At 24.9% G+C, this 57,671-nt stretch carries 47 protein-coding genes and 1 other annotated feature (2 of these 48 only partly in view); of the genes, 6 read left to right on the top strand and 41 right to left on the bottom strand.

Going from position 1 to position 57,671, the window contains the following annotated elements; genetic code table 4:
• Positions 1-101, bottom strand: the 5' end (the start) of a protein-coding gene (gene holA / locus SHELI_RS02825) for a DNA polymerase III subunit delta (protein WP_069116496.1). It extends 856 nt beyond the left edge of the window; only the first 101 of its 957 coding nucleotides appear in the window; its start codon is at positions 99-101; the stop codon falls past the left edge of the window.
• Positions 102-225: 124 nt separating this feature from the next.
• On the opposite strand from holA, the gene rpsT reads away from it, so the two are divergent.
• Positions 226-468 (top strand): 30S ribosomal protein S20, encoded by a 243-nt coding sequence (gene rpsT / locus SHELI_RS02820; RefSeq protein ID WP_069116494.1) that lies wholly within the window; start codon positions 226-228, stop codon positions 466-468.
• An 18-nt stretch (positions 469-486) separates the two neighbouring features.
• On the opposite strand, the gene SHELI_RS02815 is transcribed toward rpsT, so the two are convergent.
• The 7 genes from SHELI_RS02815 to SHELI_RS02785 form a co-directional block, all read right to left on the bottom strand.
• Positions 487-2,571 (bottom strand): ComEC/Rec2 family competence protein, encoded by a 2,085-nt coding sequence (locus SHELI_RS02815; RefSeq protein ID WP_069116492.1) that lies wholly within the window; start codon positions 2,569-2,571, stop codon positions 487-489.
• Entirely contained in the window at positions 2,519-3,022 is a 504-nt protein-coding gene (locus SHELI_RS02810) for a hypothetical protein (protein WP_069116490.1), read from the bottom strand. The genes SHELI_RS02815 and SHELI_RS02810 overlap by 53 nt, the downstream gene beginning before the upstream one ends.
• 160 nt (positions 3,023-3,182) lie before the next feature.
• Positions 3,183-4,109 (bottom strand): hypothetical protein, encoded by a 927-nt coding sequence (locus tag SHELI_RS02805; protein ID WP_069116488.1) that lies wholly within the window; start codon positions 4,107-4,109, stop codon positions 3,183-3,185.
• Complete coding sequence (locus SHELI_RS02800) at positions 4,099-4,797, bottom strand: ABC transporter ATP-binding protein (RefSeq protein ID WP_069116486.1); 699 nt, start codon at positions 4,795-4,797, stop codon at positions 4,099-4,101. The genes SHELI_RS02805 and SHELI_RS02800 overlap by 11 nt, the downstream gene beginning before the upstream one ends.
• A gap of 15 nt (positions 4,798-4,812) precedes the next feature.
• Complete coding sequence (locus SHELI_RS02795) at positions 4,813-7,392, bottom strand: endo-beta-N-acetylglucosaminidase (RefSeq protein ID WP_069116484.1); 2,580 nt, start codon at positions 7,390-7,392, stop codon at positions 4,813-4,815.
• A gap of 87 nt (positions 7,393-7,479) precedes the next feature.
• Complete coding sequence (locus tag SHELI_RS02790) at positions 7,480-8,544, bottom strand: S66 family peptidase (RefSeq protein WP_069116482.1); 1,065 nt, start codon at positions 8,542-8,544, stop codon at positions 7,480-7,482.
• An 18-nt stretch (positions 8,545-8,562) separates the two neighbouring features.
• Positions 8,563-9,099, bottom strand: coding sequence for a hypothetical protein (locus SHELI_RS02785; RefSeq protein WP_069116480.1), 537 nt, complete (start codon positions 9,097-9,099; stop codon positions 8,563-8,565).
• A 193-nt stretch (positions 9,100-9,292) separates the two neighbouring features.
• Between SHELI_RS02785 and SHELI_RS02780 the strand changes: the two genes are divergently transcribed.
• The 3 genes from SHELI_RS02780 to SHELI_RS02770 are packed head-to-tail and all read left to right on the top strand — an operon-like array spanning position 9,293 to position 13,822.
• Positions 9,293-10,855 (top strand): PTS mannitol transporter subunit IICB, encoded by a 1,563-nt coding sequence (locus SHELI_RS02780; RefSeq protein ID WP_198146113.1) that lies wholly within the window; start codon positions 9,293-9,295, stop codon positions 10,853-10,855.
• Positions 10,833-12,698: a PTS sugar transporter subunit IIA gene (locus SHELI_RS05935; protein ID WP_198146112.1), complete on the top strand. Its 1,866-nt coding sequence runs from the start codon at positions 10,833-10,835 to the stop codon at positions 12,696-12,698. Before SHELI_RS02780 ends, SHELI_RS05935 begins: the two co-directional genes overlap by 23 nt.
• Complete coding sequence (locus SHELI_RS02770; protein WP_069116478.1) at positions 12,698-13,822, top strand: mannitol dehydrogenase family protein; 1,125 nt, start codon at positions 12,698-12,700, stop codon at positions 13,820-13,822. The genes SHELI_RS05935 and SHELI_RS02770 overlap by 1 nt, the downstream gene beginning before the upstream one ends.
• A 591-nt stretch (positions 13,823-14,413) precedes the next feature.
• On the opposite strand, the gene SHELI_RS02765 is transcribed toward SHELI_RS02770, so the two are convergent.
• From SHELI_RS02765 to SHELI_RS02715, 11 genes are all read right to left on the bottom strand, one after another.
• On the bottom strand, positions 14,414-17,053 hold the full coding sequence (locus SHELI_RS02765) for a valine--tRNA ligase (RefSeq protein WP_069116476.1): 2,640 nt from the start codon (positions 17,051-17,053) through the stop codon (positions 14,414-14,416).
• A gap of 42 nt (positions 17,054-17,095) precedes the next feature.
• Positions 17,096-17,270: a binding site (T-box leader), on the bottom strand.
• A gap of 54 nt (positions 17,271-17,324) precedes the next feature.
• Positions 17,325-17,726: a hypothetical protein gene (locus SHELI_RS02760; RefSeq protein ID WP_069116474.1), complete on the bottom strand. Its 402-nt coding sequence runs from the start codon at positions 17,724-17,726 to the stop codon at positions 17,325-17,327.
• A 227-nt stretch (positions 17,727-17,953) separates the two neighbouring features.
• Positions 17,954-18,793, bottom strand: coding sequence for a hypothetical protein (locus tag SHELI_RS02755; protein ID WP_069116472.1), 840 nt, complete (start codon positions 18,791-18,793; stop codon positions 17,954-17,956).
• 178 nt (positions 18,794-18,971) lie between these two features.
• Positions 18,972-19,829, bottom strand: coding sequence for a hypothetical protein (locus SHELI_RS02750; RefSeq protein ID WP_069116470.1), 858 nt, complete (start codon positions 19,827-19,829; stop codon positions 18,972-18,974).
• A gap of 96 nt (positions 19,830-19,925) precedes the next feature.
• Positions 19,926-20,279: a hypothetical protein gene (locus SHELI_RS02745; RefSeq protein ID WP_069116468.1), complete on the bottom strand. Its 354-nt coding sequence runs from the start codon at positions 20,277-20,279 to the stop codon at positions 19,926-19,928.
• Between the two features lie 160 nt (positions 20,280-20,439).
• Positions 20,440-23,394 carry a cation-translocating P-type ATPase gene (locus SHELI_RS02740; protein ID WP_069116466.1) on the bottom strand — a complete coding sequence of 985 codons (2,955 nt, stop codon included), beginning with the start codon at positions 23,392-23,394 and terminating at the stop codon, positions 20,440-20,442.
• A gap of 89 nt (positions 23,395-23,483) precedes the next feature.
• Positions 23,484-24,305, bottom strand: coding sequence for an aldo/keto reductase (locus SHELI_RS02735; RefSeq protein WP_069116464.1), 822 nt, complete (start codon positions 24,303-24,305; stop codon positions 23,484-23,486).
• 28 nt (positions 24,306-24,333) lie between these two features.
• Positions 24,334-25,155, bottom strand: a complete 822-nt coding sequence (locus SHELI_RS02730) for an aldo/keto reductase (protein ID WP_069116462.1) — start codon at positions 25,153-25,155, stop codon at positions 24,334-24,336.
• Positions 25,156-25,261: 106 nt separating this feature from the next.
• Entirely contained in the window at positions 25,262-26,083 is an 822-nt protein-coding gene (locus tag SHELI_RS02725) for an aldo/keto reductase (protein ID WP_069116460.1), read from the bottom strand.
• A gap of 93 nt (positions 26,084-26,176) precedes the next feature.
• Positions 26,177-27,031, bottom strand: a complete 855-nt coding sequence (locus SHELI_RS02720; RefSeq protein ID WP_069116458.1) for an HAD family hydrolase — start codon at positions 27,029-27,031, stop codon at positions 26,177-26,179.
• Positions 27,032-27,077: 46 nt separating this feature from the next.
• Positions 27,078-27,929 carry an HAD-IIB family hydrolase gene (locus tag SHELI_RS02715; RefSeq protein WP_069116456.1) on the bottom strand — a complete coding sequence of 284 codons (852 nt, stop codon included), beginning with the start codon at positions 27,927-27,929 and terminating at the stop codon, positions 27,078-27,080.
• A 125-nt stretch (positions 27,930-28,054) separates the two neighbouring features.
• Here SHELI_RS02715 and SHELI_RS02710 point away from each other — a divergent pair, with 125 nt between their 5' ends.
• Positions 28,055-29,227 (top strand): serine hydrolase domain-containing protein, encoded by a 1,173-nt coding sequence (locus SHELI_RS02710; protein ID WP_198146111.1) that lies wholly within the window; start codon positions 28,055-28,057, stop codon positions 29,225-29,227.
• On the opposite strand, the gene yihA is transcribed toward SHELI_RS02710, so the two are convergent.
• The 9 genes from yihA to SHELI_RS02665 form a co-directional block, all read right to left on the bottom strand.
• Entirely contained in the window at positions 29,217-29,816 is a 600-nt protein-coding gene (yihA, locus tag SHELI_RS02705) for a ribosome biogenesis GTP-binding protein YihA/YsxC (protein ID WP_069116454.1), read from the bottom strand. The genes SHELI_RS02710 and yihA overlap by 11 nt on opposite strands.
• Positions 29,817-30,140: a hypothetical protein gene (locus SHELI_RS02700; protein WP_069116452.1), complete on the bottom strand. Its 324-nt coding sequence runs from the start codon at positions 30,138-30,140 to the stop codon at positions 29,817-29,819.
• Between the two features lie 126 nt (positions 30,141-30,266).
• Positions 30,267-30,833, bottom strand: coding sequence for a hypothetical protein (locus SHELI_RS02695; protein WP_069116450.1), 567 nt, complete (start codon positions 30,831-30,833; stop codon positions 30,267-30,269).
• The gene (locus SHELI_RS02690; RefSeq protein ID WP_069116448.1) at positions 30,826-31,395 is read right to left on the bottom strand and encodes a hypothetical protein; all 570 of its coding nucleotides are present in this window, start codon (positions 31,393-31,395) and stop codon (positions 30,826-30,828) included. Before SHELI_RS02690 ends, SHELI_RS02695 begins: the two co-directional genes overlap by 8 nt.
• Before the next feature lie 48 nt (positions 31,396-31,443).
• Complete coding sequence (locus SHELI_RS02685) at positions 31,444-31,830, bottom strand: hypothetical protein (RefSeq protein ID WP_069116446.1); 387 nt, start codon at positions 31,828-31,830, stop codon at positions 31,444-31,446.
• A 118-nt stretch (positions 31,831-31,948) separates the two neighbouring features.
• Positions 31,949-32,938, bottom strand: coding sequence for an aldo/keto reductase (locus SHELI_RS02680; RefSeq protein WP_069116442.1), 990 nt, complete (start codon positions 32,936-32,938; stop codon positions 31,949-31,951).
• Positions 32,939-33,005: 67 nt separating this feature from the next.
• Positions 33,006-33,695, bottom strand: a complete 690-nt coding sequence (locus SHELI_RS02675; RefSeq protein ID WP_069116440.1) for a hypothetical protein — start codon at positions 33,693-33,695, stop codon at positions 33,006-33,008.
• 18 nt (positions 33,696-33,713) lie between these two features.
• Entirely contained in the window at positions 33,714-34,778 is a 1,065-nt protein-coding gene (locus tag SHELI_RS02670) for a hypothetical protein (protein WP_069116438.1), read from the bottom strand.
• Positions 34,779-35,043: 265 nt separating this feature from the next.
• Positions 35,044-35,769, bottom strand: a complete 726-nt coding sequence (locus SHELI_RS02665; RefSeq protein ID WP_069116436.1) for a hypothetical protein — start codon at positions 35,767-35,769, stop codon at positions 35,044-35,046.
• A 62-nt stretch (positions 35,770-35,831) separates the two neighbouring features.
• Here SHELI_RS02665 and SHELI_RS02660 point away from each other — a divergent pair, with 62 nt between their 5' ends.
• Positions 35,832-36,533, top strand: coding sequence for a hypothetical protein (locus SHELI_RS02660; RefSeq protein WP_069116434.1), 702 nt, complete (start codon positions 35,832-35,834; stop codon positions 36,531-36,533).
• A 64-nt stretch (positions 36,534-36,597) separates the two neighbouring features.
• On the opposite strand, the gene SHELI_RS02655 is transcribed toward SHELI_RS02660, so the two are convergent.
• The 13 genes from SHELI_RS02655 to SHELI_RS02600 form a co-directional block, all read right to left on the bottom strand.
• Positions 36,598-38,475 carry an ABC transporter permease gene (locus tag SHELI_RS02655; protein WP_069116432.1) on the bottom strand — a complete coding sequence of 626 codons (1,878 nt, stop codon included), beginning with the start codon at positions 38,473-38,475 and terminating at the stop codon, positions 36,598-36,600.
• A 120-nt stretch (positions 38,476-38,595) separates the two neighbouring features.
• Positions 38,596-38,757 (bottom strand): hypothetical protein, encoded by a 162-nt coding sequence (locus tag SHELI_RS06180; RefSeq protein ID WP_232306387.1) that lies wholly within the window; start codon positions 38,755-38,757, stop codon positions 38,596-38,598.
• Between the two features lie 1,281 nt (positions 38,758-40,038).
• Positions 40,039-42,177 (bottom strand): lipoprotein, encoded by a 2,139-nt coding sequence (locus SHELI_RS02650; RefSeq protein ID WP_069116430.1) that lies wholly within the window; start codon positions 42,175-42,177, stop codon positions 40,039-40,041.
• Positions 42,178-42,401: 224 nt separating this feature from the next.
• The gene (locus SHELI_RS02645; protein WP_069116428.1) at positions 42,402-44,198 is read right to left on the bottom strand and encodes a M3 family metallopeptidase; all 1,797 of its coding nucleotides are present in this window, start codon (positions 44,196-44,198) and stop codon (positions 42,402-42,404) included.
• A gap of 9 nt (positions 44,199-44,207) precedes the next feature.
• The gene (gene aspS / locus SHELI_RS02640; protein ID WP_069116426.1) at positions 44,208-45,935 is read right to left on the bottom strand and encodes an aspartate--tRNA ligase; all 1,728 of its coding nucleotides are present in this window, start codon (positions 45,933-45,935) and stop codon (positions 44,208-44,210) included.
• Positions 45,936-45,938: 3 nt separating this feature from the next.
• A complete protein-coding gene (gene hisS, locus SHELI_RS02635; protein ID WP_069116425.1) occupies positions 45,939-47,177 on the bottom strand; it encodes a histidine--tRNA ligase in 1,239 nt (412 codons plus the stop codon).
• A gap of 81 nt (positions 47,178-47,258) precedes the next feature.
• On the bottom strand, positions 47,259-47,894 hold the full coding sequence (locus SHELI_RS02630) for a hypothetical protein (RefSeq protein WP_069116423.1): 636 nt from the start codon (positions 47,892-47,894) through the stop codon (positions 47,259-47,261).
• Positions 47,895-48,111: 217 nt separating this feature from the next.
• A complete protein-coding gene (locus SHELI_RS02625; protein ID WP_069116422.1) occupies positions 48,112-48,441 on the bottom strand; it encodes a hypothetical protein in 330 nt (109 codons plus the stop codon).
• A gap of 73 nt (positions 48,442-48,514) precedes the next feature.
• The gene (locus SHELI_RS02620; RefSeq protein WP_069116420.1) at positions 48,515-50,248 is read right to left on the bottom strand and encodes a family 20 glycosylhydrolase; all 1,734 of its coding nucleotides are present in this window, start codon (positions 50,246-50,248) and stop codon (positions 48,515-48,517) included.
• A 127-nt stretch (positions 50,249-50,375) separates the two neighbouring features.
• Positions 50,376-52,571: an ABC transporter substrate-binding protein gene (locus tag SHELI_RS02615; protein WP_069116418.1), complete on the bottom strand. Its 2,196-nt coding sequence runs from the start codon at positions 52,569-52,571 to the stop codon at positions 50,376-50,378.
• 63 nt (positions 52,572-52,634) lie between these two features.
• The gene (locus tag SHELI_RS02610) at positions 52,635-54,866 is read right to left on the bottom strand and encodes an ABC transporter substrate-binding protein (protein WP_069116416.1); all 2,232 of its coding nucleotides are present in this window, start codon (positions 54,864-54,866) and stop codon (positions 52,635-52,637) included.
• A 37-nt stretch (positions 54,867-54,903) separates the two neighbouring features.
• Entirely contained in the window at positions 54,904-57,180 is a 2,277-nt protein-coding gene (locus SHELI_RS02605; RefSeq protein WP_069116414.1) for a periplasmic substrate-binding domain-containing protein, read from the bottom strand.
• Between the two features lie 164 nt (positions 57,181-57,344).
• Positions 57,345-57,671, bottom strand: the end of a protein-coding gene (locus SHELI_RS02600) for an ABC transporter substrate-binding protein (RefSeq protein WP_069116412.1). 1,857 nt of this gene lie beyond the right edge of the window; the window shows 327 of its 2,184 coding nt (coding positions 1,858-2,184); the start codon falls outside the window, past its right edge; it ends in the stop codon at positions 57,345-57,347.

The following is a 57,671-nucleotide window of genomic DNA, read 5'->3' as shown; positions in this document are numbered from 1 at the left end:
TAATGAAAAACTTCGTGATCATTATTAACGTTTATCTTGTCAATTAGCTTATCTAACTGTTTTTTTATTAAATAATTATCTAATGAATATATTAAAATCATCTTAACACCTTATTTATACTTTAACTCAAAAAAACGTTTTTTTTTAAAAAAACTTACATTTTTAATAGTTTTACTATATACTTTATATGTATATTCATTAATAAATTTATAGAGGAGTTTGAAAATGGCAAATATTAAATCACAAGAAAAGCGTATTTTAACTAACGAAAAGTCAAGATTAGCTAATAAATCTTTTAGAAGTAAAGTTAAAACTGCTATTAAAAAAGCAGCGCTAGCTAAAAGTGAAGGAACACCAGAAAAAGAACAATTAATCAATAGCGCAGTTAGCTTAATTGATAAATCTGTTACAAAAGGTGTTTGAAAACAAAACAAAGCAGCTAGAGAAAAATCAAGATTAATGAAATAATAATAGAACAAATGAGCTTTAAAAAAGCTCTTTTTTTATCACTTCAACTTCTTTAGAATTTATGTAATATTTGTAAGAGTTTAAACCACCAGTTGTATATATATTGCAATTATACTTTTCTAAAACCGATAAAGCTTCATGTGTTGGAAATTGTCTTCTTCCCCTTTTTTCACCTGAAATAAAACAATTTTTTGGCTTTATTGTTTTGATAAATTTATCACTTGTAGCAGTTTTACTTCCATGATGACCGACTTGATAATAATCGATACCTTTATCAATTAATTTTATAAATTTAGTTTCTTGTAACAAACGCTCTTCTCTTTTTTTAGAGCTATCACCCATAAATAAAAATGTTTGATCGTACATTTTTATTAAAATTACTTGAGAATTATCATTTTCGTCATCATTAAAATTTTCAGTAAATGCATATATAAAAATATCTTTAAAATTAATTTCTTTTATATTTGATTTATTATCAAAAACATGTTTCACATTATTTTCTTTAACTATTTGATCTACCATATTATAATGGTCTGTATGATAATGGCTTATAAAAATAGTGTTAATTTCATTTATGCCTCTATATTTTAAGTAATTTGGTGTAGTATTTTTGTTATTCATAGGTCCAACACCTGCATCTAGCAAAAAAATATTAGACTTATAGTTTAGAATAAATGAATTTCCATTACCAACATTTATCATCTCAATCGTACTAATAGAGTTTTTTATTGGATTTGTGATAAAAGATATTGTTATAGAAGTTGCTAAAAGAAAATAAATAAGTCTTTTTATTTTCTTGTTTAAAATAACAAACTTTGTTAATAAAAATAAACAAATAAAATATAAAATCAATCAAACTATGCTAACATTTCCTATTAAGGTTGTTACATTATATTTAACAAAAAAAGTAGATAATTTTTCTAAACTGTCATGAACAAAATTTGCTATTGGATTTAAAAAAGGAATATAGAAAAATGATACTAAAATAAAACCTATGAATAACAAAGGTAGTAAGATCAACTGTTGCAACTCAGTTATTCAATAAACCTTATAATTGAAGTATGCATCAATAGGTATAAAAATAGCATTTATCAAGATAATGTTTAGTATTATCATAGTAGACTTTTTTTTATCGTTATGATGCTTTATTAGCAGAATTGCTGCTGAAGTGTAAATAAAGCCCATATTAAAAATATACATAGGATTTCAAAAAAGAATTATCAATCATACTAATGATATTTTAGAAATTTTATTTATCTTAATTCTAAAATTTTGTTCTACTCAATTTATTACCATTAATAAAAAAACTTTAAATATAATTGGAGAAAAATTACACATATATAAGTACATAAATAAAAATATATATAGAATAAATTTTCATTTTTTGTATCAACTTTTATTTTTAAATATATATCTTTGACTAAAATAACCAATCGGTATTAAATATAGACCTGATATATTTAACATATATCCAATGCTTAACTGATTTAAATTATTATATAAGTTACTTTCTTGTTTATTATGAAAAATCATTATTAAAGCTAATCTATTAGAACTAGATTCTAAATTATAAAAATAAAATCGAATATCTTTAAACAAAACTTCTTTAATATCAAAATTTCTCAACTCATAAATTATATTTTTATCGATTAGTCATTTATTAAAATTAAAATCTCAAAAGTTACCATTATCATTGAGTTTTTCTAACTCCCCTATCGCTTTTACAAACTCCCCTACTCTAATTTTTTCAGGAATTTTTGTTAGTAAATACTGATTAAAGCCTCTTGTTAAAATAGCATAATTTTTTTTAAGTTCACTTACATAAAAAATATCACTCTCACTAAAAATATCTCAATTAAACTTGTAGAAAAGATAGAAGTAAATACAAAAACTTGCAAATACAACAAAATATTTGTAAACTTTTTTAATATAAAAACCATAAATTATAGTAATAAAAGCAAGTAAAAATATATCAGTTACAATACTTAAGCTCTTTTTAGTTAAAATAACCAAAATGATTGAAATAAGAGTGAATGCTAACCAATTTATTTTAATATATAAGTTTTGGTATAGCTTCTCTGTAGAAATCTTTATTAAATTCATTACCTATATATACCTTTTTAAGCTCTTTGTAGCATTCGTTAAAGGTTTTTTTGTGATTCTTAAATAGCTTAATACTTTTATTAGCATTATTTTCACTAATACCCCTTGTTAGAAAAAAAGGTTTATCCAAATCAAAACGTTTTGTTTTGATGGTTTTAATATGATCTAGAGGTAATAATCATATTGTTCTAGTTTTAGTAAAGTCTTTTTTAGGTTTTATAGTAAAAAAAGCTTTTAAAGAGCTTAATTTTTGTTCTTTTACAACATCAAGCTCGTTTTTTAAAGTTTTATTATACTCAAAATCTTTTGGGATATAGTAACTATGTTTTAATTTAATACCATAAAGTAGTTTGAATGTAACAGTATTATTAACTTTATTAATAATTTTTGCAGCATCTTTTTTTTGAAAAATAAAAAATAAACTTGCTAATAGTGTTATAACTAAAATCAATATCAATAAATACTTTTTTATGACACATCAACCTCCAAATAATTAAACGTAAAAGAATCATTATTTGTGACATTTTTTTACAAAAAAATCTTCAAATAAAATTTTGTATAATTTTATTTGAAGATTAAATTTTTATATAATCATTTATAAATATTTAAAGCTATTTTTTATTATTTCATCTAAAACTGAAGTATGATCCAACAATTAGTCCAGTAGAGCAAATAAACCCTGTTAATGAAGCAATTCACATTTTAAACCCAAAACTTGTATAAAACACAGGTCTTGCAGCATTTCAAAAGGCATTTTCTTTTCTTTCAAACGATGAAGAAATTATTCCTGTTCAAACACTATATTTATGAACAGCAAAATAACTTAATATATTTAATGGTTTACTTATAGCTAATAAATCTAAAGATAATAGACAATCAGAAAATACTATATTGAATAAAACAACTAAGATAGTAATAGATTGTGATAGTGCAATACTATTAATCAAACCACTTATTATTATTCCTAATGATATTGATATACATGTACTTAAACATAATGAGTAAATTATACCCATTCATTCTCTAAAACTTCAAAACCCTATTTTTTGAAAAAATGAATAGTTATCAGATTTTAAATAGGTATATGAAGCAATAATCAACACTACAAATCCAATCATTATTGAAAGAACACTTAATAAGAAGTTAAATACATAAAGTGATACAAAAAAATTCATTCTTGATACACCAGCACTATGAATTCTTTTTAAAAATACAGAGTTTTTCCATTCCGAAACAGTTGTATTAACTAAAAAAACTATTGCAAATGTTGGTCAGCACATGTATAAAAAAATATTTACATTATGTAGATCAGATGATTTTCCAGAATATCATAAGTAGATTAACATGAAAAATATTGGCATAAAAATAACATAAACATAAGTTCTAAAATTTTTCAAAACAGATAAAGATATAATTGCTAAGTTATTTCTAAAATTTTCCATCATTGATTTGTAATCAAAATTAGGTTTTTTGTTAACTTCCTTGTTTTGAATATCTAAATCACTTTTAAACTCATTATTTGATGTATTACTTTTCATATAAATCCCCTTCATAATATTTGATTAACAATTCTCTAACAGTTTTATACTTTTTAAGAACCTCATCTATTTTCATATCTAGAAATATTTTTCCATCATCAATTATGATAACACGATCACAAAGATGCTCAACTTCTTCTGGTATATGAGATATTACAATTAATGTCTTTTTTTCTTTTTTTAAGTCACTAAAAAAAGAGGCAAGTCTTAATTGCATTTTTAAATCTAATCCTGTGATCATTTCATCTAAAAAGATATAATTAGGATTATTTAAAATAGCTAACAAAGTATTTAATCTTTGTTTTTGACCACCACTTAATTCGTTTAAATCTTTATCTAAAATCGATTTGATTTCAAATATTTCAATTAACTCATTAGTTCTTTCGTCAAATTGCTTGCTTCATTTCTTTTTAAAATACTTAATTAATAATCTTGATGTCATTCCCTTGGGTCAAAAACCTTCTTGAAATTGAATACCAAACTTCTTATAAGCGTCTTCTTGTCCATTTAATAAAACTTTACCAGAACTTGCTTTAATTTGACCAACGATTATTTCCATAAGTGTAGTTTTTCCTGCACCATTTGATCCAAGTATTCCTACAGCCTCACCGTCTTGAACAGTAAAATTTATATTATCTAATATAACTTTTTTACCATACCTTTTACTTACATTTATAATTTCAATCAAAATAATTACTTCCTTCTATAAACTTAAATTCATTCATTTAACTGTTTGTGTAGAGTTATTTACAAGTTTGATGTATAAGTTTTTACAATCTCAATTTAAATTTTTGATGTAATGATCTTTTTTGTTACTTTCAGAAATTCTTACCATTTTACCATCATAATCAGCATAAATTTCATAATATGAATATAAATCATCTTCTTTTAAGAAATCACTAAAGTTCAAACGGTAATTATTAACTCCGCTTTGTCTTTTGATTTGTAATTCAGATTCTACACTTGTTGGTAAATCTGAATTTACTAAACCACTTTGACCACTATTTGTAACTTTCATTTGTCCAATTTTAACACTACCTTTTCCACCATTAAATCTTAATCCAATTTTTGAAATAGTGTCACTTGAATCAATTGTCGCTTTAACTTTATATCAACCATTTTGATCTTCTGCTTTTGAATTAACTTTATCAACTGTAGCAAGATTTGCCGAAGCAACTTTTGTATCTTCAGATTTATCTGTATCATAAACAACTTTTAAGTCACTAGTTTTAACATCACCTGATGTTTTCACCATAAATTCAACATCTTTTTTCTTGTTTTTTGAGTAATTTGCTCCCATAATTCATCAATCATATGAATCACTTGTTGAACCTAAATTAAAGTCTTGCACTTTTCCATTAGTTTTATCAAAATCACTACCTAAGCTAATTGAGTTACCTTTTAAGTATGGATTATAATAATCATAAAATCCTCCAACTTTTTGTCAATCAACTTGTTTTCCGTCTTTATCAGTTATTAATCATTTATAAGTTGGTAAAGCATCAGCGATATTGTAGTTTGATCATGTGTAATCATCTAAAGAAGTAATTGATCCATCTTTATTTAAAGAAGCAAATTGTCTTCCATTTCCTGTTGAGAAGTTTGTAAAGAAACTTTCATTCTCATCATTTAAAACTGTATTTTCTTGAACAATGTTTCCCATTCCATAACTCACTTTATTATCTGAGTTAAATGTATTAAGTGCTCCACCTCTTGTTACAACTCCAAAATCATCTTCTGAAATTGATCTGTGTCTTCCAGTATAAAGCATATCTTCATAGTAATTTGTGTACATTAGTTTTAATACTTGTTTATCAATTCCAGAAACTTTTGAATCTGTTATTTTATTTACTAATTTAGCTGCAATATCATTTGGTGTTGCTGAAGCGAACATTGAAACAGAACTTGCTATAGGTGCACTTTCTCCAACATCTTCTTTAGCATAATCATATGTATAAACTTGATCGTGATTATTATAATTGTTATTCTCTTTACTGTATTTGTAAGCAAGATTTTTTACATCATATGTACCAATAACATTTTCATCATAAAATTGATTTGATCCTCTTCATTCTCCAACATTGTACATATTGAATAATTTGTTGATTGCTTCAGGTTTTATGTTATTGTGTTCAAAAAAGTTTAGTTGATCATTTACATTATGACCAAAATCACTTAAATATGCGTCACTATTTTTGTATAATTCAACAGCCTCTGGATCAGATGGTGTATAACCTGTATCTTCATTAAGTCCTAATGAACCATAATTTTTGTAACTATATAGTATTAAATTTTTTACTTTTTCATCACTTGATTTTTTTACTTTTTCATTTCATTGTTTCATTATTTCAATGGTTACTTTATAATCAAGTACTGTTCCATTAGGAAGTTCCCCATTTGGTTCATTATTTCAAAATCAACCATCAAAATTATAATTAACTGCCATATCAATTAATTTATCAACAATTAAATAGTTATCATTTGAGTCTTTTTTAAGAAAGTCTCTAAGTATTGGTTTTTTTAAACCATGAAATCCATCTAAAAATATATTTCCTAAAATTTTAGTTCCATTAATATGTGCTTTTTGAATTTCATTTGCTGCTGGAGGGATTAAAATACCTTCATCATAAGCACCAGCTCATGCAACTGTTACATCTGTATATTGATAATTATTAGTAGTTTTTTCATATGCATTGTTACTTCCTACAATTGTTGTTGCTAAAGAAGTATGTTCAGTCATAACACCCATATTTAATTCTTTTATGTTTTTATTTTGTGAACTTACTCATTTTTTAGCTGTTTTTGTAACTTTTTGAAGTGGAATTCTAGAAATGTTATATTTTGCATCTCTGTCATTATTAACAGATCAGTCTAGTATACTGTTTTCTTGATCATATACCTCAGGTGCTGGAACTTGTCTAGTTGCAGTTTTATAGTTACCATTTGGTAAAAAGTGAGAGTTTAGTGGTGTTCCAGTGGTTCCTTGTTTTTTTACATCTCCACTAGTTTTAAAACCTGTGTTAAATTCTGCATAATTTACATAACTAGCTTGTTTTTTTACATCAATATTACCAGTAGAATCAAATTGTGCAGGTTTTTCGATTTTGTTTAAATTAGCATATCCAACAAAATTAGGTTCATCTTGAGTTCAATCATAATCACTTAATTTTGAAACATCAAGTCCAGTACCTCCACTATTGTCTCCTTTGTTACAAGCAACAAGTGAGGTTGTTGATGATAATGCAATTGTTAAAGAACTTAGTGTCATCAATAATTTTTTCATAAAATTTCTCCTATATACTAATATATTTTATACTAAAAATATGCTCTATTCTTAGATATAAAATATTTAAAAAATCAATTTAAATAATTAAATAAAGTTTTTAATAGTCAATTTATTTTTGACTGAGTCAATCAAAATACAACTTTTATATGAAATTATAAACTTTGGATAACTATGACCAAAGTTCAAATTAAATACAATTGGTAAGTTATATTTTTTTGCTAATTGCTTAAATACGAAAATATAATCATCAAAGTATGTATTATCTTGGGGTTTACCAACTAAAAGTGCTTTTATATTTTTAAAAATATTTTTTTCTTCTAAAGCTTTTAATAGTTCTATTAATTTTGCTTTGTTTGGTTTTTCTTCACTAGTTTCAATAAAAAGTACTTTTGACTTTCACTCTATTTCGTCAGGTAATATTTGATACTTTTCAAAAACTTCTTTTTGTTCTTTATATCTATCACCCGTTAATATTGAATAAATACTTTCTAAACAACCACCATACAATTCACCTTCAATAATTTTATTTTCACAGTTAATAAAAATATGACCATCTTTTTCTTTGTGTGCAGTTCTTGGAGTATTTATTTGTTCTTTATTTCAATTTTTTCTTTCTTCAAACCAAATATCTGCTGATTTTATTTCATATTCTTGTGTTATGTTAAATAACTCTAAAAATGAATTATATGAATAATCAAGCATATTTACATCAAATTCTGCAATATCGGTTAAAAATGCATGACCATAATAAGTTTTTAGACCTATTTTGTTAAGCATTAGATGCATATTAGTTGTATCAGAATAGCCAATAAATATCTTTGGGTTTTTCATCACTATTTCTTTAAATTGATCATTGTATAAAAAAGGTATCAATTTAAAACTGTCATCCCCGCCAATAGCACTCATAATTATTTTGACTTCTTTGTCTAAAAAAGCTTGTTTAAGGTCTTCTGCTCTTTTTTCTGGGTTGTTTTTAATAAATTCATCACCTTGTAAAGAATTGTTCATAAATTTAACTTTTAATCCCATATTTTCAAGTCTTCGAATACCAATTTCTAATTGATATTTACAAAATTGTTCTCCTAATATTCCACTAGATAAACTAACAATAGCTATACAATCACCTTTTTTTAGATGGTTTAAATTCATAAATACTCCTTTGTAAGTCTATTGTGGTTTTTCTTGAACAAAATTGATAAAAAGTTTTTTTATATAACTTTTACTACTTTCATACATACAATTTAATTTAAATTTTGAAGAGCTACTAAAATCACTTTCATCTTCTTCTTTATTCACCATATTATAAGTCTCTAATAAACTTTTATAAGTTGAGCTAGTTGGATTATCTGGTTGTTTTCCTTGATATGAACTAAAAACTTCAACTTTAAAGCTTCATGAAGATACTAAATAATCTTGTTTAATATAATTTTGAACATCTTTATCAAGACGCATTTTTTTTTCTAATTCTGTATTTTCTTTTTGATCATTTGCTACACTTATATTTTCCAAATACTCTTTAACAGAGTTTTTTTGTTTATAAGTACTCAAAAGATCACTTTCAGTTTTGTATTGAGTTTGCGCTTCTTGTTGTGATGAAGGTTGATTAGGAACATCATTTAATAAAAATGAGTCACAACTTATTGCGTAACTAGATGCGAAAACAACTACTGAAATTGATAAAAGAATCCCGAACACTTTTTTCAATTTAATCACTTCTTTACATATATATTTTAATATAAATTAACTTTTTTTTATAAGTTTTTTTTATTAAAAGATGCTTAAATATTGAGATAAAGTTAAATTACTTTTTTGTCTAGCAATAAGACAAAAAAATTTTTTGCCCCTATTTAAAACATATAATAAATAAGAAATAATGATAGTGAAAGGAGTCGATATTATGGACGAAATTATAAAAGAGTTAAATGAAAAAGAAACTAATAATAAGTTCAAACTATTTTTAAAAAATAATTTCAACAATAGAACAGCCATGCGTCGTATCCAAAAATTTGGGGGTTGATTAAGTTCAATGATCATGCCAATTATTGGATTAATGATCGCATGAGGTTTACTAACAGCATTTTTTATTGAAAAAGGTTGAACACCTGTTAAAGCGATAGAAGATTATATAGTTGGTAATGTTATTCAGTTTTTAATACCAATTTTGATAGGATTCAATGCTGGTAGATTAGTGCATAAAGACAGAGGTGGATTTATTGGTGCCTTTGTTGTATTTGCGGTAGTTGTTGGAAATATTTATAATCCTGGTGATAGTGGTAAAGCTGCGCCTCAGTTTCTATCAGCAATGGCTGTAGGCCCAGCAGCTGCTGGAGTTTTAAAAGGAATTGACAAATTATTAGAAGGAAGAATTAAACAAGGATTTGAAATGCTTGTTAACAACTTTGTTATGGGTTTCTTAGCATTTGGATTAGGTGTTGGAGCTTTTTATGGAATGCCTTATGTTTTTAATGCTATTACATGAGCACTAGGAGAAGCAGTTGCATTCTTAATTGGTCATAAATTAATCTTCTTAGCAGCTTTAATTATTGAACCCGCTAAAATATTCTTCTTAAACAATGCTATAAACCACGGGGTTTTAACAGCTATAGGAACTGCAGCTGCTAGAGATGCTGGAAAATCAATCTTATTCTTATTAGAAGCTAACCCAGGACCTGGTTTAGGAGCATTGATAGCATTTATGATTTTTGATAAAAAACAAAGAGGTAATGCAGCAGGAGCTTCAATTATACATTTCTTTGGAGGTATTCATGAAGTTTACTTCCCATTCATTTTGATGAAAATTGAAATGTTAGTTGCATTAATTGCTGGTGGATTGGTTGGAGATGCAATATTTCAAGCATTCGATGCAGGATTAATTGCACCAGCATCACCAGGATCAATTGTTGCTATATCAATCTTTATTAAATCTGAGGCATTGAACTATGCTGGAGTATATTTAGGAATCTTAGGATCAATTGGTGCTTCATTAGGAGTTGGTATCTTAATCCACCTATTAATGATGAAAAAATACAAAAAACAATCAGCAAATTCATATGAAGAAGCAGCCCAAAAAATGCTTGATATTAAAGGAAAAGATAGCAAATATGTTAAAACTAAAGGAGCCAAAGGTGAATCAACAAAATTAGGTGATGTAAAAACAATTATCTTTGCTTGTGAAGCTGGAATGGGATCTAGTGCTATGGGAGCATCAGTTTTAAGAAAAAAACTTAAAGAAGCTCACATCGACATAAAAGTCGTTAATTTCCCAGTCAAAGAGCTACCAGAAGATGCTCAATATGTTATAACTCAAGAACAATTATCAAACTATGCTAAACAAAAAGCCCCAAATGCTATTCATAAAAGTATTCAAAACTTCTTGGATAAAGCCTTTTATGATAAAATAGTGATAGAATTTAGTGAACAAAATGGGGTTCCAAACAATGAAGAAAGAAAGACAACTTAGAATATTATATACACTAATAAATTATAAAAATATTGAAAGTAAAGTCATTATCAATCACTTTGATATAAGTGATAAAACCCTAAACAGAGATTTAGAAGAAATAAATGATTTTTTACAAAAATTAGGTAATTTTAAATTATTGTTAAATGAAACCGATATTAAGTTTATAGGTAATACTGAAGATATTTTAAATTACTTACAACTTGATGATAAATTTTTACTAAAAGAAGAAAGATTACTTTATATCTTACTTACCCTACTTCGAGATCAAACAACAACAAAATTACAAATAATTGATGATTTAGATATATCAGCAAATATTTTAGAAGATGATTTGGAAGAACTAAATGGGCTTTTAAAAAAATATGATTTAAAGCTATTAATTAACAAACAAGGAATAAAGGTTCCTGAAATTAATAAAAATAGTGAAATAAGTATTCTAATTGACATTACAACAAAATATATACTATTCAAAAAAGTTTATTCCGTTTTAAAATTAAATAAAATAGAAAAACTTTTTTCCAATTATATTTACAATTTCTTAAAAAATAGATATCAGATTAATGTGTATAATAAAATATTTTATTGACTTATTGAATTTACATCTAATCAAATTAATGTATCAAACTTAAACTTAATAATTCTTGCTATCAAAATTACCTACTGATTAAATCACCCTAAAAATAAAAAGATTTTAGATCAAGTAGAAAAAATAGAATATTACAATGAGTTTGTAACATTAGCAAAAGATATTTATTCAAGTGATGACATAGGTTTGTTTTTTATAAAACAAGCACTTGATGATGATAGTAACAATAAAATTAAGAGTTTTATTAAAGACTTAAATCAAGACATAAAAAAACTTTTTAATAACAAAATGGCTTTAAGTGATGAAATGAATGAAAGAATTATTAATCATATCTCTTCAAATTTATTTGTAGAAAACGTTGATGAATTTATCATCGAAGAATATTCAAGAAACTTAGACTCTTATAAAATAAAATACAAAGAACTGTGATATTTTATTGAAAAAAACTTAAAAAAATATTTTAATGATAAAAAAAATATTAACTTATTGATTTATGAAATATTTATTCATGTATTAGTTTGGTTTGATTCATACATATATGAAAAGAAATTGAAATTTTTAACAATATGTATTGGTGGTATGGGACAAAGTGCTATGATAAAAAATCATTTAAGTTCTTTGTACAGAAATGCAGTAGTTAAAAACATATCTTACTCAATGATTAATAAAGATAAATTAAAAAACTTTGATTTAGTTATATCTTCAATTGATATAAGTGAGACAAATTTAGATAATTTAATAGTTATGCCAATAATACTGCTATTGAGTAAAAAAAATGAGATTCATAAAATAATTAGTGAAAAATTATACGAAAATTTAGTAGGTGAAAAAATGAAAAATGAAATATTAAAAAAAGATAATATAAAAATAAATCAAACTGCCAAGAATAAAGTAGAAGCAATCAAACAATGTGGACAACTTTTAAAACAATTAGGTTATGTAGAAGAGTCATACATTGATTCAATGATTGAAAGAGAAAAAAAATTCTCAGTTTACATTGGGAATTACTTAGCAATCCCTCACGGAATGGATGACAAAGGTGTAATAAAAGATGGAATTGTCATTATGCACTATAAAAATCCTGTAGATTATGATTCAAATCCTGTAAATTTCTTTATTGGAATTGCAGCTAAATCTGATAAACATGTTGATATACTTGCCAATATTGCTGAAAAGATGATGGAATTAGAACTTGTTGAAGATCTAATAAAAAACCCTTCAGAAGATAGATTTTTACAGGAGTTTAACTTTTAATGAAAGTACTACATTTTGGAGCAGGAAATATTGGAAGAGGTTTTATTGCCCCTATTCTTTTCAACAGTAAACAAATTAAAGAATTATACTTTACAGACAATAATATTGATTTAATAAGTAAATTAAAAGAAACAAAAGAATATAATGTAATTGAATTAGATGAAAAAGAAAAAATCGTTAAAGTAAGTGGTTATAATGCAGTTCATTCTAACGATATCGACAAAGAATTGAAATTAGAAGAATTTGATGTTTTAACAACTTCAATAGGATCAGTCAATTTAAAATATATTAAAGATCAAGTTATAAAATTTATCAAAGCAAAAGAAAGTATTAAAAAACCTTTAATAATTATGTGTTGTGAAAACGGAGAAAAAATTTCTTCATTATTTGAAAAAGAAGTTATAGAATCATATAAATTTGACAAAAAATTAATTAAATTTGTTGATGTTATGGTTGATAGAATTGTACCTAATGAAGTATCAAGTGATTTAAGCATCAAAGTTGAACCCTACTCATCATGAGTCGCAGACGAAAGAAACTGACCTAGTGAACTTGAAAAAATTACTACAATCAAGTACACAGAAAATATTGATGCTGAAATTTGTAAAAAAGTATGAATGTTAAATGGAGGTCATGCTTCAATCGCTTGAAAAGAATGACAACTTTCAAAATTTAAAAATAAATTTATTAATGAAACTTTAAATAATGAAATAGATAATAGACTAATTATATTTTTAAAAAGATATCTTACAGAAATTTCAAATGTTGTTGAATTTCAATTTAATTATAATAGAGAAGCATTAGATGATTTCATTGATTCTGTAGTAAGTAGATTTACAAATGTTCATATAAAAGATGAATTTGATAGAGTTGCAAGAAATACCCTTAAAAAGTTACAACTTGATGAAAGAATTTTAAAACCATTTCAAATAGCAATAACTAACAACATTGGCTGTGGATATATTAAAGAAACAATTATAAACGCCCTTTCATACAATAATTTAGATGATCCTGATTGTAAATTACTTGAAGATTTAAGAAGATCACATCAAGATTATAAAGAGTTTATAGCTTCAGTTATAAAAGATATTGATTCTGAAACATTAAACCAAATCATAAATTAAAAAAAAACAGAAATATATTTCTGTTTTTTTTTAATTTAAATCAAGCACACTAAATATACGCATTCCTAGATAAATAATTACAAAAAATATAAAATATATATTTTAATGAATATATATGAGCAAAATAATTATTATAAGTGTCCGATATATAAATATTCGCTTTAATGTCTACTAATTTTTATTTAACATATAATAAAATTTTTTTGAATATGTAAATCAATTTTTAAAGTTGTGTAAAGTTTAAATAAAAAATAATCAATATATGAGCATTTATATAAAATATAAAAATCTCATGTGTTGTAAAATTAATTAATATATAATATCAAATCGAATGTTTTTAAATTTTTATTTAATTAATTAAAATTAGCATTTTAGATAAATAATCTTTAAAATTACTTAAATAAAAATAATTATTTATGTAGTTTATAAAATAATTTAGTAACAACTTGCCACTAATATTAAAATATAATAGAATAACAAGTTAAAAAGGCATTAGAACTTGATGTAACTAATAAAGCAACAAATAAAAAAGCTTAGCAATTTTTTCATTGTATCTAAGCTTTACATAATGTTTTTTATAGAGTTTAAAAATTATTTATTAGACAATAATTTTATTTTTTCAACAATAGCTTTATACTCAACTTCATATTTTAAAAACTTGTTTTTTTCTATTTCAATTTTATTTTTATCTGCTTTTTGTAAAAAATTTTCATTAGATAAAATAGATTGAGATCTATTAATTTCTTTTTCTAAAGCTTTTTTTTGGTCTTGAAGATCTAGTAGTTGTTTTTTTTCGTCTATAAAACTTGCTTTTATAATTTCTAAAAATTTATTACCCACCGGAATTGAAACAACCTCACCTATCAACTTCGTTTTTTGAACATTTGATTTAACAAAAAACTCTAAATAACGATTAAAAATATTTCACTCTTCACTTGTAACTGTATTGGAATCGTCTAAAATAGAAAAATTCAATATTTGATTTTTTTCTATATTTTGACTAATTCTAAATTCTCTAATTTTTTTGATTGATTCAATTATAAAGTCTTCAAAATTATTAACATCATAATTTCATTCGTTTATTTTAAATTCTTCTTCTAGGATTGAATTTTTTATTTTAAGTTTTTGATAAATTTCTTCTGTTACAAAAGGCATTATTGGATGTAACATAACCAATATCTCTTTTAAAACAAATATAAGTACTGTAGTTAAATTATTTTTACTTTTTTCATCACAACCTAATGAGTCTGCTTTAACTAACTCTATAAATCAACTGCAATAGTCATTTCAAATAAAATTATAAAGAGTTTTTCCTATAATTGTAAACTCATATTTTTCCATAGCTTCATAGTAACTTTTCTGAACTCTTGTAAGCTTAGTTAAAATTCATTTACATGCTAAATTTTCATTGAGATCTATAATTTTTTTGATGTTATTTATATCGATATTAATATTTTTATTATCTAAATTAATTAATACAAATCTTGAAGCATTTCAAATTTTATTGATAAAGTTTCAGCTTGCTCTTAGTTTTTCTTCACTATATCTTAAATCCTGTCCTGGAGATGAGTTAGTTAGTAAAAAGTAACGCATAGAATCTGCTCCAAAATTTTTAATAACTTCCATTGGGTCAACTCCATTACCTAATGATTTAGACATTTTTCTACCTTGTTCATCTCTAATTAGTCCATGCATCAAGACATCATTAAATGGTTTTTGATGAGTAAATTCTAATGATTGAAAAATCATTCTTGCAACTCAAAAAAATACTATATCATATCCAGTAATCATAGTTGATGTTGGAAAATAGCGATCAAAATATTTTGAGTTTTTATCACCATCTCATTCTAAAGTTGCAAATGGTCACAATGCAGAAGAAAATCAAGTGTCTAAAACATCTTCATCTTGCACTCAATTTTCTATATCTTTTGGAGCAACTTCACCTACATAAATTTCATTTGTATTTTTGTTATACCATGCAGGAATTTGGTGTCCTCATCAAAGTTGTCTTGAAATAGTTCAATCATTTACGTTTTCCATTCATTTATTTAAGACATCATCAAACCTATTTGGATAAAAGTTAATTTTATTATCACTTTTTTGTAAATCAATAACTTGTTTTGCTAAATAATTCATTTTAACAAACCATTGTTCTGATAAATATGGTTCAACAATTGCATCACTTCTTTCAGAATAACCAACTTGATGAACTATTTCTTCTTTCTTAATAAATAATCCTTTTTCTTGCATTTGTACAATAAGTTGTTTTCTAGCTTCAAATCTATCTAAACCATTTAAATTGCCAGCTAATTCATTCATAGTTCCATCAGGATTCATACATATAATTTGATCTAAATTATATTTTTTACCAATAATAAAGTCATTTGGATCATGTGCTGGAGTACATTTCATAACTCCAGTTCCAAATTCTATATCAACATAACTATCAGCAATAACTGGAATTAATTGACCATTTACAGGATTAATAACCTTTTGATTAACATATTTTTTATAACGTTCATCTTTAGGATTAACAACTAAACAAACATCACCAAACATTGTTTCAGGTCTAGTTGTAGCTACTTCTAAATAACTATTTGTATCATTTTCTAAAATATATTTGAAATGATACATTCCCCCATTCGTTTCTTTGTAAATAACTTCAATGTTTGAAATTGCTGTTTTTTGTAAAGGATCTCAATTAACTATTTTTTTCTCTTTATATATCAAACCTTTATTGTACATTGTACAAAAAACTTTATTGACTAATTTGTTTAATTCTGGTGAGTATGTAAATTTTTCAACACTGTAATCTAAGCTTAGTCCTAATTTTTCTCATTGTTTTCTAATAAATGAAGCATATTCTTCTTTTCATTCTCATACTTTTTGGACAAACTTTTCTCGACCTAAATCAAAACGAGTTATTCCTTGTTCTCTTAGTCTTTGTTCCACTTTTGCTTGTGTAGCTATTCCAGCATGGTCCATTCCAGGTAGATATAAGGTGTCATATCCAGATAACTTTTTGTATCTTATTAATGTATCTTGTAAAGAACCATCTCAAGCATGACCAAGATGTAGTTTACCTGTAACATTTGGTGGTGGAATTACTATACTATATGGAGGTTTTTTGCTATTTACATCTGCTTTAAAATAGTTATTTTGTAATCAAAAATCATATTTATTTTTTTCAACTGCTAAATGATCATATTTTTTTTCTAACTCTTTTTTCATATTTATTTTCCTTTCAAAAAAAAACCTATCTTATAAAAATAAAATAGGAACGAATTGTCTCCGCGGTACCATCCTAATTAGTTTAAAAAAAACTTAAACTCACCTTAGTTGTATATTAAGTTTTATACTATGCAACCTTCAAAAATATGATTTACTAGTTCTCACCAACCACTAGTTCTCTGAATAAACTATATTTTTTACTCCTCATAATATTCATTTATATAAGTATATAATATCTACTTTTTTACATAATTGCAAAATTTTTTTAATTTTACTCACAGGCCATTAGCGGAAAAATAAATATCGAAAACACAAAATTTAAACCTGAAAATCCTGCTATAAATCCTGAAATTATGGTGTCAATAAGGCTAATACCCTCTACATACCTAAAAAAATAAAATTGAACGAATCAAAAAACTAACAATAAAATTGAAAATATAAAAATACAAATACAATAGTTTAGTCCTTTAATTAACATTTTAGTATTATTTCTAACAAATTGTTCTATCATAATTCATAAACTAATTGATAAAGCTATTATAATCAAGCAAAAACTAACTCAAAGCATTGCTCAATAAGTATCATAGTGACTAGTTACAAACAATGGTATTTCAAAAACAAATATTAGAGGGAAAATTACTAAAATAAATCATTTTAATTTTGTTAGTATCATAATTAACCTCTTATAGAACTATTATATCTCTAAAACTAGCAAATTTATAAAAAACAAAAAAAGGTTATAAATAACCTTTTTCAAAAAAGTTTTAACACCAATATCTATCAAGTAATTTTTGTGGTGTTAAAACTAAACCCGACATTTTATTAATTACTTGAATTATTATATTGAACCATAAAAATAAATTTATGGGTAAAACGGTTTGGATATACACTTGTAATAGTTTAATTCATTCCTATTACATCTAGTGGTGGTGTTGTTCCTTTTTTTACGACTGTTAGAAATTCTGTCTTTTTAAGAGAAATTGCATTATGATTATCTTGATTACCATGAACAATATAATAATATAATTTTTCATCATTTTGATTCATAAATTCTCTAAAAGATTCCTTTTTTGTCATTATATGTTCACTTGGATCTTTAACAACTTCTACTGATTGGCTTAGTTTTTTAGCTAATTTGGCCTCAAATCTTGCTAAAGAAATTTTTACAAAAGCAAATAATACAGTCCCAATAACTACATAAGAAAGTATTACAGTCACAAGTGCAGAAACAGCTGTATAATATTCATTTTCATATAAGAAGTCAAATCTATTTAAAAATGGCATGTTAGCAAATGGTAAATATTCTTTATACATTAAAGGGTTGTTATGTGAATTTAGTAAAGCATCCCTTAAATTTTCACTAGACCCAAAATGTCTTGATAAATCGAAAATGTAAAATGAACTTATTATTGCAAATGGTAGTAAACATAAAAACATTTTGATGATAGATTTTATATTATCTTTTTTGAAAATTCAAAAGTAGTGTTCCATTTTTTTCTTTTCAATATCAACTTTATCGATAAATTCTAGTACTTCGTCAAAATAAATTGCTAAAAAATAAATTGCAACTGCAAAACCTATTATATTTTTTAAAACTTTAATCGTAAGATACTCTGCTTTAGTTTTTACTAAACTATCAAAAATTGGGAAAACGAAAAATAACACTATCAGACCAATTAAACCTAAATAGCTTTTGATGTTTGTCTTAATTTTTTTAACAATTAAGTCAAAACTTTTCATTATCCCACCTTCTTGCTATCGCTTTTATCTTTACCCATTTTTTTATAACTTATATTAGTATTTTACACCAATAAGTAAAACTTGCAAATTTTGGAAAAAAAAATGTGAAAAAAATACTAAAAAAATGCCTACAAATAAGCACTTTTAAAGATATTAATATTTTTTTCTAATTTTTTTATTAAATTTGGAAGAAATCTAAAAAAACAGTGTCATATATTCTTTCAATTCAATAGAACTTTCTAATTACACCTTTTGAATATTTTTCTTTCATTCTATTTTGTAACAAATCATAATAGCTTGATCAAATTTTTTTGTAAGTTTCTAATATTTTGCTATTTAGTTCATTTACATCTCTAGATTCTTGAGTAGATAAATCATCTTGATTTAATAAGACAAATATTCCATTTTTTGAAGTTAATCCAATATTTGAACATGTTAAATTCAAGTGTTTATCTCCTCATTCTGTATTTTCAAATAAACTTTCATTTGAGTAATATTGATCTTTAACTAAGTGTATATAATTTGCACTTACTTGTTGTTCATTGGCACTTATAGCATTGAAAGAGTTTATAAATGATGGTATTAATAGCATATTCATAACAATTGATAATGTTGCATTTAAAGGATTTTTAGTCTCAACTAAATTTTGCACTTCGTATTGACAAATAATTGCAGTAATAACTGTTGTAGCAACTGTTCAAACTAAAAACCACAATGGTGAATGGTCGGTTGTACGACTAATTTTTACTTTATTTTTATCAACATTTAGCTTAAAATCATAAACTTTAATATATTTATAGTAAATATTTATTTTAAATCAGTTTACAATAACGAATTTTAAAAGTAAATACGCTGTTAAACCAAGAGTTAAGTAACTTAATCAATTCATTTTATTTTCAATAAGTCCATATATAAAAACTCCAATGGTTAATAATAAAAGTACTTGATCGACACAAAAATAAGCAAATTTAAACGGATTAAATACTAATATTTTATTTACAAACTTTAATTGTTCTTTTAATAATTTAGGTTTCATAAATAAATTACTCTCCTTCTTTAAAATTTTTAAACAATTATTTTATTCTAAAATCATTTTATATAATTTTTTTGTAAAAAAAAAGATTATTTGAATTTAATCTTCTATGTCTCTATGTGATTTGTAATGTTCAATTACACGATCAATTTTTGCAGATTGAACAAAGTATAATAACCCAAAATCTAGAATTGATCTTACTTTAAATCTTTCAGCATCATCAATATTTCGATTTTTTGTTAAAAAGGTTACTCCACAAATAACAGATATAAGCAATATTATATCCAATACCAAACAAACTGAACCAATACCAATTAGTCAATTAGATAGATGTTTTTTTGGAATAAAAGATATAGAAAGAACAGTTATAGAACTCGTTATTGCTAATAAGACACTAGAAACAATTAAGATTTCAAAAACTCTTTTTTTGATTTTTGTAACTTTTTTTGACATATAAACACCCCAATATTTTATATTTTTTAGTTATTTTAAATTTTATTTTCTATCATAAGATAGAGATTTGTGTATTTCCTATACATATATAATACTATATTTAAAATAATTTGCAAATATCTAAGCTAAATAAAAATAAAACTCATTTAAATTATGAGTTTTATTGTTGATTTTCCTTATCTCTTTTTTGTTTTTCAATTGCTCTTTTTTGAGCTAATAATTTTTTATCTTCAAAAATCATACTATCAAGCAATTGTTTGTTTCTTCTTCTTGGATCTGGGAAATAATGGTAACTTACAAATACTATTCCATCAGTTAAAAGCATTGCAATTGTTGGTGTAATAGTTAAACAAAGGATTACAGGAATCATATATCAATGATCGAAGTACTCTTTGGTATTTAGCAAGTTTAAAATATTATTATTTATTCCAGGAACAAATAATGCAATCATATTCAATCCAGCTGCAATTAATGAAGATACAATTAATGGTTTATTTGTTACCATATTTATCTTTTTACTTGTTTTTCATTGAGATAACTTAATAAAGTTAACGAAGAATGAAGGAGCACAAGTAATTAGCATAAATATCGCAGTTCTTCCATAATCTCCAATTTCAAGTTTAATTTCCATTGGCACATCATGATTTTTAAATATTTGATATCATCCACTCTCTGCTAATGCATTTATAGATTCATCGTTATAACCATGACTTTCTAAAATTTTTCGATAAGTTTCATCATTAAAGATATTCATTATATGATCTTTATCCACAAAAGACATACCAAAGTAGAATGCTCCAATTGAACAAATTGTTAGAAATACAATTATTTTACCCATTGAGAATCAAATTCCTCTAAATAAAGAGTTTTTTCCTTTGATTGGTTTAACTTTCATCAAACTATCATCATTTTTACCCATACCAATTGCCAAGGCAATACATGATTCTACAATCAAGTTCATTCATAAAATGTTTGTAGCTTCAAGTGGTGATACAGAGTTTATTAAAGATAAAATAAATATTGCTAAAACGTTTGAAAAGTTAACTCCAAGAATAAATGTTATAGCACGTTTAATTTTTGCATAAACGTTTCTTCCTTCATTTACCCCTTTAATAATAGTTTCAAAGTTATCATCGGTTAGAATTACATCAGAAGCTTGTTTTGCAACATCAGTACCAGTAATACCCATTGCAACACCAATATCTGCTTTTGCCAGTGATGGCGCATCATTTACTCCGTCCCCTGTCATACTTGTGATATTATGACGTTTTTGTAAAGCATCAACAATTCGAACTTTATGTTCAGGGTTAACTCTTGCAAAAACACGAATTTGTTCAATAATTTCTAAGAAATCCTCATCAGACATTGTGTCCAGCATTTTAGAGTTCATAACCTCTTTTTCATCATGTGCTAAATCAAGATCTCTTGCAATTGCTAAAGCTGTTACAGCGTGATCACCTGTTATCATAACAACTTTAACTCCAGCTGCTTTAGCTTGTTTAATTGCTTGGACAGCTGAATCTCTAACAGGATCAATCATTGCAACTGCTCCCAAGAATACTAAATCGCTTTCAAAATTACTTTTATTTCCTTCATTACCTGTCTCTTTATATGCAAATGCAAGCACTCTAAGCGCATTTTCTGAAAGTTCACCAGCAATTTTTAATAGCTCATCTTTATCTTCTTGAGTAATTGGTCTTGTTACATTATCAATCATAATTTTTGAACAACATTGTAATAACTGGTCTATTGCCCCTTTTGTAAAGACGGTTTTCACACCTTTAATATCATTAACGGTAGTCATCATTTTTCTTTCACTATCAAAAGGTTTTTCGTCAATTCTAATAAATTCATCACGAGCTTTTTGTTCATCAAGACCTGTAACTTCAGCGAAGTCAACAAGAGCTAATTCTGTAGGATCTCCAATTCTTTCATCATTTTCTGTAACTGAGTCGTTACATAAAACTAATGCTTTTAAGAAATAATCAAGATGCTCATCGTGTTTTTCATTTGTGTAGTCTTTTGCATTAATAACTCTATTGTCCATAACTAATTTTGTTACAGTCATTTTATTTTGAGTTAAAGTACCAGTTTTATCTGTACAAATTACATTAACACTACCTAGTGTTTCAACTGCCTTTAATTTTTTGACGATAACATTTTGATGAGCAAGTCTTCTTGCACTAAAACTTAGTGTAATAGATATAATTGCTGCTAAACATTCAGGGATAACTCCAATTGCTAATGTAATTGCAACCATTAAGTAACTAGCTCATGCTGTACTATTACCTGAGAAGTATAATGAAATAAATATTATAATTCCTAGCGCTAAGCTCACTAAGGCAACTATTAAAGTAAATTGACTTAGTTTTTTTTCTAAAGGTGTTGCTTCTTCATCGTTTTTGTTTATTGAAGTTGCTATTTTACCAATTTCTGTATTTTCACCAGTTTTTATTACAACACCAATCGCTCTACCAGCAGTTGTAAATGTTGACATAAATGCAATGTTTTGCATATCTGCTAAAATTGTAGTACTTTTAATTGGTTTATGAGTTTTTTCAACCGGTACAGATTCACCAGTTAAAATTGATTCATCAATCATTAATTCACTCGATTCCACAATTCTTAGTTCAGCAGGCACATATTTACCAGCTTCTAAAACAACAATATCACCAGGAACTAATTCAGTAGCATCAATTTCTTGTTGCATATTATTTCTAATAACAACCGCCTTTGGTTTTGATAGATCTTTTAAAGCATCCATCGACTTTCTAGCTTTGATAGTTTGAACTGTTTCTAATATTGCATCAATAATAACTATTAAAAAAATCACTATAAAGTCTATGAAATCATCAATTGTTACAGTTCATTCACCTTTACCTAAAAGTGGTGCTAAAACACTTATAATTGCAGCTATCATTAAAATTATTTGAATTGGTTCAAATAAAGAATGAAGAAATACCATATACCAAGGTGTTACTTTACCTTGGGGTAGTGCATTTTTTCCATATTTTTCAGTTTTTTCTTTTACTTGTGCATCTGTCAAACCTTTTTTTATATCAGTTTCTAGTGCAGCTTGTAATTGTTTATTGTCTTTCGACAAATACTCGTCCATTAAAACTCTTTCCCTCTCTTATATATAGAATAGTTTCGTTTATATTTATATATTATATAGTCTTTGACCGAGTTGTCAAATAAAATTGCTTAAATTTCAAATTTATTTGGGTCAGGACCATCACGATGCTCTTTAATAGTTGCAATATAATCCATGTCTTCTTGTGTTAATTCAAAATCTCCAAAATTTATGTTATCAATAACTCTTTGTGGTTTTGATGATTTTGGTATAACAACATATCCTAATTGATAGGCTCATCTTAAACATATTTGAGCTGGATTTTTATTATACTTTTTAGCTAGTTCAACTAATTGTTCAATTTCAAAGCATTTACCTCTAATTAAAGTTCCTCATGATTCAACAATTATTCCATTTTTTAAACAGTGATTTACTAGTCTATTACATGGTAATGCTGGGTGAAGTTCAAATTGATTTATTACAGGTTTGATTTTAGCAAATTTCATTAGTTCATCAATGTGACCCTCTAAAAAGTTACTGATACCGATTGATTTAACTTTTCCTGCTTCAACCGCTTCTTCAAGTGCTTTTCAACACTCTAATCTTTCTGGTGTTGGTCAATGAATTAGAATTAAATCAATATAATCTAATTCTAATTCTTCTAAAATTCTATCAATTGCTTTTACTGCTTTTTCATAAGCATGGTCATTATTTCATATTTTTGAAGTTACAAATAAATCTTCTCTTTTTACTTTGCTTTCTTTAATTGCTTTTGCAATTTGTTTGTGATTCCCATAGTATTGAGCGGTATCAATATGACGATATCCCGCTTTTAATGCTGCCAAGATAGATTCGTCTATCCCATTTTCACTATCTAGTTTGTATGTTCCAATACCTACTTGTGGAATAAAATTTCCATCATTAAATTTTATTCTTTTTTCTAAAACATTCATATTATTTTTCCTCTTCTTTTTTATCTTATTAAAATTCAAAATTATTTGGATCAGGACCATCACGATATTCTTTAATTGTTGATATATAGTCCATATCTTCTTTAGTTAATTCAAAATCCCCAAAATTTGAATTATCAACAACTCTTTCAGGTTTTGATGATTTTGGTATAACAACATATCCTAATTGATAAGCCCATCTTAAACAAATTTGAGCTGGTGTTTTGTTGTATTTTTTAGCTAATTCTACTATTTGCTCAACTTCAAAACATTTTCCTCTAATTAAAGTTCCTCATGATTCAACTACTATATTGTTTTTTCTACAATGCTCTACAAGACTATGACAAGGTAATGCTGGATGTAATTCAAATTGATTTATTACAGGTTTTATTTTAGCCACCTTCATAAGTTCATCAATATGTTCTTCTAAAAAATTGCTTATTCCGATTGATTTAACTTTTCCTGCTTCAACCGCTTCTTCAAGTGCTTTTCAACACTCCAATCTTTTTGGTGTTGGTCAGTGAACTAATAGCAAATCAATATAATCAAGTTCTAATTCTTCTAAAATTCTATCAATTGCTTTTACAGCATCACTATAAGCATGATCGCTATTTCAGATTTTTGAAGTTATAAACAACTCTTTTCTGTTTATATTTGTTTTTTTAATAGCCTCAGCTAATTGATTTTGATTTCCATAAATCTGTGCTGTATCGATGTGACGATAACCTTCTTTTATTGCTGCTGCAATCGAATCAACAATTCCACTTTGTTTAGTAAGTTTTGATGTTCCCAATCCTACTTGTGGGATGAAATTACCATCGTTAAATTCTATTTTTTTGTCTAAAACCTTCATTCAATCTTCCTTCTTTATAAGTAAAATAATTACTTTTTTGGGTTTATACCCACTTATATACTAAATTATATAAAGTAAAAAAAAATATCAATTTTAAAAATTGATATTAAAAATTAAAGTTACTTGGGTCAGGACCATCACGTTGTTCTTTAACGGTTGCAATATAATTCATGTCTTCTTGTGTTAATTCAAAGTCATCAAAATTTGCATTATCAACAACTCTTTCAGGTTTTGATGATTTTGGTATAATTACATATCCTAATTGATATGCTCATCTTAAACAAATTTGTGCAGGTGTTTTGTTGTATTTTTTAGCTAATTCTACTATTTGCTCAACTTCAAAACACTTACCTCTAATCAATGTACCTCATGATTCAACTACTATATTGTTTTTTCTACAATGTTCAACAAGACTATGACAAGGCAGTGCTGGATGTAATTCAAATTGATTGATTACAGGTTTTATTTTAGCCACCTTCATAAGTTCATCAATATGTTCTTCTAAAAAATTGCTTATTCCGATTGATTTAACTTTTCCTGCTTCAACTGCTTCTTCAAGTGCTTTTCAACATTCCAATCTTTGTGGTGTTGGTCAGTGAATTAAAATTAAATCGATATAATCAAGCTCCAACTCCTCTAAGATTCTGTCCACTGCTTTTACAGCATTTTCATATCCATGATCTTTATTTCAAATTTTAGAAGTAATAAATAATTCTTCTCTTTTAACTCCACTTTTTTTGATAGTTTTAGCAATTTGCTTATGATTTCCATAAATTTGTGCTGTATCAATGTGGCGATATCCTAATTTTAGAGCTGCCATTATCGACTCATCAATTTCATTTGTATTAGTTAATTCATATGTTCCTAATCCAAATTGAGGAATAAATTCTTCGTTATTAAATTTTATTTTTTTATCAAATATACTCATATTTCCTCCTTGGTATTAATACCAATTAAATAATAAAACATTAACCCAAGGTTAATGCAAGTCTTTTATTAAAAAAAATTTATTTTTTATTTATTAAAATTCTTTTAATAGTTGGTGAATTTTTACTCCAACTCCATCTTCATCAATTGGTAATATAACTTCTTTTGCGAGTTTTTTTATACCTTCAATCGCATTACCCATTGCATAAGTGTTTTTAAAGTTTTTAAACATTGGATAATCATTAAATTCATCACCAAAGACATATAAATCATCTTCACTAATATTTAAATACTTGGCCAATGCTCTTAAACCTCAATCTTTTCCAGCTCCTTTTTTATAAATTTCTAATGTTCAATGGTTATCCCAGAAAAACTCTAGTATTTCCACATCAAATTGTTTTAATAAATTTAAAGCATATTCTTTTTCTTTGTTATCATAACAAGTAATATTCAATGAACAAAATGTTCCTTTAACTTCAGTTTTTATTGCATGATATAATTTTTCTCTAGAATCATAAAAATTCATACAATCTTCTAAAAGTATTCTAAATCCATGCTCTTTGTTTTTATCTTCATCTGCAAAACGATTATTTCTTAAAGTATAAATTTTAAAATCATTTAGTAAATAAAATTCTAAATTAGTTTCGTAAATTACATCTAATATTTTATTACCCTCTTCATTAGAAAAATGTAATTGTGCCACATATTCATTGGTTACAGGATTTATCACACTTGTACCATTTGTCGCAATAACAGGTAGTGTAATCCCAAGATCAACAATATGTTGAACAGCTGAAAAATAATTACGCCCGGTTACAATAGTAAATGAATTGTTGGTTTTTTTCATAAAATCTTTAATCATCTCTTTACAAGATTCAGAAATTATATTACCTTTTTTAACAATTGTTCCATCTAGATCAGATGCTACTACTTTTTTATATTTATTCATTTTTATTCCTCACTTTAACTATATTTTAAACCAACCTATTTATTAATTAAAAATATTTTATTAATTCTTGAGCCTTTTTCCCAACACCATCATTCTCAACTGAACCAATGACTTCTTTTGCAATCAACTTTAATTGCGGAACTGCATTTTTAACTGCGTATGTATTTTTAGCATTTTCAAACATTACTATATCATTTGTTTGATCTCCAAAAATAAAGAAATCATCAACTTTCATATTTAAATAATCAGCTAGCATTTCTAATCCAGTGTATTTATTAACACCTTTTTTAAAATACTCAATTGTGTTGTGATGGAAGTAACAATAAATAAGAGTTGAAAATTTTTCTAATGGAAATAAATTAATGATTTTTTGAAATTCACTTTCGTCGTTGTATTCAATAAAAAATGATCCAAAATATTTGCAGTCGCTTTTAACTGCTTCAAATAATTCTTCAAGAGTATCATATAAGTTAAAAATACTTTCATCAAAACTGTCTAAAGTAAATTTGTCTCTTCTAAAATGTTTATTTCATACAGTTGACTTTAATCCAAAAACTTGAAAATCATTAACAACACTAAACTTAATTTGATTTTTGACAAGAATAGCTAAGTTATTTAAAAACTCTTCTTTTTCAAAATGTTTCGCTTTTAAAATTTTTTTATTAGTAGGATCAATTAAAGTAGAACCATTTGCTGTTAAGATAGGTAAAGTAATATTTAAATCTTTTATATGTCTCTCAGCTACAAAAAATTGTCTTCCTGTCACTATACTAAAAGCATTATTAGTTTGCTGCATAAAATTTTTTATTGATTTTTTAGTTTCTTCAATCAATACATTATCCTTAGTTATAATCGTTCCATCCATGTCAGAAACAGCTAGCTTTTTATAAGAACTCATTTTTAATACTCCTTTATTTATTATTTTAAACCTATTTATAATTTTATTAAACTTATTGTTTGTTAGTATTTAATAAAATTTAGTATCTTTATTATATAATTTTTACAATAATGAGGAGTTTTAAAATGAGTAAAAATATTGAGTTTAAAAATATAAGCAATTGAATCAAAGACATACACGATAAAAATATTTATAATTGTAGTGTTGTTGTTGTAAGTAAAAATAAAGAAGTTATTTATACTAAAACATTGGGTTATAAAGACTCAAATAAAAAAATCGATGTTGAAACAAATGATTTATTTAGAGTTTATTCAATGACAAAACCAGTAACAGCGTTGGCTTTTTTAATTTTATGTGAAAAATATAATATCAATCTTGATGAAAAAGTGTCAAAATATTTACCAAGTTTTAAAAATATGAACTATTTTGAAGGTAGTAAAATAACTTATACCGATGAATTAACACTTCATCATTTGTTATCAATGCAAAGTGGTTTAACTTATGGGTGAGAAGATGATTTTAGAGATAATTTAATAAAAAGTATTTGAGAAAAATATGAAAAGGAAAACCTAAGTACTATGGATTTTGCAAATGAATTAGCAAAAGTACCCTTAAAATTTAAACCAGGAAAAGATTGAGTATATGGACTTAATTTAGAAGTTTTAGCGGCAATTATCGAAGTTGTATCAAAAATTAAATTTGAAGATTTTATGCAAAAAAATGTTTTTGAACCTTTAAACATGAGAGACTCAAACTTTTATATATTTGACAAAAAAAGAGAAGTAAAAGTTCAAATAAACACTTGTAAAAATGGTTATCACAAAATAGCTCAAGATGATAACTATAAAGGACACTTTCAAGAAGTTTATAAAATGTCAAATTGTATTCTAGGTGGTTCAAACTTAGTAACAACTGCCCTAGACTACCAAAAGTTTTTAGATGTTTTAATTGATGGATTTGTTGATGGAAAACAAATAATTAGTAAGAATATATTGCAATTAATTTCAAAAGATGTTTTAGATAAAAGACTTGAACAATTTTATTGAAGATATAATGATGACTATAGTTATTGTTATGGTGGAAGAGTAAGAATTAAAAATGAAATTGAACCCAAGACAGAAATTGGTGAATTTGGTTGAGAAGGTATATTAGGTTCTTTTGGTATGTGTGATCCAAAAAATAAAATAACTGTTACATTACTTCACAGTTCTAATCCTGGTTTTAATACAATAAATGGTGAAGAATTTATAAAAGTTTTGTATGATGATTTAATAGAAAATAATTTAATTAAAAAGTAATATTATGACTTACTATTTCATAAATCAGTTCATAAGCTTTATCGAAATTGCTTTTATCTTTTGAAGATATAGATAAAAATAAATCCCTTTTATCTAAATTTAAAGTTGTTTTAACAAGTTTTTCATTTTTTATTATTTCATTTTTCTTACATTTATCTTTTTTAGTAGCAATTATTAAAACTCTAATATTTTGCTTTTTAAAAAAGTCATACATATCTTTGTCATCATTGGTTGGCTTATGTCTTAGGTCAACCAACTGACAAACTCCTTTAAGATTTTTTCTATTTTGTAAATAATCTTCCATCATATCTGCAAATGCTAACTTTTGATCTTGACTAACTCTTGCATATCCATAACCAGGTGCATCAACTATTCTAAAAGATGAATTATTAATATCAAAAAAGTTCAATAACCTTGTTTTACCAGGTGTTGAACTAGTTTTTGCTAACTTATTTTGATTTGTTAAAGAATTTATAAAGGTCGATTTTCCAACATTACTTCTGCCAATAAAGCAAATTTCTGGTATTTCATCATTGATTCAATCCTTTTTTGCTGCTGCAGACTTAATAAATTTTGCTTGCTTAATCATTTATTTTTTTTGAATTTTTTCTATTGGTTTTATTAGTTTATCAAACTCTTCTTCTAAAGTATTTGGAACTTTGCCTTTGTTTGGATCAACTAACACGTACTCAAAATAGTACTCATTTAATCATTTTACATATTGTTCTTGACGAACTATTTCATCTTCAACAATAGGATTTTCAAAATTATCTTCATTGTATTTTTGTTTTAATGACTGTAAAAGAGATTCTTCCATTTCTAGATAAGCAAAAAAATCCTCTTTTCGAATCTTTTTAAGATTTTTCTTTGAAAAAAGCCTTTTTTCTTCTTTATTTAAGAATTTTTCTAACATATGAATTCACTCCTTATTCAACAACTAAATTATAAGGTAATTAAGAAAAATAGCAAAATGTAATAGTTCATAAAAGTCCTTTAAATAATAGGTTTTTAATGAAAATAAAAGTTTTTTAAAAAACGCTTATTTACCTTTATTTTTTAAATCTTTTTCTTTTGATTCTAAATTATCACTAAAAAAGTCCTTTAATCTTCAATTGTACTTTAATTGTGCTGTATTTACTGAATTATGACTATCTAAATAGCTAATTACTAAATAGTTTCTTCTTAAAGTTGAAGAAATTGATCTTATTGAGTTTTTATCTATTTTTAAATCAAATAAAAAATAATATACCTCGTTTGATTCAATTATATACATTGTTTTATAAACTTTATCTCCAAATAGAATCATCAGAAGAACAAAAACAACATATGTTATATACAAAATATTAAAGGGCAAAACAAATTTCTCTACTATATTTTCATCTCCTATATAGCAATAAACTCCAAGTCCTAAAGATAAAATAAATAAAACTGGTGTAATCAAATAACAAATCACATTAAATCAAATAAAAACAGGTTTATTTATATAAGCTCTTTTTATATCCATTTTTTTTAATTTATAAAACTTAAGATTTATATATACTAAAACAGCTGAAAAAAGTACTGTGCAAAATGATATTAATACTATTCCTGTTAATATTTTAGTCATCCGTTAATTCCCCTTTTTTGATGGCTCTATAAGCCAAAACCAAGTCATTGGTTTCTGGATTTAATAGAACCTTATTATCATCAAATATTATTTCAACACCAGTCACTCATTCTTTGTTGCCATAAAAAGTAAATGCAATTAAAGAAAATATTTTTTTTATATCTATTTTTAAATACTTATTTTCATATTCTATTAAAACATTTTTATTAGTAAGATAAATATCTGCATTTATTTTTGTTAGAACATTATTTTTATAATAAAATTTGTAATCATGCGATCATTGTTTATCTTTTTTTCCATTATACTCTTTTGTTTTTTTATAAAGAGAAATACCTTTTTTAAAAAAATAACATATTTCACCCAATGGAAGTTCATAATCTATTTTTTGTTCTTTTAATTGATAATTATTTTCTTGTTCGTTTACACTTTCTAAATATTTAACATTAATATTTTTATATACACGAATTTTTTCATTATATAAAAGTGCCAAAAAACCAGTAATCATTAAACTAATTATTCATAAAATAACAATTGTAATAACTACAATATTTTTGTTTTCCATTAATTTTCTCTCTTCTAATAAGCTTACAAATAAAAAAATAAGTTAACCCTATTTTTTCTTATTTGCTAATTTAGTTTCAACCTTAGTTTTTACTTTTTCTCATTTTATCATTGTTTTTTTATGCAATTCATCAGTATTTACATAGTTAATTTCTTTTCCAGATATGCCGTTTTCTTTATCGTCAACAGCTTGTTCCTTTGATGATGTTCATATATTTAATACAGGATTTGAATCTTCTAATCCAGAATCTTGAACTCATGAATATCTTGGATCTTCTTCTATATGAGGCGCTTTATCTGCTATAAACTGTTGTTCTTTCTTAAAAACACCACTTATGTAATTTGCCTTATCATTTGATTTAGCATTACTTCTTTGTGGGGCAACGACTCTTGCATATCTTGATTTTGTTGGTTTTTTAGACTTATTAAAACTCATAATAACCTCTCAATCTTCTTTATTAATATATTAAGTAAATTTATAAAATAATTATACCTTAATTATTAGTTAAAAAAAAGACTTAGAATATACTAAATCTTTTTAAAAAACCAATGTCTTAATCTTTGTCAATTGCTTTTTCAGTTGCCTCGCTATATCTATGGCCCATAATTTCAATTCTATCAAGATATTCTTTAATTTTTTGTAGTTCTTCTTTTGTAAATGTAACATTAGAACCACTCAAATTTTGATCTAACCTATCTAAATTTTTTGTTCCTGGAATAGGAACTATAAAATCTTTTTGCGCCAATAATCATGCAATTGCGATTGCAGCAGGAGTTGTATTTTTTTGTTTTGCAATATCTGTTAAATAATCTACAAGTTTCATATTCTCTTTTAAAAACTCAGGGTTATTAAATCTAGGTATAGTATTTCTAAAGTCACCTTCTTCAAATACATGACCTGGTTTTATAGTTCCTGTTAAAAATCCTCTACCTAACGGAGAAAATGGAACAAAACCAATTTTTAACTCTTCTAGTAATGGTAATATTTTTTCTTCTGGCTCTCTTCAAAACATTGAGTATTCACTTTGTAAAGCAGTTACTGGAAACACAGCATGTGCTTTTTTAATAGTTGTAGCACTAGCTTCACTAAGACCTCAGTGTCTTATTTTTCCTTGTTCTTTTAGTTCTTTCATTACTAATGCAACTTCTTCAATTGGAACACTAGGATCAACTCTATGCTGATATAAAAGGTCAATGTAATTTGTTTGTAATCTTTTTAAACTACCTTCCACAGCTCTAAGAATGTTTTCTCTTGATGAGTCTAAACCAATAACTTTATCACCATCATACTTAAATCCAAATTTAGTTGCTATAACAACTTCTTCTCTACAGTCCTTGAATGCTTCTCCCATTATCTCTTCATTTTTAAAGGGTCCATATATTTCAGCTGTATCAAAAAAAGTAACTCCCTTTTTTTTAGCTTCTTTTAGAAATAAAATAGCTTCTTTTTTTGTAGGGAATGGTGGGGATGCAAAACTTAAACCCATGGCTCCATAACCAATTTCTGATACTTTTAAATCTTTTCCTAAAACTCTTTTTTTCATTTTGTCTCCTTTTTAAAATTATAAAACATTAACCTTGGGTTAATGCAAGTCAAAAAAACAAAAAAACTTAAAAATTTCTTACAATAATTTCTGTCAACGAATTTATTAAGATAACATAAACTTTAAGCATTTTTTGATAAGTATTTAAAAATACAACAAAGTCCTCAACCCCATCATTAAAAATTTTATCTAACTCTTTGCTTATATTATTTATAATTTCTTTTTTTTCTAATGCACTTTGCTTATCTATAACTTTTTGCAGAGATAAATGCATTGTTCCGCCTGATTTAACAACAAACTCAATAGCTTCAGGCCAATTATTTAAATGAGGAAAGTTAATAAAAGAGTTTGATTCCTTTACAAAAGTTGCACACACTAATTGAAAAATATGAATTTCATATTTCAAACTTGACATGTCTGAAACCAATTGACGAATGTCGTTGGGTATAGATATTTTTTTCTTAGGGTTTACAAGCCTTATTATTAAATCGATTGTTTGAAAATAAGATCTTGATAATAACTCAATTTCATCGGATTCTTGTTTATTCATTCTTAATTTATTAAAATCAATAATTTTCTTTTTTACATTTTCTTCAACTATTTCAAAGCTCAAGTTTTCCTTGTTGGCAAGTAATTCTCTAATCTCTGACATAAACTTAAAAGAATTATTGCAAACAAAAAATTTATTATCTATAGTAAATTTTTGTATTGATTCAAATAAGTTTTTTAAAAAATCAAATATTTTATTCGCTTCCAATTTAGAGTAACCTTCTTTCTATTTAATTTGTCTAGAATCAATAAATTCATCTAAAATTTGATACTTATTATTTTTTGTAACAGCAAAAAATTGTTCATATTCCAATACATCTAAACTCAATATCAATTCATTTTCTTTTATATCTATATGTCTTTCTTTATTTGTTAAAAAACTTAACCCATATTTTATTTCATTATTTAATTTGCTATTTGAATTTTCAATTTTAGCTATATTTTTTAATTTTATAATTTTATCAATTAAATATTTATTGGTTATTTTTAAAACCAATTTAGATTCTTTTACATCCGGTTTTATCTTTTTGAATAAAAGTTTAGTATTAATTTCTTTATTTTTTTCCAAACGGAAAAAATCTACATATTTGATCGTTATAATTAAATTTCCATTTTCATCAAAAGAATCATAATTACTTGAAGTAAAATCTACAATATTAAATTTTATAGGTATTTTTTTTAATTTTTCAGCTATCAAATTTATATTTATAGATTTATTTTTGTTATTATAAACATCATAACAATTATGTTTATAATCGTCTTCAAACATTGATAAACCCTTTTTTAAAATGTTTTTTTTGAATACTTCAAAAAAATAAGCTTGTGCTGAATCGATAGTGATTCTTTTCACATTTTTTGAGCAAATTTTATTCTTTATTAAGAAAATATCATCTTTTTCATAATTTAAAGTTAGCAAAAAGATATTATCTTCTTTTTTTTCTCTTATTTGTATAATATTATTTTTATAAAAATTATTAATTAAATCTACTGATATTATGTTTTTGAATCTTTTACTAATTATTTTATCGTTTATATAGTTTACACATCATTGTTTATGTTCATTATTTTTGGAGGTTGAAATGTAATAATTAAGCCTTTCTTTATTGCTAAAGTTTAAATCCAGTTTTGCCCCGCATAAATCATCTTTATAACATCTAGCGCATGTTATATTTATAAAATTATTCCCATTTTTATCATAAACACTTTTGTATAACAAGTTTCTTTTTGTAGCTGTATTAAAGCGTGAATCAAAATCGTATATTTTATCTTTAATCTTAATTACTCATTCCATAATATCACCTTATTTATTTTATCATTTAATAAGATTTTTTTAGTCTATTACTAATATAATATTTTAAATAATAATATAAAAAAACAAGCAAAAAGCTTGTTTAGAACAATTTACCTTTATTATTAAATAGGCAATTAAATGTTATAAAAAATATTTAAATTTTTTATAACAAATTAATAATATTATAAATTAAAAAAAATTTCCATATATTTTATTAATATTAATATTTTTTTTATTAATAATGGTAAATATATTGATAAAAAAATTAAGTATCTAATTCATTTTGTAAATATATTTCTATATTTATAGCTATTTCACAAATTGTTTGCATTTGTATAAAAATATTATATACTTTTCAAAAGCTTTTTACTCCATCCATAAATATGTTTTCAGCACCTTTAGTTTCTAAATACAATTCATCATATATTCCAATAATCAGATCTAATCCTTGTTCTCATTTTTTTATATCTTTTAAATTCTGTAAATTTAAAATTATTTCATTTTGTTGCTTATCTAAAATATTATCCATTTTACTTTTGTAAAAATATATAATTTCACTATATTTTTTTAACTTGTTTAAGAAATAAACACAAAGCTCATTATAATTTGGTATTTTATTATTTAATTTATAAAAATCATTGCAATATTTTACTATTTCATCTGTTAATAAAACACTTTCTCTTAAAGAGCTTATCTTAGGTTTTATAATATCGACATCATAGTTTATATTCTGTACATCTAATTCAAGTAAATATAATTGAACTAACTCATAGGAATTTAAAAACATGTCCTTTATTTCTTGAAATTCATCTAAATACTTTATTGTCTTTATTTTAGTTTCTATGTCTTCATAATAAGGAAACTCTATCTTATTTTTGCGAAAAGTTTTTTTTATGTAATCTATTCAAACTAAAATAGTTGAAAATGCTGGTTCGAAGTATTTTAAAACTTTTTCTATAACAGATTTATCAAATTCGTATTTTCCAATCATTAACCATATATCCTTTATAGTATTAATATATAATAATTATTGTAAATAGAAAAGATGATACAATGATAAATTATTTTAAACCTATCAAATTAAACTTAGAAAATATAGAATATTTGAAAAATTTAACACCTTATTGAAGTAAAAGTTTAAATAATAGTATTAAGAGATTATCAAAATGACTTTCAAAGTTCGGTAAAAGTAGCATTGATTTCAGATTGGAGTTTTATGAAGATTATGAATATTATCCAAAAATGTTTAAAATGATTGATAATTTCAAAAACTTTTTAAATCAAAAATATAAAATTATAAAACAAAATATAAAATTATTAAAAAAGTTTTACAAATTTATCAATGATTATTGCAAAATACTTGGAATTTGTAAATCTATAGAAATAATTTGCAATTTTTATAAAGTAATAAACGAAGAAGATTTTTCGGATTTTAAAAGTCTTATAATTGACTTGACAAATGAAACTATTAGCAATTATTTAACACTATATAAAAATCAATTAGAAGTACTTTTTAATGATTTTGATTATTTAGAAATGATTTTTAAAAATAAAATAATTTTTAAAAATAAAATAATTGAAGTAAATGATATAGTTGGTAAAATAACTAAATTCTCATTATTATCTGTTAAAAAAAATAAAATAAATGAACAAATTTATACTAAAGTTATTGCAGAAACCACAGAGTTTTACACATTTACAGAAACATTCAAAAATAATATTTTGACTTTTTTTAATAAATTAAGATTTAATTAAAAAAGCTTTAATAAGTTATTATTAAAGCTTTTTTAATATATATAAAATTAATCACAATTTAAAATTAATTTATGCTTATTATACAAAATCTATAACCAGCAGTAATTATTAGAAAAAAAGTTATTATCAATAATGCGCCAATATAATAAATAGGATCAAAGAAATTTTCATAAGTATTTTGTGAAATTTGTCTTTCATTACCTAAACTTAGATTATAAACAGTATAAGGTAAAAAAGTGTTTTCTTGTTTGTGCATGTCAATAGAAGAATCACTATAAACTTCAAATCATACATCATCATCGTAAAAACCAGTGTATTTGGTATAAAAGTCTCATGTTCCATAAAATGGATTTACATATGTTATGTAGTTAAGAGTATTCATACTTTTTTGGTATTTTTGAAAATTTTCATCATTAACAATTACTTCTGGAACTCCAGAGTTGTAAGTAGCGTATAATCAATTGGTTGTATAATTAATAAAATAATTTTCAAAAACTCTAGCTGCAAACATTAATTCAAAATCTAAGTTTTTGTTGATAAAGTCATCTATGTAATCTTTATAAGGTGAATCATTTGACAATGCTAGCGTACTGTTTGACAAATTGATATCATTCATTCTTTTTATAAATAATGAATTTAAATCATTTGTTGTCATTCTAACCTTTTCTTTTGTTTCAACATCTTGTATATAATTAGTTTCTAATTCGTTTGGGTTGGTCACATTTGAGTTATCAACAAATGATATAAAAGAATTAAAAAGTTTACTTTTTTCTTTTTTTAAATTTGGGAAAGTAGTTTTTAATTCATTTGTAAAATTATAAAAATCATTTAAAATATTTTTTGTTTCATCTGAATCACTCATTGATTCAATCTTTTCACTTAATTGGTTCATAGAAATAAAATGACTTTCTAAAGTAAACTTGATTATTACTTTTTTTCCTATTCAAGATTCTTTCATATTTTCTCCCTTAACAATAACCGGAATAGGTATTGAAGGTGAGTTTTCATCATCTGCATTATATGTTATTGATAAGTTTTTTTTATCATCTTTATCTATCAAGCCTAATTTTTCATCTCAAAAACTTTGGTACCTTTTTTTAATGATGCTATTATTATCAAAGCTAGACTTAGTCATGTATAAATTATTACCTGAATCGTCTGTAGAATAAGGTGTTGTTAAAAATTCATTTATAGCTTTTGATAAGTATTTATATTTTATTTTTCCTTTTGATACTATTTTTTGTAAATCAATAGCATCATATATATCTTTAACAGTTGTCAATACACCACTTGTTTGATTATCAATTCCAGTTTTTACAGTTAACCTAATTACGTTATTTTGTTGTTGCATTAACTTCATAGGTATATTTGCAATAAATGATAAAGACATTAGCAAAGTTGATATTACAAGAGTGGGTTGACTTCCTAAAAAAATAATTAGAAATATTATAAAATTAATTAAACAAAAAGCAACCGCTAAAGTAAAAATCAAAAAATAAGTTGTTTTTGTTAAAACATATTCTTTTAAAACAAATTTATTCAATGCTAAATAAGTAAAATTAAATATTCCATAAGAAAAAAACAAAGATGAAAAGACCGTAAAAATAACTGTTAAATAAATAACAAAAAATATCTTTCTTCTTGAAATTTGGTTTGCCAAAGTTATAAAAATTGTTTTATCATCAATTTTTCTAACAAAAAAAAAGTTTAAAACTCTTATAATCAAAAGAAAAATAAAAACATTAATAAAAATAATAGCATAAAAATCAAATAACTCATTTATCATTTGACCTGAACTAACCAAAGAAAACACTAAAGCTACAACTAAACTAAAAATATTAGTAATAATAGTAAATATTACAAATGTCTTTTCGAAAAAAAGCGTTCTAAAATTAAATTTTAGTAAATTAAATAAAGTTATTTTACCTACTTTTTTTTCCATTTTTTACCCCTCATTTATTTTATTATAACATAACTAGACTTTAAATCATATAGAATAACGGAATTTAAGTAGACCATTTGCAAATATAATAAAAGATCTTTTATATATTAAAATTATATTTTATTTTATGTAAATTATTCAAATGTTTGCGAACTTCTTAAAATAATAATAAAAATTTTCTTTATTTTCAAACTTATTACCAAAAAATTTTATAAAATTTTTTTTAATTCATCTATTTAGACTTTCTATTGGTGCATTATGTTTAAATCCTTTTTTAGACATTGAATAAACTATAAAATCATTTTCATTTACATAGTTAAAAATGAGCTCATTAGCAAAGTCGAACCTCTATCAGATTATATTATCTTTGATTTGCTTTTTCAATGGAATAGTTATTTGTTTCTTTAAAAACAGATAATGCACTATTTGAATTTTCACTTTTATCAAAACTATAACTAACTATAGTTCTTTTTTCTCAATCATATGATATTAAACAATTAATTTTACTTCATTTTTTCCATTATTTAAAAATATATTAAAGTTTATTCCATCCATACCGATTATATTTGGTCGACTATAATTCATTTCCAACAAGCCTTCTCTAACATAAATATTATGTTTTTTTGATTCTGATTTCTTAACACTACGTTTCTTTCTACTTGGATTATTTAATATTCATGGATGATCTACTCTAATTTTTCTAATCCTTTTTTCAGATACTTTTACGCCTTTATTTACATAAATTTACTTACTTATTAAATTTGCGCAACTTGATAAACTACTATTTTTTAGATTATAGTCTATTATTAGTTTATTATCTATTGTATATAGGACTATTAAAATTTGGTAAATCATTAAAATATAGACCATTTTTAAATATAATTATTGGGTTTTCTAAATTATTTTTTAGTTAAACTTAGAAAATGTATTTATATGAATTTTAAAATAACTAATTAATCTATTAGTTCTCAAGACATGCTTTGCAATAAAACAATATATTTGACAACACGCATAATGTTTATAAGCTTTTGTTGCCATTATCATTATCTTGTCCTTCTCGATCGTCTTCAACATGTTCAAAATTATAGTCATTGTGCAAGAAGGTATGAACTTTTACAAAATTTCTTTACTTGCCATTGCTAATAGCTTTTCTTCTTTTTCAAACTTTAATTGTTTTTCTAAAAGTCTAATTTTCTTTTAAAACTTTATTTTCTTTTTCTTTTGTTTTTGAATCTTTAGATACAAATTCTTTTTTTAACTTTTTGCTGGCCAAATAAATGGTGTGGAAGGTTATGTTGAATCAATTTTATCTAAATTTTCTCCTAATTAATACCTTTTTAAGACTTTCTTTTTTAAATATTCATTATACTTTTTAAGCATATTTTCCTTTCTAATATAAAAACTAGTTGTATATATCACTGGTCTACTTAGTTTTTTTCTCTTTATCGATTTTCATAATTATTTCAAAATTAATTAAAAACATAAAAAACTCTACACAAAATGTGTAGAGAAATTCATTATCAAAAGTTTGATTTTAGTTATGATTTTTTGTTAAATTTATCATTATATTTTTTCTATTACTGGTTTATATCTGAAAGAATCAGTAGGTTCATGAGTTCAAATTCCATCTGTAACAAATCTTATGTTGACAAAATTTAATGTAAAATTGAATTCTACTGTTTTAGCTTTCTGATCTCCATTATAGGAATTTATATATAATCCAGGTTTTCTAGTTACTTTATCTCCACTCAGTCAAGAAGCATTTGCCAATCTTAAATGTAAAGGAGGAGTTGATTTTTCAGCCATCTCTCATCCAAAGTATGATTGATTACCTTCACTAAGTAATTTATGTCTTGCTAGAGCTTGAGCATCTTTACCTGTATTTTTAAATTGTAGTTTTGAATCATCAAAGTCCTTGTTTAATGATAAGACACTATTAAATCTTTTTCTAGTTGAATCCCAGTACATAATAGCCTGATAACTTCCTTGATATTCATAATTAGATATAAATTTTATATCAATTGAGTCAAATAAACTATTTTCTCCACCTTTCATACCAGCTATTGAATAACTTTCTGTTGTGTTACCGATACCGTAAACTTCATGATATTTTTTAATACCATTAATGATATTTGCTTTGATTGATTTAAATGTTTGAGAACTTTCATAGTTTTCTTTGTTAATGGCAGTTATATCTTCCTCTTTATTAGAAACTGTGTAACCTGCAGCAATAAACAATTGATTTAAATCAATTTTAAATCCACCCGAAACTTCTAATTTTAAATTTTCAATTTTAAAAATTTTGTAACTAACCGATCTTTTTATAGCTTTTAATAAATCATCTTTATTAGAAACTGTAGTCTGGTCATTTAAATCTTCAGCAGCATTAATTATGCTTTCACTATAAGTTTTAGTTCAATTACCGATATTTTCTAGAATGTAATTTTTTATGGCTTCATCATAATTAACAGCACCTTCTTGTTCTCCTTTTTCGATATTTTTAAAAATATAATCATACAAACTTTGATTTTTCGCTAAACCCTCTTCATTGTAGTAATTAGGAGTTGTTCCTTTATCTTTATCTTTTCATTTATATCTTGATTGACTATTAGCATATAAATTATAGTCTCATACTTCATTTGGATTTTTATCGGAAACATCGTCCACTAATGATGCTGAGTCTACAGCACTAGCATCAACTTTAAAAGTTGTGCCTTGTGATGAAAATAAATCATTTAAAGTCTTTGTAAGTTCAGGTAAAAATTCATCTTTATCAAAAACTTTTTGAATAGCAGAATTAATTTTTGTGCTGTCATTTATAAATTTATCATCACCATTTATTGATGAGTCAGGTTTTATCAAACTACTAAATTTAGAATCTGTAATATATTTATATTTAAGAGTTTTTGCAGCTTCTTTAACAGCTTTTTCAACTTTTTCTGAACCTGTTAGAGTATAACCAAATTTTACAGTTGCTATTTTTGGATCATTTGATGTTGAATTTTCAGAACTTTGGTTATTAGAAACATATGTTAATTTGAAATTTACATCTAAACTAAGATTTAGTACATATTTGCTTAGGTTTTGGTCAGAACCATCTCTAACATTTGCATCTCCAGTTTCCACTTCATCACTAAAAACTACTTTGTTTTGGTCACTGTCATCCATGAATTTGCTAAAATCAATATCTAAAATTTTTTCCGCTGTAAGGCTTCCCACAACAATATTATATTTAGCATTTTTCTTTAAGTTGTCTATTTCATTTTTCATTGCATCATAATTTAAATGACTTTTAACGTCAGCTAAAAATGCATTTTTACTATTTTCATCATTATTTTTTTTCAAAATTTCTGATATTTTATATGTATTTTTTTCTAAAGCATTTACGCCACTTAGCTTATTTTTAAAATTTTTATCAAAAAATTTATTTTGGCTTTTATCAATATTTTCAAATCATAATGAATGCGAGCTTTTTAATTGTTTATCAATAATATTTGAAACTTCTTTTTTAAATTCGTTAAGAACAGATTCATAATTAACAGATGGTTCTGGGTCTTTTACCCCTTCCCCTGTACCATTAGAATCTCCACCATCGTTTTTATTATCTTCAGCAGCTTCATTTTTAGCAGGACAAGCCACAGCTAAGCTAGATGATGCCGCTATTAGACTTATACTTGTTAAAAGACTTAATAACTTTTTCATATTTATCACCTTTCGTTTTTAATAATTACATTAAATATTTTGTATAAACTTAATATTTTTATAAAAATTAGTATTTTTAATTAAAAATTGCTAAAATTAGTTATCTTTTGCTTATAATTGTAAACACTATTTTACACAATTAAATAAACAACAGATACTTATAGAATATAACAAAATAAGTAAAAAAACAATATTTAAATATTAATTAAATAATTTTTTGTATCTTAATTTCTATTTATATTAAGTAAGACCTCAAGATTAGATATAAGGTCTTTCAAGTGTTTCAAAATAGGTTCATATGATTTGGAATCATTACAATTAAAACCATATTTTTCAAATAATTCTAAGGGTCTTAAATTTCCACCTTCTTTTAAAAAACTAATTATTTTTTGACTATTTTTTGTTTTTTTAAAGTCATTATATAAATAATAGGAAACAGCAATTGAGACAGAATATTTATACATATAAAACGGCTCATCAAAGATATGAGATAAATCAAACCAATTATAGTATTTTATTTGATTATCAAAATCACTTAAATAATCTCTTTTAATATCTATTTCATTTAATATTTTTTTTATATTTTTAAAAGTTAATGGTTGTTGTGCGTTTACTAAATCATGAGCTTTTAATTCAAACTTAGTATTTCTAATGGAACTAAAAAAATTTATTATTATAAAATCAATGCTATTTTGTAAAACATTAATTTTTTGATTACTTTCTAATTTTTTCAAAAGATAATCACTAAGTATATGTTCATTTAAAGTTGAACTAATTTCTGCAATCAAATTGCTAAACAAATTAAGTGGTTTAGGTTGATACTTGTTCGAAAACTTTGAATGTACAGAATGGCCAACTTCATGAGCAAGAGTATAAATAGACTCAATATCATCTGTTCAATTCATAGAAATTAAACTGTCAAAATTTGATGAAGAAATTGTAAAAGCTTCAGAGCTTTTATTTTCATCTTCATAAAAATCAATTAAATTACATTTTAATGATTTCTTTAAATATTTTAAGTAATTTTTACCTAAAACTTTAAGTGATTTTTTGACAACTTTTTTACCAAATTCAACAGAATACAAGTGTTTATTTGTCGTAGCAAATCTAAGTGATGTATCTGTATAATAGAATTTATCTGTAAAGCCAAAGTAATTTTTGTATATTTTTAAATATCTATCTATCAAATGTTTATTTTTATCAGCTACATCAAAAAGAATGTTAAGTTGAGACTTATAAAAATCTTTTTTATCAAAATAAAAATCAAAGTAATGCTCTTGATTAATCATTTTAGAATATTCAATATTGTTTTTTATTATAGATTCATAGATTTTTAAAAAAGTTGTTTTATTATTTTTTAAATTTTCTTTGAAAAGTAACTCAACATTCGTTCTAAATATTTGATCTTCTAATGGTCTACTATTTGTCATGATATCATTATATTTATTATTATTCAATTCATATTTATTTTCACCAATAAATATTTCCTTAAACTCATTATCTTTGTACATCAAGGTGTCATACATTTCATATAAAATATTTGATGAATTAGAGACTTTTGAAAGTAGTTGTCTTTTATGCATTGGTAACAAATATTTTATATTTTCATAAAAGTCAAGATATGTTTTATAAAAAGGTTTTAAAGTTTTATCATTAATAACTAATTTCAAAAAATGCTCTCTATCAAAATTTTTTATTTCTTCATCTACTCATGTAAACATTCCATCTAATTGTCTCATTTTATTAAAGTAAATGGACTCGAATTCTTGAGCTTGTTTATCATTATTATCAACTTCTAAAATTTTTAAGTAATGCAATATTTTATCTTCAACTTTGTTAATTTTTTCATTTTTTGCAAAAAACTTTTTAAAAATTTTAAAATTATTTAAGCGATTTTTATAAAAAATAAGTTTTTTATTTTCTTTTATAACTCAATTTAAGTTTTTGTTAAATCTTTTTTTGCCTTTATAAATTTTATTTAAATTTCACTTATAAATATTTTTTGCATGCTTTCTTTGCATCTTAAATCCCTATTCTTTAATTTTTATATTCAATTCATTCAATTGAGATTCGGTAACCAAATCAGGTGCGTAAGTCATTGGGTCTATTCCTGATGAGTTTTTTGGAAAGGCAATAACCTCTCTTATATTTTCAGAATTAGATAAAATCATATTAATTCTATCTAATCCCAATGCACATCCTGAATGATAAGGAGCCCCATATTTATATGCATTTATAAATCATCCAAAGTTTTTATCAATTACTTCTTTACTTAATTTTAAAGCCTCAAACATTCTTTCTTGAATTTTTAGATCGGTTATTCTCTGACTTCCACCACCGATTTCAAAACCATTCATTACAATATCATATGCTTTTGCTTTTGCTTTTTTCATTTCTTTATCAAAGGTATTTAAACAATCATCAGATGGCATAGTAAATGGGTGATGAGCTGCAACAAATCTATTTTCTTCTTCTGAAAATTCAAAAAGCGGGAAATCTACTACTCATAATATTTTAAAATCATTTGGATTACATAATTGTTGAATTTTTCCTAACGAGCTTCTAACAGCACCCATAGCTTTGGTTGCTTTATGATAATCATCGACAATAAATAAAATAGTGCTTTCATTTGAAATATTAAAAAAATCTACTAACTCTTTTTTTTCTTTTTGTGATAATTTTGAGGCTATTGAACCGCTTCACTCATTTTTATCAAATTTTGTAAAAGCTAGTATATTAACTCCATTTTGATTTGCACTTTCAGTTAATTCTTCTAATTGTTTTTTATTTAATAAACCATTAACACATATAGATCTTATAGTTTTGTTATCAAGATTTGAGAATAAGGGTATTTCTGTATTTTTAAATATACTATCCACAGTTTTAATTTCATATCCAAATCTTAAATCTGGTTTATCATTACCAAACTTATCAAATGCTTCAGCAAAACTCATTTTTAAAAATGGTTCTTTTATATCTAAACCTTTTACTTCAAAAAGTATTTTTTTAATAACTGCTTCTATTATTTCCATAATGTCTTTATCTTCAGCAAAACTCATTTCCATATCCAGTTGCATAAATTCTGGCTGTCTGTCAATTCTTAAATCTTCATCCCTAAAACATTTAACAATTTGAAAATATCTATCAAATCCAGATATCATAAATAATTGTTTATATAATTGCGGTGATTGTGGTAAAGCATAAAATTTTTTTGGATTTAATCTTGATGGTACCAGAAAATCTCTTGCCCCTTCAGGTGTTGATTTACCAAAAACTGGCGTTTCTATTTCTATAAAGTTGTTATCAATAAAAAAATTTCTTATTATATGATTTATTTTACTTCTCAAAATAATATTTTTTTGCATAATAGATCTTCTTAAATCTAAATATCTATAAGTCAATCTAGTGTCTTCTTGGGTTTCTATATTATCTTTAATTTCAAAAGGTGTTAAATCAGATTTATTAATCAATTTGATAGTTGAAACTTCAACTTCAATTTCTCCTGTTTTTAAATCTTTATTTTTAGATTTTCTTTCAATAACTTTACCTTCTACTTCAATAACATATTCGTTTTTTAGAAAATCATATTTTTTACTTAATTTTTCATCAATAACAAGTTGAGTTATTCCGTATACATCTCTTAAATCTACAAAGTTAATTGCTCCCATTTTTCTTATTTTTGCAACTCATCCTTGAAGTAAAACTTTTTTATTTAAGTCTGTTAAATTAAGTTCTCCACATGTATGTGTTCTTTTCATTTTCTAATTACCTCTCATAATTTCATCTACTATATTTTCAAATTTAACTTTTTTTTCTGTTTTATTATTTTGTTTTTTCAATATTACAACATTCTCTTTTAATTCATTATTACCAATTATTATGATATTTTTTGAATTATATTTTTCTGATTGTTTAAATGCAGATTTTAAACTTCTACCCATAAAATCAAAATCAACTTTTAAATTTGCGGATCTTAACATTAACAACAAAATATTGCAAAATTGTTTAGCTTTTTCGCTTAAACCTATAATATATGCATCCAAACAAACTTCTTCACTTAAAAATATTTCATTTTCTTTTAAATTTACAATAATTCTTTCAACACCTAAACCTCAACCTGAAGCTGGTAAATCAACTTGCCCCAATTCATTAACTAGATTATCATACCTACCCCCAGCAATAAGAGTTAAATTATTTTTATCTTTTATTTCAAATACAAAGCCAGTGTAGTAGTCCAAACCTCTTACAAGCTTTTTATCTTCGATAAATGTAATACCTAGATTTTTCAAATTTTGTTTAAAATTCCTATAATAAGTTTTTTCCTCGTCATTTAAATAATCTTTCATATCAATAATATCGTCAAATTCATTTTGATCTATTTTACAATCAAGCACTCTTAATGGATTTTTTTCAATTCTAATTTTACAATCATCACATAATTCAATGTTTTGCAGTTGTTTTTTTAATTCTTTTATATACTCTTTTCTTTTATCACCGTTAACCAAATGATTTATATATAAATTGTAATTTTTAATTCCAACTGAGTTTAAGATATTTACAGCCAAACAAACAATTTCGCTGTCTGATTCAGGAGATTTTGATCCAAGTGTTTCAACTCCAAAGGTAGTAAATTCTCTTTGCCTACCTTTTTGGGGTCTTTCGTATCTAAACATGCTTCCAAAATAAAATAACTTAAGTGGTAGGTTTTCATTTATATACAATTTATTTTCTAAAACTGCTCTGACAACTGGTGCTGTACCTTCTGGTCTTAATGCTAATTGACGATCTTTTTTATCACTAAATATATACATTTCTTTATTAACAATATCCGTTTGTTCCCCAACACCTCTTAAAAATAAATTAGCATCCTCAAATAATGGTGTTCTTATTTCATTATAATTATATAAATCAGCAATATTTCTAAAAATCATTTCTAATGCGAAGTATTCCTTTGCTTTTTTTTCAAATAAATCTTCAGTTCCTCTTGGTTTTTTAATCATTACAACCACCTATATTTCTAACTATAATATTTTACACTATTAAATATAAAAAAATACCTATAAAATGGGACTTTAACTATATTAAAGATGATCTATTTTAAATTCTTTTTGTATTTCTAAGTCATTTTTTGCGTTATTTATTTTTGTTTTGAAACTATCATGAAATTTTTGGGGCAAAAACTTTAAAAATAAATGTAAATTATCATTTAATCAAGCAAAATTATATTCTCCCGAATTTAATTCTTCTAATAAAACAAAGTTAAAATGCATAACTTTATTTCTAAAATCTTTTAATTCATATAATTCATCTTTCTTATTTGCTTCTAAAATTTTATTTTTGAAAATTATATAAAGAATATGTGATCAACTATCTTTATTTTCACCTTTTTTTATTATGTTAAATTTTTCAAATACTGAAAAATCATTTAAATCATAATTTTTTACATATTTTTTATTTTTAATTACATAATGATCCAAAATAAGAGCTTTTAATGAATCTTCTATATTTGCAAAAAAACGATATAAAATGTTTTTGATTCTTTTATCATAAATTATAATAGACCTAACTTCTTTATAATTAATAAACTCTTTTTGAGTTATTTCTTTTAATATATTTGCAATATATAAATATGTTTTTAATCCTCTCAAATCACAATAATCTTTAAAGTCTTTGATATCTTCGCTGTCAATCAATAAGTTTCTTATCTCTAATGCCATAAAATAAGCCTCATTTCTAGATAAATTAATTATATCTTTGATAATTTTAAAATAAAAAAAATTACAATATAAATTGTAATTTTTAATGTCAAGATTGGCAGTAATGACATTTAGTAGCACTTGTATAAATATTGCAAATACTTATTGTTCATACTATAATGAACTATTTAAATTATACACTTATATTTTACAAAAAAACCTTTTTTTGTATAAAAAATTAGTTTTTATATAAATTATTATCTCGGCTCGCATAGATTTGGTGTAATGTTTCTGCTTCTTCATTAAATTCTTCTATCAATGAGTTAATTCTTTCACACATTACATACAAAAAAATATCATTATTTTTATTTAATTTAATATATTTTTTATTTAAGCAAAATCACGAAGGGTCTTTTTTACACACCTTTAACATATTAGGAAAAGCATCAATCATATAATTGGTAAACCTCTTTTTAAGATCAAAATACGAATTTTCAAGTTCCTTAGAGTATATTTTAGCTAATTTAGACTTTTTAAGCATAAAACCTCTGATTTCAAGTTTTGGCATAAGCACCTCCATATATGAATATCGTATTTAAATAAGTGTTTATGCCATAAAAATAAAAAAATAGGTTATTTTTCTAACCTATTTTTTCAATTGTATTTATAAGTTTTAAATAAGCTCATCTAAGATTACCTAGTTCTCCACAATTATAGTAGTTATCGAGTTTACTTTCAAATTTATCAAAAGTGTCATTAACCATTTTTCTTAAATTTATAAAATCAGTTTCTTCAATAACATGTTTTAAACTATAATAGTGTTTTTTGATTTTTAATATTAAGATATTGTTTAGATATAAGAATTCTTTATAAATATCTAGCTCTTCTAACAAAACCCCTACAAAATATTTAGGTAATCAGTTTATTTTGTATTTATTTTTTATAAGTCAATCAACTTTATCAGAATTTTCACTAATTGATTGTGCAGAATCATATGAAGATAATTCTTTAAAAAGTTTAGTTCTTTTTTCTTTATTAATTGTATATTCTGGTTCTAATTTTTCTTCTTCTCACCATCTTATAATTTCACTGTATGGAATAACTTCATCGTGACAAAGTGATAAATAAATTAACCAAGACTCATCATTAATTTTAGGTCTTTCTTGATTAAAAGCTAATAAATTAAATTTTTTAACAACTAGTAATCCTTGAATTATACTGTTGATGTGACCAAAATCGCCTCAATGGGTTACCATAAGTCCTTTGCAAAAACTTAATCTTTTAGAGAGATTATAAAGGGATAATATATTTAAGCTTGCATTGGAATAGCTTGAAAATATATTTTCAAAAGTTAAATCACTTCCACATAAAATTTGTTCAAATCCATTTCTATCAACTAGTTCAAACTGTTTTAATTCAGGATAAGAGTGATAGTTGCAATTAGCTATTTTGACTTTTTTATCTAATTTCTCTAATATAAAATAATTATCCTCATTATCAACGATCGCATGGCCTCAAATCATTGGTTCTTTATTTTTTTCTAATATATAATTAATTATTTTATTAACATAATTAAAATAAATTTCTCCAATGTCTGCAAACTTAACTTTTCTAATAAACTCCTTAGTATATAAATCATAAGGTTCATCGCAACCAATATTAATAATTTTTGATTTAAAATTTTCCGTTGCAAAATCCAAGATTGCTTTTGTGTATTTTCATGAGTTATCGTTCAATGGGTCTAATGTGTAGTGATTAAGTCTATCTAAAAAGTAAAACTCTCTATTTAAGTACTTTACAGCTGTAGTATCTTGGATTTCTTTATATTTAGTAGTTAAATCATATAAATGACTAAAAGATGAAACAGCAGGAATTATTTCAATAGCAAATTTTGATGCAAACTCAATTATTTTTCTAATCAGAATTTTTTCAAATCCTGCTAATCATACCTCCCCATCAACTATACTATTTGGTTCTATATAAAAATAAACTTGATTAATTCTTTGACTTGATAAATAAAATAATAAGTTTCTAATAAAATTTTCTTTTGGTATTTTTCCCCTACTTATATCTAATAAATATGATCTTACTAATAATGAGCTTTTTAACTTTTTATTAAAATTAGTCTCTAAGTTCTCTTTGATGTAATTACTTGCATAATATAAAGATCTCAAATTAGAAGCTTTAATAGTTAATTGTTGATCACTTGTATAATCAATTGAAAATTCATCGATCGTTTTCACTTCATCATATTCATCAACTTCTTGAACTTGAATATTTAAGTCATTAATCAAAATACAATTGAAGTTCTCAACCATAAGTTCATTTAAAAACTCATATTTATTATAGTATTTTAAATTATTTTCTCTGTACATATAAAATCATTCCCTTGCCCAAAAATTTTATCTCAAACTTAGTATAATATTCTTAAAATAATAAAGCAAATCATTTTATATTTATCTTGATTAAAAATACAACACTTTTGATAAGTGTTGTATTTTGTTATTTAAATAAAATATAGTTTCTGTCTTCACTATCTTCTTTTTTCATGTTTTTGTCATTAAGTATCAATTTTTTATAGTCTTCCACTCTTTGTCTTTGTGTTTCAGACTCTTCATATGATACTAGTTTATTACTTAAAACCTTAGAAAAATCTTTTAAACCTGAAACTCCATAAGTGAATGCATAACTAGCTGTATATGGAATTACATAACCAATATAGTAGCTTTTTGGAGCGGCTTTAATGTAAAATGGTAAAGCTAAAAAATCTTTATATAAATAGCTTGCTTCTTGCTTTGCAAATTCTGTATATCTATTTTTCAAATCAACCTGAGTTTGATCTGCTTTAATAATCTCATTGTTATATTTTTCATATTTTCTTGCAAAATCATCTGATATTGAAGTTTTTAAAAAATCTTTTACATAATAGTGATTATCCTTAGTATTGTATTGAAATAGTTTTGCAGTACCTGTTCTTGTACTTGCATCACCATTTATTGTAAGTGTATTTAAAAAAGTTGCTGGATCTGCATAATCTGGTCATCAATTACCATTGCATAAGTCAAACTTACCTTGAGTTCATAAAGATAAATATTCATCCGCTGTTGTTACATTTTCTTTAACTTTAATTTGAATTGGATTACCATCAATTTCATTAAATCTATCATACATATTTATTGCTCTAGGATTTAATGTTGCAATATCTTCAGGATTTAATAAAACCTGTAAATTAAACTTTTCATTCTCACTATTAATTATTTTTTCTTGAACCATATATTTTTTTAAATCACTTAAAATTTGTTGGTCAGTTTTATCTGTATATAATTGTGTTTTATCTTTGTAAGCATCTACACCTGCTGATAAATCTACTTCATTTGCTTTTTCAGTACCAACAATATTTTTAACTTCATCTTCAATGTACTTTGTGTAGTCTTTATTATTTTTGTCCACCCCTACTTTTGCTGCTGTGTAAGTGTTTCTGATCATTTGTGAAGTTGGTTGATTGTTATCAAATTTATCTGTGTAATATTTCAAAAATACACTTCTATCAATTTTAGTTGAAATTCACGCTCTTGCATATTTATTTTGTAATAACTTACTTGCTTTAATAGCTCTTTGTTTTTCTATGTTATCACTGTCATCAATAGTTGAATTATACAAATTAAAATACAAAGCAGATGATGCAACTGAATCAATTGTTGGTGTATCATATGTGTGGTCGAATGTTGGTTTATTAATATCTGAACCAATGTATCTATTTCAACCTTGATCGTCTTTATTATTAATAACAAATCCCGATGAGTTACCTGCTTCAAACAATTCTCTTTCTGTTGAAGGTGTTGGCTTTGATATTATGTATAAGTATTTGATTTTATCAATACTTACCATATCTTTAAATCAATAACTTTGACTTTTTTCTAAAATCATTTCATCTTGATTTTTTATTTCTTTTGGTAAAAATGCACCTGAATAATAAGCTTCTTTAAAGTTTGTTATATTTGCCATATTTTTTCTACTATCTAAGTGTATTGGTGCAAAAGCACCAAAACATAAAAGTGACTCAAAATATGGAACTGATTTTCTTAATTTAAATTTAACTGTTTTACTTGATTTATCCAGAATCAAACCAAAATCATGATTATTATTTTTTGCATCACTTCAACTTGCATTTTCATTATCAATCAAATATTTATTTAAACCTTCAGCACCTTTAATAAAAGTATTTCAAAGATTTGTAATTTCAGAATTAGTTATTGAAGATCTCATTACAAATTCTGCTGTAGTATCAAAATCATCTGTTGTAATAGAAAAAACATTTGTTCCATCTCAACTACTTCACTTAGCTTCATCTCTTATTTGATATGTTCATTCTGTAAAATCTTCATTATGTTCTCCAACATATGTTGAATCTTTCTTACCAGATTCAAAAATATCTCCAAATGTTCTTCCATACTCATCGACACCTAAAGGGTTTGCGTTAGTGTTTGCTAAAATATTATAATTAGTAGCTTGGAAAGTATAAGCTGTGTTTCATGATGTTACTGCATATTGATAAGTTGCTACATACGTTTTAGAATTTCATTCCCTATTTAATATCTTATCGATACTAAATCCACAAGATATAGAAAATGAAGAAACTACTAGAGTTGCTGCAAATCCTATTTTTAAAGATAAAAGTTTTTTTAACTTATTTGACATAAATTTCTTTCAACAAATTATTTATTTTCATCACAAAAATGCTTACTAGCGTAAACTTTTTTATTAAGAATTTTTAAATAAAATATGATTTCTTTCGTTAATGTCATCTTTTTTTCTTTTATCTTTATCATTTAGGATTTCTTGTTTGTAATCTAGACCTCTTTGTTTTTGTTTTTCAGATTCTTCTAATGAAACTACTTTATTGTTTAATATTTTTGATCAATCTTTTAATGCAGAACTTCCGTATGTAAATGCATAGTTAGTTGTGTATGGCACTACATAACTTACAGAATAATTTTTTGGTGCAGATCTAATGTAAAATGGCATCAAAAAGAAATTTTTGTATAAATAATTTGCTTCTTGTTCTGCAAATTTTTCATATCTTTTTTTTATATTAGATTCATTTTGATCAATACTTATTATTGAGTCGTTATATGATTGATAATTTTTTGCATACTCATCAGAAGCACTTGATTTGATTATATTTTTAACACTATATTTTTTTTGTGATGCATCATAATCAAAAGTTCTTAGAGTTCCAGTTGTGTAACTATTATCACCATTAACTAACAATGTGTTTAAAAAAGTTCCTGGGTCTGCATAATCTGGTCATCAGTTACCATTATATAAATCAAATGAACCTTTATTAGATAAATCAACATATTGGTCTGCTTCAAAAACATTTTCTACTGGTTTAATCTGAATTGGGTTACCTTCTATTTGATTAAATCTATCATACATATTAATAGCTTTTGGATTTAATGTTAAATTGTCTGCAGGATTTAAAAGTACTCTTAAAGTAAATTTATCACTTTCATTTGTTATTATTTTTTCTTTTAACATATATTCTTTTAACTGTTTTAAAATTTCCTCATCAGTTTTTCCAGTGTACATTTGAGCTTTATCTTTGTAAGCATCAACACCATCTGATAAATCTATTTTAGTTTCTGCATTTCCCGAGTTACTTGAAATTGTTTTTTGTAATTGTTTTTCTACATATTTATAGTAATCTGTACCATCACTATCAATTCCAACACCTGGTGCTGTAAATACATTTCTCAACATTTTTGATACATCTGAACCACCATCAAATTTTTCAGAATAATATTTTATAAGTACACTTCTATCTAGTTTTGTAGATATTCATAATCTTGTGTTTAAATTTTGTAATAACTTACTTGCTTTTATAGCGGTTTGTTTTTCTTCTTCACTACCCGTGTCAATCAAAGTGTTATATGTATTAAAAAATAATGATGATGTAGAAACAGAGTCAATTACAGGTGTATCATAAACGTGACTAAATGTTGGGTGATATATATCTGAACCAATATATCTATCTCATCCTTGATTATCTCCGTTATTAACTAAGAACCCAGATAAATTTCCTGCTTCAAACAGTTCTCTGTCTGTTGATGTCGTTGCTTTTGTTGATGTATATAAGTATTTAATTTTCTTAATTGTTACTAAATCTTTAAATCAATAATTTTCATTTTTTTCTAAAACCATTGAGTTTTGACTTATAACTTCTTTTGGTAAATATGCTCCTGAATAGTAAGGAACTTTAAAGTCTCCTGTGTTTGACATAGTTTTTCTATCACCATCCACATGAATTGGAGAAAATGCTGCATAACACAATAATGATTCAAAATATGGCGCAGATTTATTTAATGTATAGGTAACAGTTTTTTTATTTTTATCAAAAGTTAAACCAAATCCTCCATTACCAGCATGTGTTTTGGCTTCATATCATGACGCATCTGTATGCTCTTTTAAATAATCATTAATTTCTTTTGCTCCTTTTATGAAGTTTAATCATAAAGTTGTAACTTGTGATTGAGTGGTAGCAGATCTCATAATAAATTCTGCAGCTGTATCAAAATCATCAACTGTTATAGGTGTTTCACCACCACCATCTCATTTGTATCATTTTGCATTATCTCTAATTTTATAAGTAAATACAGTATCATTTTTTGTATCTTCATTAATAGCAACTCTATCGCTACTTAAATTCAGATTAGATTCATAAATATCTCCATAAACTCTTCCATACTCATCTACTCCTAATGAAGTTGCACTTGTATTAGCTAATATATTTTGATTAATTGGTTCAAACGTATAAGCAGTGTTTCATGATGTTGGGGTTGCTTTGTAGGTTGTTATATAAGTATCTATTGGCATTTCTTTGTTTAAGATTTTGTCTAAACTAAAACCACATGAAATAACACTTGCAGAAACAAGACTTAAACCTGAAATCGCACTCAAAGATGCGAGTAATCTTTTGCTTGTTAAAAACATTTTCTTTTTCCTTTCATTTAATTATTTATCTTAATAATTAATTTTCAAATAATATATGATTTCTATCGTTTTTATCTAATTTTTTTTGTGTTTTTTTATCATTACTAATTTCTGTTTTATAATTTTCTACTCTTTCTTTTTGTCTGTTTGCTTCTTCAAATGAAACTATTTTTTTACTCAAAATTTTAGTAACATCTTTTCTTGCTGCATTACCATAACTCAAAGCATAATTTGTAGTATATGGAATCACATAACTAACTGAATAGTTTTTTGGTGCTGCTTTAATGTAAAAAGGCATAACTAAAAAATCCTTATAAAGGTATTTAGCCTCTTGTTGTGCAAATAATTGATATCGTTTTTCTAAATCATCTTGGTTATGATCAATATCAATAACATTATCATTAAAAGATTGATAAGTATTAGCATATTCTTCAGAAATACTTGTTTTGGTATGAACTAATGATTTCACATTATATTTATTATTAATTGGATCATAATCAAAAATTCTTTGCGTCCCAGTTTTCGCACTATCATCACCATTGATTATTAGAGTATTTAAAAAAGTTGCTGGGTCAGCATAATCTGGTCATCATATTCCATTAAATAAATCAAAATTACCTTCTGTAGATTTTGTCATATAATCATCTGCAGTTGTAACATTTTCCATAACATTTATTTCAATAGGATTACCTTCAATTTCATTAAATCGTCCATACATCATCATAGCTCTGGGATTGACAGTTCCCAAATCTTCAGGATTTAATAAAACTTCTAAAGAAAATTTATCTCCATCTTTTTTTATAATATCTTCACTTATCATAAATTGCTTTATTAGACTCATTATTTCTTGGTCATTTGAACCTGTAAATAATTGTGTTTTATCTCGGTACATATCATTTCCATCAGATAATTGTATTTCGCTTGCTTGGTTGCTTGGCACCATTTTTTTAACTTCATCTTCAACATACCGATAATAATCTTTACCATTATTGTCAATTCCAACACCTGGTGCTGTATAAACGTTTCTAATCATTTTAGAAATGTTATTTCCACCATCAAACTTTTCTGAATAGTATTTTATAAAAACACTTCTGTCCAGTTTAGTTGAAATTCATGCTCTCACAAGTTTGTTTTGTAGTAACTTACTTGCTTTAATAGCTCTTTCTCTTTGACTATTAGTTCCTTTATCAATGTAAGTATTATAAGTATTGATATACAATGATGAAGTTGCAACTTGATCAACTGTTGGTGCATCATATACATAATCAAAAACCGGCTTATCAATGTTTTTTCCAACATATCGATATCACCCTTGGTCATCTCCGTTGTTAATTAAAAAACCTGATGAGTTTCCAGCCTCAAACAATTCTCTTTCTGTTGAGGGAGTTGCGTTTGCTGTTGTGTATAAGTATTTTATAGTATTTATTGAAACTAAATCTTTGAATCAATAGTTTGGATTTTTTTTCAATATAATAACATCTTGAAAATTAATTTGATTTGGTAAAAAAGCCCCAGAATAATATGATTCTTTATAATCAGTTACGTTAGCCATGTTTTCTCTACTATCTAAGTGTATTGGAGAAAAAACTGCATAGCATAAAAGCGATTCAAAATAAGGGGCCGCTTTTGATAAATCATAAATTACCTTCCGTTTTGCTTTATCAAAACTTAGTCCAAAACCTTCTTTTACTCCTTTAACAGTTTTTTGGCTACCATCATATGCTATATAACTTCAATCATTTTTTATCTTTTCCTTAGCATCTTCTCATTTAGAAGTTGGGTTAAATTTTAAGTATGTATTAAGTTCTTCAGCACCTCTAATAAAACTATTTCATATAGTTGTTAGTTGTGATTGTGTAACACTTGACCGCATGACAAATTCAGCTGTAGTATCAAAATCATCTGCTGTAATTGGAATTTGTCCACTTCCATCCCACTTACATCATGTTGCATTTTTTCTGATTGTATAAGCAAAATGTTTAAACCCACTTTGCCCTTCAAGATCACCAACCATAGATTGACTTAAATCAGGATTAGATTCAACAATATCTCCATATAAACGACCATATTCATCAACATTTAATAAAGTCGCATTTGTGTTAGAAAGAATTTTATGATTTATCGGTTGAAATGTATAGGCTGTTGTTCAAGAGTTAGGTGCATATTGAAAAGAAGATATAAAAGTATCGTCTGGCATCTCTCTATCTATAACTTTTTGAATATTAAATCCACAACTCATCACACTTGCAGATAATAATGGAATACTTGAAAAACCTATCAAAGATGATAGTATTTTCTTGTTTTTACTAGACATTTTATAGGTCCTCCGACTATTCTAATTAATAATATTAATTATTAATAATATTTACTCATTCATTCACACATATAGTTATTATAGACACTTATAACATAAATTTCAATTTATATTTTTAAAATAAAAAAAGGTTATATTTAACCTTTTTTAAAAAAATAATAATTTTATTTATCAAATAATATGTGATTTCTATCAGTCATGTCATTTTTTTTCTTATTTGCATCGTTTTTAATTTCTTCTTTATAATTTTCTACTCTTTGTTTTTGTTCGTTAGCTTGATCTAGACTAACGATTCTATTTTGCATAATTTTGCTTCAATCTTTATATGCAGCTATACCATATGTAAATGAGTAATTTGTAGTATATGGTAAAACATAACTTATTGAGTAGTTTTTTGGTGCTGACATTGTATAGAATGGTATCATAAAGAAATCTTTGTATAGATAATTTGCTTCTTGCTCTGCAAAATCAGCATATCTTTTTTTAATATC

This window comes from Spiroplasma helicoides, assembly GCF_001715535.1.
Taxonomy (GTDB): Bacteria; Bacillota_I; Bacilli_A; order Mycoplasmatales; family Mycoplasmataceae; genus Spiroplasma_A; species Spiroplasma_A helicoides.
This window is presented reverse-complemented; position numbering and strand designations above follow the sequence as displayed.